The sequence below is a fragment of the Psychrobacter sp. TWR1-1-1 genome, from assembly GCF_049895865.1.
Taxonomy (GTDB): Bacteria; Pseudomonadota; Gammaproteobacteria; order Pseudomonadales; family Moraxellaceae; genus Psychrobacter; species Psychrobacter immobilis_A.
This window is the reverse complement of record NZ_JAFCTE010000002.1, coordinates 115,343-173,013: the sequence shown is the minus strand read 5'-3', so window position 1 is coordinate 173,013 and position 57,671 is coordinate 115,343. Positions and strand designations below refer to the sequence as shown.

At 42.6% G+C, this 57,671-nt stretch carries 43 protein-coding genes; 22 read left to right on the top strand and 21 right to left on the bottom strand.

All coding sequences use genetic code 11. From position 1 onward, the window contains the following. Positions 1 to 115 precede the first annotated feature (115 nt). From ACP69U_RS02800 to ACP69U_RS02785, 4 genes are all read left to right on the top strand, one after another. Complete coding sequence (locus tag ACP69U_RS02800) at positions 116 to 886, top strand: ribonuclease domain-containing protein (protein ID WP_426137762.1); 771 nt, start codon at positions 116 to 118, stop codon at positions 884 to 886. Position 887: 1 nt separating this feature from the next. Beyond that, the gene (locus tag ACP69U_RS02795; RefSeq protein WP_045453580.1) at positions 888 to 1,256 is read left to right on the top strand and encodes a barstar family protein; all 369 of its coding nucleotides are present in this window, start codon (positions 888 to 890) and stop codon (positions 1,254 to 1,256) included. A gap of 89 nt (positions 1,257 to 1,345) precedes the next feature. Next, a complete protein-coding gene (gene gltS, locus ACP69U_RS02790; RefSeq protein ID WP_045453577.1) occupies positions 1,346 to 2,620 on the top strand; it encodes a sodium/glutamate symporter in 1,275 nt (424 codons plus the stop codon). Positions 2,621 to 2,762: 142 nt separating this feature from the next. Further along, complete coding sequence (locus ACP69U_RS02785; protein ID WP_045443523.1) at positions 2,763 to 3,011, top strand: DUF2164 domain-containing protein; 249 nt, start codon at positions 2,763 to 2,765, stop codon at positions 3,009 to 3,011. Between the two features lie 74 nt (positions 3,012 to 3,085). Here ACP69U_RS02785 and ACP69U_RS02780 read toward each other — a convergent pair whose 3' ends face one another. The 4 genes from ACP69U_RS02780 to ACP69U_RS02765 form a co-directional block, all read right to left on the bottom strand. Continuing rightward, entirely contained in the window at positions 3,086 to 4,468 is a 1,383-nt protein-coding gene (locus ACP69U_RS02780) for a hypothetical protein (protein ID WP_426137761.1), read from the bottom strand. Positions 4,469 to 4,701: 233 nt separating this feature from the next. Then, positions 4,702 to 5,958: a serine hydroxymethyltransferase gene (gene glyA / locus ACP69U_RS02775; protein WP_109592392.1), complete on the bottom strand. Its 1,257-nt coding sequence runs from the start codon at positions 5,956 to 5,958 to the stop codon at positions 4,702 to 4,704. A gap of 458 nt (positions 5,959 to 6,416) precedes the next feature. Next, positions 6,417 to 6,920 carry a chorismate--pyruvate lyase family protein gene (locus tag ACP69U_RS02770; RefSeq protein ID WP_426137760.1) on the bottom strand — a complete coding sequence of 168 codons (504 nt, stop codon included), beginning with the start codon at positions 6,918 to 6,920 and terminating at the stop codon, positions 6,417 to 6,419. A gap of 65 nt (positions 6,921 to 6,985) precedes the next feature. After that, positions 6,986 to 8,308, bottom strand: a complete 1,323-nt coding sequence (locus tag ACP69U_RS02765) for a GNAT family N-acetyltransferase (protein ID WP_426137759.1) — start codon at positions 8,306 to 8,308, stop codon at positions 6,986 to 6,988. Between the two features lie 908 nt (positions 8,309 to 9,216). Between ACP69U_RS02765 and ACP69U_RS02760 the strand changes: the two genes are divergently transcribed. Continuing rightward, positions 9,217 to 11,436, top strand: a complete 2,220-nt coding sequence (locus ACP69U_RS02760; RefSeq protein ID WP_426137758.1) for an NADP-dependent isocitrate dehydrogenase — start codon at positions 9,217 to 9,219, stop codon at positions 11,434 to 11,436. 325 nt (positions 11,437 to 11,761) lie between these two features. On the opposite strand, the gene icd is transcribed toward ACP69U_RS02760, so the two are convergent. Continuing rightward, complete coding sequence (gene icd / locus ACP69U_RS02755; RefSeq protein ID WP_055123470.1) at positions 11,762 to 13,021, bottom strand: NADP-dependent isocitrate dehydrogenase; 1,260 nt, start codon at positions 13,019 to 13,021, stop codon at positions 11,762 to 11,764. A 458-nt stretch (positions 13,022 to 13,479) separates the two neighbouring features. On the opposite strand from icd, the gene ACP69U_RS02750 reads away from it, so the two are divergent. Both ACP69U_RS02750 and copM read left to right on the top strand, forming a co-directional pair. Beyond that, entirely contained in the window at positions 13,480 to 14,106 is a 627-nt protein-coding gene (locus ACP69U_RS02750) for a pseudouridine synthase (RefSeq protein WP_238034564.1), read from the top strand. 258 nt (positions 14,107 to 14,364) lie between these two features. Further along, the gene (gene copM / locus ACP69U_RS02745; RefSeq protein WP_426137757.1) at positions 14,365 to 15,195 is read left to right on the top strand and encodes a CopM family metallochaperone; all 831 of its coding nucleotides are present in this window, start codon (positions 14,365 to 14,367) and stop codon (positions 15,193 to 15,195) included. A gap of 194 nt (positions 15,196 to 15,389) precedes the next feature. On the opposite strand, the gene ACP69U_RS02740 is transcribed toward copM, so the two are convergent. Next, complete coding sequence (locus tag ACP69U_RS02740; RefSeq protein WP_426137756.1) at positions 15,390 to 17,360, bottom strand: M61 family metallopeptidase; 1,971 nt, start codon at positions 17,358 to 17,360, stop codon at positions 15,390 to 15,392. A gap of 333 nt (positions 17,361 to 17,693) precedes the next feature. Here ACP69U_RS02740 and ACP69U_RS02735 point away from each other — a divergent pair, with 333 nt between their 5' ends. Then, a complete protein-coding gene (locus tag ACP69U_RS02735) occupies positions 17,694 to 18,179 on the top strand; it encodes an FKBP-type peptidyl-prolyl cis-trans isomerase (protein ID WP_426137755.1) in 486 nt (161 codons plus the stop codon). Between the two features lie 558 nt (positions 18,180 to 18,737). Here ACP69U_RS02735 and ACP69U_RS02730 read toward each other — a convergent pair. Continuing rightward, the gene (locus tag ACP69U_RS02730; protein WP_045443512.1) at positions 18,738 to 20,948 is read right to left on the bottom strand and encodes a carboxy terminal-processing peptidase; all 2,211 of its coding nucleotides are present in this window, start codon (positions 20,946 to 20,948) and stop codon (positions 18,738 to 18,740) included. Positions 20,949 to 21,504: 556 nt separating this feature from the next. Here ACP69U_RS02730 and nagZ point away from each other — a divergent pair. Further along, the gene (gene nagZ, locus ACP69U_RS02725) at positions 21,505 to 22,590 is read left to right on the top strand and encodes a beta-N-acetylhexosaminidase (protein WP_426137754.1); all 1,086 of its coding nucleotides are present in this window, start codon (positions 21,505 to 21,507) and stop codon (positions 22,588 to 22,590) included. 124 nt (positions 22,591 to 22,714) lie between these two features. Here the strand turns inward: nagZ and ACP69U_RS02720 are convergent, their stop codons facing one another. Beyond that, entirely contained in the window at positions 22,715 to 24,310 is a 1,596-nt protein-coding gene (locus ACP69U_RS02720; protein WP_426137753.1) for an OmpA family protein, read from the bottom strand. Positions 24,311 to 24,775: 465 nt separating this feature from the next. Then, a complete protein-coding gene (locus ACP69U_RS02715; RefSeq protein ID WP_426137752.1) occupies positions 24,776 to 26,377 on the bottom strand; it encodes a hypothetical protein in 1,602 nt (533 codons plus the stop codon). Positions 26,378 to 26,751: 374 nt separating this feature from the next. Here ACP69U_RS02715 and ACP69U_RS02710 point away from each other — a divergent pair, with 374 nt between their 5' ends. The 6 genes from ACP69U_RS02710 (at position 26,752) to ACP69U_RS02685 (ending at position 31,979) form a co-directional block, all read left to right on the top strand. After that, positions 26,752 to 27,360: a rhomboid family intramembrane serine protease gene (locus tag ACP69U_RS02710; protein ID WP_045443506.1), complete on the top strand. Its 609-nt coding sequence runs from the start codon at positions 26,752 to 26,754 to the stop codon at positions 27,358 to 27,360. A 182-nt stretch (positions 27,361 to 27,542) separates the two neighbouring features. Further along, positions 27,543 to 28,508 carry a metallophosphoesterase gene (locus tag ACP69U_RS02705; RefSeq protein WP_426137751.1) on the top strand — a complete coding sequence of 322 codons (966 nt, stop codon included), beginning with the start codon at positions 27,543 to 27,545 and terminating at the stop codon, positions 28,506 to 28,508. 99 nt (positions 28,509 to 28,607) lie between these two features. Continuing rightward, positions 28,608 to 29,168 carry a 5-(carboxyamino)imidazole ribonucleotide mutase gene (gene purE, locus ACP69U_RS02700; RefSeq protein WP_426137750.1) on the top strand — a complete coding sequence of 187 codons (561 nt, stop codon included), beginning with the start codon at positions 28,608 to 28,610 and terminating at the stop codon, positions 29,166 to 29,168. Between the two features lie 190 nt (positions 29,169 to 29,358). Further along, complete coding sequence (locus ACP69U_RS02695) at positions 29,359 to 30,717, top strand: 5-(carboxyamino)imidazole ribonucleotide synthase (RefSeq protein WP_426137749.1); 1,359 nt, start codon at positions 29,359 to 29,361, stop codon at positions 30,715 to 30,717. After that, positions 30,717 to 31,166, top strand: a complete 450-nt coding sequence (locus ACP69U_RS02690) for a YaiI/YqxD family protein (RefSeq protein WP_087813938.1) — start codon at positions 30,717 to 30,719, stop codon at positions 31,164 to 31,166. Before ACP69U_RS02695 ends, ACP69U_RS02690 begins: the two co-directional genes overlap by 1 nt. Before the next feature lie 174 nt (positions 31,167 to 31,340). After that, positions 31,341 to 31,979: an NAD(P)H-binding protein gene (locus ACP69U_RS02685; protein WP_426137748.1), complete on the top strand. Its 639-nt coding sequence runs from the start codon at positions 31,341 to 31,343 to the stop codon at positions 31,977 to 31,979. Positions 31,980 to 32,095: 116 nt separating this feature from the next. On the opposite strand, the gene epmA is transcribed toward ACP69U_RS02685, so the two are convergent. The 3 genes from epmA to ACP69U_RS02670 all read right to left on the bottom strand — a co-directional run bounded on the left by epmA (position 32,096) and on the right by ACP69U_RS02670 (position 35,504). Beyond that, positions 32,096 to 33,121 carry an EF-P lysine aminoacylase EpmA gene (gene epmA, locus ACP69U_RS02680; RefSeq protein ID WP_426137747.1) on the bottom strand — a complete coding sequence of 342 codons (1,026 nt, stop codon included), beginning with the start codon at positions 33,119 to 33,121 and terminating at the stop codon, positions 32,096 to 32,098. 72 nt (positions 33,122 to 33,193) lie between these two features. Next, positions 33,194 to 34,306, bottom strand: a complete 1,113-nt coding sequence (locus ACP69U_RS02675) for a 4-phosphoerythronate dehydrogenase (protein ID WP_426137852.1) — start codon at positions 34,304 to 34,306, stop codon at positions 33,194 to 33,196. Between the two features lie 70 nt (positions 34,307 to 34,376). Beyond that, complete coding sequence (locus ACP69U_RS02670; RefSeq protein WP_045455346.1) at positions 34,377 to 35,504, bottom strand: AI-2E family transporter; 1,128 nt, start codon at positions 35,502 to 35,504, stop codon at positions 34,377 to 34,379. Positions 35,505 to 36,311: 807 nt separating this feature from the next. Here ACP69U_RS02670 and ACP69U_RS02665 point away from each other — a divergent pair. Further along, positions 36,312 to 38,003, top strand: a complete 1,692-nt coding sequence (locus ACP69U_RS02665) for an NAD+ synthase (RefSeq protein WP_426137746.1) — start codon at positions 36,312 to 36,314, stop codon at positions 38,001 to 38,003. Between the two features lie 246 nt (positions 38,004 to 38,249). Next, positions 38,250 to 39,524 carry a hemolysin family protein gene (locus ACP69U_RS02660; RefSeq protein ID WP_372814662.1) on the top strand — a complete coding sequence of 425 codons (1,275 nt, stop codon included), beginning with the start codon at positions 38,250 to 38,252 and terminating at the stop codon, positions 39,522 to 39,524. Between the two features lie 11 nt (positions 39,525 to 39,535). Here ACP69U_RS02660 and ACP69U_RS02655 read toward each other — a convergent pair whose 3' ends face one another. Next, on the bottom strand, positions 39,536 to 40,252 hold the full coding sequence (locus tag ACP69U_RS02655) for a YggS family pyridoxal phosphate-dependent enzyme (RefSeq protein WP_372814661.1): 717 nt from the start codon (positions 40,250 to 40,252) through the stop codon (positions 39,536 to 39,538). Between the two features lie 403 nt (positions 40,253 to 40,655). On the opposite strand from ACP69U_RS02655, the gene ACP69U_RS02650 reads away from it, so the two are divergent. Both ACP69U_RS02650 and ACP69U_RS02645 read left to right on the top strand, forming a co-directional pair. After that, complete coding sequence (locus tag ACP69U_RS02650; RefSeq protein WP_426137851.1) at positions 40,656 to 41,708, top strand: type IV pilus twitching motility protein PilT; 1,053 nt, start codon at positions 40,656 to 40,658, stop codon at positions 41,706 to 41,708. A gap of 170 nt (positions 41,709 to 41,878) precedes the next feature. After that, complete coding sequence (locus tag ACP69U_RS02645; RefSeq protein ID WP_055123483.1) at positions 41,879 to 43,000, top strand: PilT/PilU family type 4a pilus ATPase; 1,122 nt, start codon at positions 41,879 to 41,881, stop codon at positions 42,998 to 43,000. 148 nt (positions 43,001 to 43,148) lie between these two features. Here ACP69U_RS02645 and fur read toward each other — a convergent pair whose 3' ends face one another. Continuing rightward, on the bottom strand, positions 43,149 to 43,583 hold the full coding sequence (gene fur, locus ACP69U_RS02640; protein WP_045443492.1) for a ferric iron uptake transcriptional regulator: 435 nt from the start codon (positions 43,581 to 43,583) through the stop codon (positions 43,149 to 43,151). Between the two features lie 327 nt (positions 43,584 to 43,910). On the opposite strand from fur, the gene ACP69U_RS02635 reads away from it, so the two are divergent. Then, positions 43,911 to 44,330, top strand: a complete 420-nt coding sequence (locus ACP69U_RS02635) for an outer membrane protein assembly factor BamE (protein WP_045443819.1) — start codon at positions 43,911 to 43,913, stop codon at positions 44,328 to 44,330. Between the two features lie 44 nt (positions 44,331 to 44,374). Here ACP69U_RS02635 and ACP69U_RS02630 read toward each other — a convergent pair whose 3' ends face one another. The 4 genes from ACP69U_RS02630 to ACP69U_RS02615 all read right to left on the bottom strand — a co-directional run bounded on the left by ACP69U_RS02630 (position 44,375) and on the right by ACP69U_RS02615 (position 47,674). Next, on the bottom strand, positions 44,375 to 44,755 hold the full coding sequence (locus ACP69U_RS02630; RefSeq protein ID WP_045455380.1) for an RnfH family protein: 381 nt from the start codon (positions 44,753 to 44,755) through the stop codon (positions 44,375 to 44,377). Beyond that, a complete protein-coding gene (locus ACP69U_RS02625) occupies positions 44,743 to 45,885 on the bottom strand; it encodes a hypothetical protein (protein WP_426137745.1) in 1,143 nt (380 codons plus the stop codon). The genes ACP69U_RS02630 and ACP69U_RS02625 overlap by 13 nt, the downstream gene beginning before the upstream one ends. A 446-nt stretch (positions 45,886 to 46,331) precedes the next feature. Beyond that, entirely contained in the window at positions 46,332 to 47,000 is a 669-nt protein-coding gene (locus tag ACP69U_RS02620; protein ID WP_045443487.1) for a c-type cytochrome, read from the bottom strand. 338 nt (positions 47,001 to 47,338) lie between these two features. After that, positions 47,339 to 47,674: a c-type cytochrome gene (locus ACP69U_RS02615; RefSeq protein ID WP_109592356.1), complete on the bottom strand. Its 336-nt coding sequence runs from the start codon at positions 47,672 to 47,674 to the stop codon at positions 47,339 to 47,341. 409 nt (positions 47,675 to 48,083) lie between these two features. Between ACP69U_RS02615 and yihA the strand changes: the two genes are divergently transcribed. Beyond that, on the top strand, positions 48,084 to 48,875 hold the full coding sequence (gene yihA, locus ACP69U_RS02610) for a ribosome biogenesis GTP-binding protein YihA/YsxC (protein WP_193007119.1): 792 nt from the start codon (positions 48,084 to 48,086) through the stop codon (positions 48,873 to 48,875). Positions 48,876 to 49,016: 141 nt separating this feature from the next. Here the strand turns inward: yihA and ACP69U_RS02605 are convergent, their stop codons facing one another. Together ACP69U_RS02605 and ACP69U_RS02600 are read right to left on the bottom strand one after the other, a co-directional pair. Then, positions 49,017 to 49,730, bottom strand: coding sequence for an HAD-IA family hydrolase (locus ACP69U_RS02605; RefSeq protein ID WP_426137744.1), 714 nt, complete (start codon positions 49,728 to 49,730; stop codon positions 49,017 to 49,019). 120 nt (positions 49,731 to 49,850) lie between these two features. Further along, entirely contained in the window at positions 49,851 to 50,861 is a 1,011-nt protein-coding gene (locus ACP69U_RS02600; protein ID WP_055123488.1) for an RluA family pseudouridine synthase, read from the bottom strand. A gap of 1,209 nt (positions 50,862 to 52,070) precedes the next feature. Between ACP69U_RS02600 and ACP69U_RS02595 the strand changes: the two genes are divergently transcribed. Then, positions 52,071 to 56,369 carry an Rne/Rng family ribonuclease gene (locus ACP69U_RS02595; RefSeq protein WP_426137743.1) on the top strand — a complete coding sequence of 1,433 codons (4,299 nt, stop codon included), beginning with the start codon at positions 52,071 to 52,073 and terminating at the stop codon, positions 56,367 to 56,369. A gap of 104 nt (positions 56,370 to 56,473) precedes the next feature. Here the strand turns inward: ACP69U_RS02595 and ACP69U_RS02590 are convergent, their stop codons facing one another. Next, entirely contained in the window at positions 56,474 to 57,403 is a 930-nt protein-coding gene (locus ACP69U_RS02590) for a DUF808 domain-containing protein (RefSeq protein WP_426137742.1), read from the bottom strand. Between the last annotated feature and the right edge of the window lie 268 nt (positions 57,404 to 57,671).

Sequence of the window (57,671 nt, the reverse complement as noted above, 5' to 3'; positions counted from 1 at the left end):
CAGTTGCTGGCGTTTTTTAGTAGTGTCAAATATGTTATATATGCGGCATCAAAAACATGTGTATGGTAGAAGTCATGCGGCACGATAATAAAACAAGCGATAGGAAATTGGGCTTATGCAGAGTGGTAAAATCAAGCACTGGAATTCAGATAAAGGCTATGGCTTTATCGATGTAGACAATCAAAGTGAAGACGTGTTTTTTCATGTGAGTAAAGTGCGATTATCACAGCCAATAACCGTCGGTCAAAGCGTCTATTTTAATAGTGAGCGTAATGATAAAAACCAACTACGAGCCACTGAAGTCACTTCCAACGAATTGAGTATTTTAGCCACTCCAGACTCAAATATAGCCAATCACCATTCAAATACTAACAGCCGAAACAACTCTACTGATAATAACAAAAACTCGCGACACACTACCCGTGACAATCGCCATAGTCAGCGTGGCAACCAAAACAAGAGAAGCTTAGGCTCTACCCTATTTAGTTTGATTGCTCTTATTACCGTCGCTGTTTACTTTTTTGGTGATTTGTCGTCTGGGTTTTTGACCGATAGTATTGACCCAACGACGGTATCACAAACCTCATTAGAGGCACAGCCAGCAAAGATAAGCGGCGTCACGGGCGATGCTCAGATAGACAATACCATTGTCCTTATTCAACGAGGCGGGCCTTTTCCTTATCCTCATAAAGATGGCACGACATTTTATAATCGTGAGGGCAGATTGCCCACGCAGTCGCAAGGCTACTACCGCGAATATACCGTGCCGACCCCTGGCGTGTCACATCGCGCTGCACGGCGTATCGTCACAGGTGGTCATCCGCCGACCGTATATTACTTAACCGTTGATCACTATGATAGCTTTCGCAGACTGGACGTAAAATAATATGAGTAAAGCCATCCACTATATTAATCTGGGTTTTGACCAAGATATTAACCAAAAAACTACAGCACTAAATGCTAGCATGCCCGCTCAGACTGTTAACATACCGGTAGACGAGATACTTAATAAAACCACATTATTAACAAACTTAGCCAATGCCTGTGATTTTCCCAGCTATTTTTCACATAACTGGGATAGCGCATGGGACTGTTTAACGGACAGCGAAGTGACTCACCTGATGCTGGATCTAACAGCGGTGAAAAAAATAAACACCGAAGATTTTAATGTTTTCAAAAGCATCATTGAAGATGCCTACAGAGATTTTGGCAAGCCGCAATTATGGGTTATTATGCCGTCCGTGGATGATGCCTAGTCGCCAATCACCACACAAACCTGAATTCGAGATAAAACCATATTTATCCCGAATTCAGGTTAATTTATTTTTATAGAAAGGATTAATATATGGAAATTACCCTAAACGGCTATTACACGCTGATACTAGCCACTCTAGTGCTGCTGCTTGGGCGCTTTTTGGTCAAGAAAATTAAATTCTTAGAAGATTTTAACATTCCAGAGCCTGTTGCTGGTGGTTTGGTCGCGGCAATAGTGGTCTATATTCTAAATATCATTTGGGGATATAGTTTTAACTTTCATCAAGGATTACAGACGGCTACCATGCTGATGTTTTTTGCCTCTATTGGTTTGAGTGCTGATTTTAGTAGACTCAAAGCCGGTGGTACGCCATTGTTGATTTTTACCATCGTTGTGTCCGTTTTTATCGTCTTGCAAGATGTCGTTGGTGTGGCCATGGCAAGCGCGTTGGGACTTGATCCACTACTTGGATTAGTGACAGGTTCTATCGCCCTGACTGGTGGTCACGGTACGGCAGGCGCTTGGGGTATCACCTTGGAGCAAGATTATGGTGTGGTCGGTGCAACGACACTTGGTATCGCCGTTGCTACCTATGGCTTAGTCGCTGGTGGTATCATTGGTGGTCCTGTTGCCCGTCGCCTGATTCAAAAGCTGGGGTTAAAACCAACACCCGCCAATCCCAATCCTAGTGACATCGAAAAAGTCGCTGGCGCGCAGTCGCTTTATAGCACCAAACATGATGAAGATTCGGCGAGTAGCAATAAAGAAATTTTCGAAAGACCTGATAGCATGCGCTTTATCACCGCCTCATCTACTATCGAAACATTGGCATTGTTTGCCGCAGCGTTGGCTTTCGCCGATGTCATGACGCTTGTTGCGCAAGGCACGTGGTTTGAGCTACCTACCTTCGTTTGGGCGTTGGCAGGTGGTGTGATTATTCGTAATGTCTTAACCACTATCTTTAATTTTGATATGTTTGATCGCTCTATCGACGTATTTGGTAACGCTTCTTTGAGTCTGTTCTTAGCCATGGCGCTGCTGTCATTGAAGCTATGGCAGCTGACTGATTTGGCAGGCCCTGTGTTGATTATCTTACTGGTACAGACGGTCATTATGGTTGTTTATGTCTATTTCATAACCTTTAAGGTGATGGGTAAAGACTATGATGCAGCGGTCTTGTCAGCTGGACATTGTGGTTTCGGTATGGGTGCGACGCCAACGGCGATTGCCAATATGCAGGCGGTCACGGATCGCTATCTGCCTTCGCCTAAGGCGTTTTTGATTGTGCCAATGGTTGGTGCATTCTTTGTCGATATCGTCAACGCGACGATCTTGCAGATATTTACTAAACTGCCGTTTATGTAATTTTATAAGCAATAAAGTCGAATTAACCTGAATAAGGCTGGGCTACACTATCGTAACCCAGCCTTTTTTATTGGTTATTCAACCTTCCTATAAAGGTATGATTGAACTAAGCTAGATCATTACCTAGTATTGAGAGAATGATATGAGTAAAGACAAACTTATCAAGTTATCGAAAGAAGAGGAAGAAGCGCTGTTAGATAATTTGAGAGATTATATGAGCGAAGAGTTTGATTTGGATATCGGTAATTTGCCTGCCAAGTTCTTATTCGATTTTATAGTGGACTTGATTGGCTCTAAAATATATAACCAAGCCATCGATGATGCTGAGCCTTGGTTATATGAGAGGTTTATGGGCATATTAGAAGACAGTCATGCGCTGAAGAAGGATTAGCTACTATTTTCTACGACACAAAAAAACCGCCTAGCAAATGCTAAGCGGTTTTTTTAATAGCATTTAAAATTTAGTTACAGCTTACTCTTTATAGCAGTAGCAGCTAGATCGTAACTATTAGATGTTTTACCTATACGCTGAGGATTATAATCAGACATTTTGATAACTAAGCCATAAATCTTAGTAATATCACCTAAATTATTTTTAATAAATTGAATAGGATTTTTTACTCGCCATTTTAAAGTTTCATTATGCTCATCAAATTCAATTAATTCTCTTAATGCTACTACAAGCGGAATTATTAAACCATCAGCATAATTATAGTCACAATCACGACCAAAATACTTAGTTTTAGGTTGTTTATTTAAATACTTAGCATTCCCATTTTCAGCTTTTTTCGGATCATATTTTTTTACCACTTCCATACGACCAAAACTACCTTCATTAGTGTTATATGCTGTTGGGAACTCTGAATAAATTAAATCATAAAGCTCTAAAATTTCTGGCATTAAATTTAAGGCGCTTTCAATAGAAGCATTTTTCAGTTCAAACTTATTACTTCCGATTCTTTCACCATGCTGATCTAAAATATCTTTAAAAGTATCTACACAATAAGATTTACTGTTATAAATTTTAGAAAGATTACTTTCTAAATTAGTTCCAACAATGCTAGATGGCAAAACACTCAAAGGTATTAATGTCAATGCTAAAACATCTGCTACCCGAATATTACCTTCATCATTAGTTTTCCACTGTATTGCCTTTGAAACACTTTGCGGTAATACAGCCTTTAGGTAGTCATAATATCCTTGATGATTATCTTTTGCAGCCTGTACTAACTCAACATTGTTGTTACGAGCATGAGTAATATTGCTGTGCGTTATACCCCATCCATTTAAAGAATCTTTATCATCGCCTTTCTTCGGATATATGAACTCGATAGGTATTAAAAAGTCTAATGCTTTTACAATTAATTCATCACTTGTATCGCCAGTCATTGAGACTATTTGATCAAGATTATCTCTCCATATTTTAATAACATCATCCCACTCTCTCAATTTCTGAACATCAAAATTTAGTGTTTGCAGAATAAATTTGAGAATCGCAAATGTGTTATGGCCACCATCTAATATTCCAGATTGTGCATACTGATTGTCATAGGACTCTATCCGTATACGACCACGATCTAGAACTTCACATTTAGAACATGAAATTAATAAACCTTTTGTCATTAAGTGGAATATTTGCGGGCTTTCTTCTAAAGAAGCAATGATGTCTTTAGTTACTTTACTTTCTCTTGGTTTTCTAGGGTTAGAATCAATTTTAAGAACATTTGATATTCTTGGAAGATCACTAGCTTTAATGAATCCTCTAACTGAATCTACATATTCAGACTTCGAGGTATCAGTATGACTAAAACTAGAAAGTTTGATGATAGGGTTTGAGTTTTTTAACAATTTATATCTCCTAAATAGAATTAGGAGAGGATTGGGTAATAATATTAACTTCTTTGGCCAATCCTCATCCGAGAATTTAAAATACTACTATCCAGTAGTGAACCTTTCATCCAAAAGGTAATTCATTAAATACTATTAAAATAAAAAAGTCAAAATATTTTTTGAATAAAAAACCGCCTAGCAAAAGCTAAGCGGTTTTTGTTATACAGCTCTCAAAAAGAGTCAGTTAAGACTTACTGATTTTTTTCGTAAACTGGTAGCTCTTTGCAGATCGCTTCTACTTTACCGCGTACTTCAGTAGCGACGGCTTCATCACCGCGACTATCTAGTACATCACAAATCCAACCTGCCAAATCACCCGCTTGCGCTTCGTTGAAGCCGCGAGTAGTGATTGCTGGTGTACCGATACGAATACCAGAAGTCACGAACGGAGATTTTGGATCATTTGGTACAGCGTTTTTATTCACAGTAATATGCGCATCGCCAAGCCATTTGTCTGCTTCTTTACCTGTCATTTCTTGCTTAACGAGGCTGATCAGCATGAGATGATTTTCAGTACCACCAGAGATAATTTCATAGCCACGGTCTTGAACCACTTTTGCCATCGCTTTAGCGTTTTTGACCACTTGCTGCTGATAAGTAGAAAAGTTAGCTTCTAACGCTTCTTTAAAGCAAACCGCTTTTGCCGCGATGACATGCATCAACGGGCCACCTTGGTTACCTGGGAATACGGCAGAATTGAGCTTTTTAGCAAGTACTTCATCACGCGCCAAAATCATGCCTGAACGTGGGCCACGTAGGGTTTTGTGCGTAGTCGTTGTTACCACATCAGCGAACGGTACTGGGTTTGGATAAACACCACCAGCAACTAGACCAGCAACGTGCGCCATATCTACTAGCAAATAAGCACCAACTTCATCAGCGATTTCACGGAAACGTGCCCAATCGACTACCTGTGAATACGCTGAAAAACCAGCAATAATCATTTTAGGCTTATGCTCTTTTGCCAAACTTTCAACTTGGTCATAATCGATAAGACCAGTGCCTTCGACCAAGCCGTACTGTACGGCATTGTAGTTCAGACCTGAAAAGTTAATGTGTGCGCCGTGAGTCAAGTGACCACCTGCGTCTAAGCTCATGCCTAGTACGGTGTCATTTGCTTCAAGTAACGCTAAAAATACGGCAGAGTTTGCTTGGCTACCAGAATGTGGCTGGACGTTGACGTACTCAGCACCGAACAACTCTTTTGCACGATCAATCGCCAATTGCTCTACAACGTCTACATGCTCACAACCACCATAGTAACGCTTGCCAGGATAGCCTTCAGCGTATTTGTTGGTTAGATCTGTGCCTTGCGCTTCCATCACTGCTTGCGAGCAGTAGTTTTCAGACGCAATCAATTCGATATGGTTTTCTTGACGAACGCTTTCTGCAGCCATCGCTTCAGCAAGTACTGGATCAAAATCTTTGATAGAAATATCTTTAAACATAGTGATGTCCTAGGTAGTGACTGTCATTGAAAAATGTCGTTGAAAAGAAGCTTATAGGCTGCCCACAATAAAACGATTACTGTGTCAACGTCGCTCAAAGTACCAGCGGTACTTTTACGCTCAGTTTTATGGTACGACCATTATTGTGAATTGAGTCTATTAGCAAAGATAAGTAGGAGTAAGCAGAGGCAATAGGCCTGTCATTAACTTGTCCAATTCGGCAATAAACTCGATACGCGCTGGCATCAAAATCATCGCTAAACATTAAGTGTAACATGAAAATTTGTGCGGTGAGCGCAAAAAAACCTCACTGTAAGCTGAGTGAATTAAATGGTGATATAACGCAGATAAATAGCCAATAAAATAAATGGTTTACCGCTATCATACTGCTCCTAGCCTGTCGTTAGTCAGCAGATTAGTAGCGACATTTATCTATTGACTGGCTACTTAACGGATATTTAACTGTCAGTAGCGACAAATGCTGGCAAGAAAGTTTCGCTGATCAGCAGCTGGCGACCATACCAATCATAACGTGTTTGCCGTTGCCAACCCTCACTTGTCTGCTGGATAAAACGCTGATTGGGCAAAGTTCGACTGCGTTTAAATAACACATAACCGATGGGTGTGCCTTTGAGTTGCTGTAGACGACGGGCGTGACCTTTGAGACTGGGTAACGGAAAGATACTTTGCGCGGCCACCCACGGGCGTGCGTCATTGCCATATAGTTGCGCTTCACGCACCCATGCTAGCATGGGACGATTCAGCATGGCACCTGTGACATTCAATTGTTTTTTTTGTGCCAATGACAGCAATCGGTAGCCCTCAAAGCTACGCTCCACGCGCAAGGGCTGCCCTGCTTTCACTTCCAACACCGCCGTGAGAGAGCCTGCGACATTGAGCCACGAGAGTAGCTCACTAGGAGGAGAAAAATGGGTAAGACAAATAAAAGGAGTACTGGACATAATTAACGACTAATAGTGACATAATAATAAAAAAGAAAGCGAGCGTCAGGCGTATTAAGCAAAGCCTATTGATTGTTATCAAAGGCTGGCATATTATCCGCATTAAAGGGCAATGCCTCAAATGCCTGCTGACGATACTGCGCAATGTGCTCACGGTCTTGGGCGCAAAAATTGGCGATAGCTGGCACAAAACGTGGGTCATAAATACGGTGGATGGAGTGTGTCGTCGTTGGAATAAAACCACGAACCAGCTTATGCTCGCCTTGCGTACCCGGATCAAAATACTTAAGCCCTTGCTCGACGGCAAACTCAATACCTTGATAATAACACAGCTCAAAGTGTAAGCTGTCGTACTCACCCAGTGCCCCCCAATAGCGACCATAAAGAGTGGCATTTTCGCTATGGCGATCATCGTATAAAAACAAGCTACTGGCTATAATTTCACCAGAACTGTCTAACGCTTGTGCGAGCATTAAGTGCTCAGACATAGTCGCTGCCAGTGCCATAAAAAAATCTATTGTCAAATAAGGCTGTTGTCCACGTATCGCATAAGTCATCACATAACAATGATAAAAGGCTTTCCAGTCCTCATCGGTAATAGCATCACCGCATTTACGTTGGCAGCTGATGCCTTGCTCGGCGACCTTACGACGCTCAGCACGGATGGTTTTGCGTTTTTTGGCTTTTAGCGTCGCTAAGAATGCTTCAAAATCAGTAAACGGTTGAAAGTCTTGTAGCAAGTCTTTATTTTGCCATAAGAACTGACATCCTTGTCGCTCTAGTATAGGTATATCAATTTCGGATGATTCTACACCATTATCCTGAGCTGCTAGCAAATGCGCTATCTCAATATCCGTTGGCATAGATGCCGTCGCAATCTTAGCCAGCTCAGGCGTGACGAATAACCCATGCCAGCTTGAGGCAACCACTTGCTGAGCAATATCGTCGACGCCCGCGATAGCTGTCTTTATAATGTCACTGGTCAACGTTTCACCTTTTGCTAACCATAGCCGCTGACCCGTAATCGGTGTATAGGGCACGCTGGTGACCAGCCTTGGATAATAATCCATACCATAACGCGCGTAGGCTTCTGCCCATGAATGATCGAAAACAAACTCGCCGCGATGATGACCTTTTATAAATACGGGCAATACCGCAATAGGATGCGTGACTGTTTGCGCGGCTTGCTTAATCGAGGTGTGGTTTTCGCTATCGGCAACACGATGAACCAAAACAAATAGCGGCAACCATCCTGCCTGCTCGCCAATCGCGCCAGTATCGGCTAACGCCTGCCAAAAAGCAAACGACATAAAAGGAGTATCAGGCGTTTGCCAGTCTGTTTGATTCTGCCAGCTGGTATCATTGAGTAATGCATATTGTAAACTCATAGTGCTCACTATTTATTTTTCGATGTGCCTAGAGCGTGCCCTTAATACAATCTAATACCCTCTAAATGGTTTAAAAACGACTGAATTTTGCCAAACATCTTCAAATAGCCTATCAATATCTCGATATGATTTGCGCGACTTTCCTCGTTTGACAGCAATTTATCTCATTTTTATCACTATTTTTAAGATGAGGACACACCCTAGTTTTTTATATATTTTATTTTTGATACGACTAGCTTAGCAAAATTTTACTTATCCTCTGTCACAATTATGCTCTCATAGCTTTCAGATAAGAAGAATAAAATAGGTAACAATGCGCTCTCGATAATAAAAGCTACCCCAGTAAAATCATCTCTAAAAACATAGATAATTTGGTTTGTCAGCTCATTTCTGACAGAAGAGTAAGAATCACTTAGTCACGACTCATATCTATGATATGACTGGCAGTTTTTTGAATAATGATTGTATTATTCATCGTTTTATGACGAATATTAGCAGGCAGTGTTTGTATAGAAAGGATGAAATTTTTATCGATGACTGGTAGAATAAGGCTCTTAACAGCTTAATGTAATTAAGACATATTAGAAACAACCGAAAACACTACACTTAGTTCATTATGCGATATTGACATCGTATCAGATTTATAATCAGTTAACTATGATGTAGCGTCCGCACTCTATTTTTAAGTCATTCATATGAGCAGGTCGTTCAGACAAGACAGTCAAACTGCCGCTTAACGAAGAGAAATTCTAAGCAGGCTCGATGGTCTCCAAGAAACTGTGTACAAAAAGCTCGCGACATATTATTTAGTATCGTTGCATGATCCATTATTACATCAGAGCTGCATGGAATTATTAACTTATATTTAAGCCTTATTATTAATTACAACTAAAAGGAATGCCCAACTAATGTCTAAAATTATTTATACAAAAACTGACGAAGCACCAGCGCTAGCAACCTTATCATTTTTGCCAATTGTAAAAGCTTTTACTCAAACAGCAGGCATCGAAGTTGAAACCAGTGATATCTCTGTTGCTGCCCGTGTGTTGGCTGAGTTCCCAGAGTACTTAACGGAAGAGCAGCGCGTTCCTGATAATCTGGCTGAGCTGGGTCGTCTGACTCAAGATCCAGACACCAATATCATTAAACTGCCTAATATCAGTGCTTCTGTTCAGCAGCTAAAAGCTTGTATCAAAGAATTGCAAAGCAAAGGCTACGCTATTCCTGACTTTCCAGATGATCCTAAGACAGAAGAAGAAGAAGAGATCCGTAAGCGTTATGGCAAAAGCTTGGGCAGTTCTGTCAACCCAGTATTACGTGAAGGCAACTCAGATCGCCGTGCACCAAAAGCGGTTAAAAACTATGCACGCAAGCATCCACACTCTATGGGTGAATGGAAGCAATGGTCACAGACCCACGTATCGCACATGCACAGTGGCGATTTTTATGCTGGTGAGCAATCTATCACTTTGGATAAAGCACGTACTGTACGTATGGAGCGTGTCGCTGAAGATGGCACTATTCATGTCTTCAAAACAGGCATTGCCTTGCTGGATAAAGAAGTCATCGACTTAATGTTTATGAGCAAAAAATCATTACTTGAGTTTTATGAGCGTGAAATGGAAGATTGCCGCGAAGCTGGTATCTTGTTTTCACTGCACGTAAAAGCCACGATGATGAAAGTATCGCATCCTATCGTGTTTGGTCATGCGGTCAAAACTTACTATAAAGATGCCTTTAATAAGCATGGCGCTTTCTTTGACGAGTTAGGTATCAACGTCAATAACGGCATGGCAAGTTTGTACGAAAAAATCGCTGAGCTACCTGCCAGTAAGCGTGAAGAAATCGAACGCGACTTACATGCTTGCCAAGTGCATCGTCCACGCCTAGCGATGGTTGATTCATCAAAAGGTATCACCAACTTCCATTCACCAAGTGATGTAATTGTTGATGCGTCTATGCCAGCGATGATTCGTTCAGGCGGTAAAATGTGGGGCGCTGATGGCAAAATGTATGACTGTAAAGCAGTCATGCCTGAATCTACCTTTGCTCGCATCTATCAAGAAATGATTAACTTCTGTAAATGGCATGGCAATTTTGATCCAACAACGATGGGTACGGTTCCTAACGTTGGTTTGATGGCGCAAAAAGCCGAAGAGTATGGCTCGCATGACAAGACTTTTGAGGCGAGTGGTTCAGGGTTGGCTCGTATTGTTGATGAAGATACTGATGAGGTATTGCTTGAGCAGCAGGTTGAAAACGGCGATATTTGGCGCATGTGTCAGGTTAAAGATGAGCCTATCCAAGATTGGGTAAAACTTGCCGTACGCCGTGCCCGTGAATCAGATACGCCTGTTATCTTTTGGCTAGACCCTTACCGCCCACATGAGAACGAGCTGATCAAAAAAGTTCAAACTTACTTAAAAGATCATGATACTACAGGCCTGCATATTGAAATCATGTCACAGGTTCGTGCGATGCGTTATACGCTAGAGCGCGTTGCCCGTGGTCTGGATACCATCTCTGCAACTGGTAATATTTTACGTGATTACTTGACTGACTTGTTCCCAATCCTAGAGCTTGGCACAAGTGCAAAAATGCTGTCAGTCGTACCATTAATGAAAGGCGGCGGTTTGTTTGAAACGGGCGCTGGTGGTTCTGCACCTAAGCACGTTCAACAGTTGTTAGAGGAAAACCATTTACGTTGGGATTCATTGGGTGAATTTTTAGCCTTGACCGTCTCTCTGGAGCATTTGGCCAGTCACGATAACAATGCTAAAGCGCAAATCTTGGCGGATACGCTAGATACGGCGACAGAGAAACTGTTGTTAAACAACAAAGGTCCTTCACGTAAAACAGGTGAAATCGATAACCGTGGTAGTCATTTCTATCTGGCGATGTACTGGGCACAAGAGCTTGCGGCACAAGATAAAGATGCTGATCTAAAAGCAAAATTTGCATCGCTGGCAGAAAAGCTTGAGAGCAACGAAGCTGCTATCGTCAAAGAGCTAAATGAAGCTCAAGGCAAGCCTGTCGACTTGAAAGGTTACTACTTGGCAGACGAAGCATTGGCTGAACAAGCGATGCGTCCAAGCACGCTATTCAATGCAGCAATCGCCTCATTGTAATTGAGTTGTGTGCTAATACAGCAGACAGTTGGGCTTAATTTTCTTTACTTATAAAGACTTTTGAACCCAGTTAGGCAAAATAAAAACACCGCTTAGGTCTCAGACTTAAGCGGTGTTTTTTATGCTTGAACATAAGACAGTACGTTTAAAACGTTACTTTTAAAATATCACTTATAAACAGCAAAAAACTGCCAATAAAAAAGCCACCTACATAACTTTAGGTGGCTTTTTGACATTGCTATGTTCAGCGATACTTTTGTGAATATTGATACTTTTATCAATACTATAAAATTCTAATAACTGCTGACTCAGCTCTATATAATTTTTAAACATCCATATGCTTGATAACCGCTTTACCAAACTCAGAAGTACTGAGCAAGATAGCATCTGGCATGAGCCGCTCAAAGTCATAAGTGACCGTTTTATTAGCGATAGCACCTTGGATACCACTGATAATGAGATCAGCGGCTTCTGTCCAGCCCATGTCTCGTAACATCATCTCAGCGGATAAAATCAATGAGCCAGGATTTACTTTATTCTGACCCGCATATTTAGGTGCTGTGCCATGAGTTGCCTCATAAACCGCAATTGCACCGCCTTTGTTGGCGCCCGGTGCGATACCAATACCGCCCACCTCGGCTGCTAGGGCATCTGAGATATAATCACCGTTTAAGTTTAGCGTCGCAACGACTGAATAATCCGCAGGACGCATCAAGATTTGCTGTAAAAAGGCATCAGCAATAACATCCTTGATAATAATATCATTGCCTGTTTTGGGATTTTTCATTGTCATCCAAGGACCACCATCTAACAACTCTGCATCGAAGCGTTCTGCGGCCAGCTCATAGCCCCATTCCTTAAATGCGCCTTCGGTATACTTCATAATATTGCCTTTGTGCACTAAAGTCACACTGGGCAAATCATTATCGATAGCATGTTGAATGGCTTTACGCACCAGACGCTGCGAACCTTCTTTGGATACTGGCTTGATGCCGATACCGCAATCATCATCGAAGCGGATCTTCGTAACGCCCATCTCTTCTTTTAAGAATTTGATGATTTTCTTAGCATCCTCACTGCCCGCTTTCCATTCGATACCCGCATAGATATCTTCTGAATTTTCACGGAAAATGACCATATCTGTCAGCTCAGGATGCTGCACAGGACTTGGTACACCTTCAAACCAACGAACTGGGCGCTGACACACATAGAGGTCAAGCTCTTGACGTACCGCCACATTCAATGAGCGAAAGCCACCGCCAACTGGCGTGGTCAATGGACCTTTGATACTGATAACATAGTCTTTTAAAATCTCTAGCGTCTCGCTTGGCAGATAGTCACCATCGTATATTTTAGCGGCCTTTTCGCCAAGATAAGCCTCCATCCAAATGATGGACTGTTTGCCATGATAAGCTTTCTCCACGGCCGCATTGACCACTTTTATCATGACAGGCGTGATATCAATCCCGATGCCATCGCCTTCAACGAACGGGATGATAGGATGATTGGGTACATTTAGCGACAGATCAGCATTTACGGTAATTTTTTCGCCGTCTCTTGGGACGATAACCTTCTCATAAGACATGGATAAAACTCCTTGGTTGTATGTTAGATATCGCAAGCATCCTTAGCACTCTGTTATGCTAGCCACTCTATTATGATTATTTATGCCGCTTTAAACGCGGGTTAGCCAAACTAAAAACTTTGAGCAATAGGTCTGAGTAATAAGTAAGTTACGATATGCTGATAAATGATTTAAAAGATGAATAAGTAACATAGCGATGCACTGAATAATCATTTATTGACTTAACGATACTGTAAAAATCCCTTTAGTAAAATAGCATCCACACAGACTGTTATAATAACGCGCAAAATAACAAAGATACTTTATATAAAATCAACAAATTTGCAGCTTATAGCGTTGATTTAAAAAAATAACGTTTTATTAGGGCATGTCCTCGTTTTAAAAATGGTGAATTGAGGACACGCCCTAGCCTCAAAATACGCACAAAATAATGATTCAAATTTAGGAAATCCCAAACCATGTCAACCTCTAGTCTGATTTTATTCAACAAACCTTATGGGGTGCAAAGTCAGTTTCGTGATGACAGCAACAATGATCACACCACCCTATCACAGTATTTTACCGATAAGTCTTTACGGATTGCTGGTAGGCTTGATGCCACCTCAGAGGGCTTGCTGATTTTAACGAGTGATGGTCGAGTCAATAAAGCCATTACCCAGCCACCTTCTGCTGCTAATTTTGCAAAAAACCGTCATAAGCAGGGCAAGACTTACTTGGTGCAAGTTGAAGGCACAGCAACGCCAGCGCAGTTGAATGAGCTTGCCTCTGGCGTACATTTAAAAGATGGCAAGACACTACCGGCAACGGCTCTCATGGTAGAAGAGACAAACTTACCCATTGATTTATGGCAACGTGAGCCGCCTATTCGTGAGCGTAAGAATGTACCGACTTCATGGCTCATGCTGACGATTTATGAAGGTAAGAATCGCCAAGTCAGACGTATGACAGCGCAGGTTGGACTGCCTTGTCTGCGTTTGATACGCTGGTCAGTAGCAGGGTTCGAATTGGGTGATTTAGCAGTTGGTGAGTTTGTGCGCATTCATCTCACTAGCGAACGCTGTCAGCAATTAGGCATTCTTAATTAATTGTTACTATCAATCTACTGGTATCTGATTGCTCGTGACTGGTATCTGCTTATTAGGGCATATCCTTATTTCTGTCAGCTTTTTTAAATAAGAATACGTCTTAGTCATTGGCTTTGGTAGCAATTAAAACCAATTACGACTTGCTAAACATCGCGTCTCGAACGAGCAAGGTTTATCTGCTAAGCTTCAGAACACCATTATTTAGGTATCATAAGTCTCATCCACTTATCATTTGATTTTTTATTATAGGGATATGTTATGTTTGCTTCTCGTCGTTGGATCTTGTTGGCTACTAGCGTTTCTACAGCGCTTATACTGAGCGCCTGTCAGCCGACAAAAGACAACGATGACACAGATCCTACTGCAGCGACCCCACCTGTGACTGATATCGCCGATGCTCCAAATGACGTTGACGCTGATAACGACATAGTAGCTGGGGAAAACAGCACGGATGAGAGCCAAATGACCGACATACTCAGAGACTATACAAGGTCGATGACTAGAATGCATGATGAGATGATGATCGGTATGGGTTATAACGATCCTGATACAGCCTTTGCTAAAGCGATGCTTGGACACCACCGCGGTGCCGTAGAAATGGCAAAAATTCAGCTGAAATATGGCACTGACGAAGAGATGCGTCAATTGGCACAAGAGATTATCGCCGCTCAGCAAGTTGAAATCGATATTTTGAATAAGTGGCTTGCTAGCCACCCTGATACAGCCAAACCTAAACCCAATACTGAAGCTATGCAGCAAGCGTATGCCAGAAGCATGGATGTCTTAAATGGCGAGATGGTATTGGGTATCGCCGATCCTGTGCCTGACATGGCATTTGCACGTGGTATGCTGCCGCATCACATTGGCGCGGTAGAGATGGCAAACATTCAACTGAAATATGGCACTGACGAAGAGATGCGTCAATTGGCACAAGACATCATCGATGGTCAGCAGACTGAGATTGAGCATATGCAACAATGGATTGCAGATGCTAATGCTAGTGCTAGTGCTAGTGCTAGTGCTAGTACCGATAAAAATACTAAAGAGACACAGGGCACAAGTGAAGCGGATAATCATCAGCAATCTTAGCAATCTGCTTCTTAGGTGCTGAATTACTAAACGCTGACTTAGCTGTTAATTTTTAGCACGCCTCAAAAAAGACTGCCAGTCATTACACAAAGCCCCTGCCAAATAATATTATTTGGCAGGGGCTTTCATTTAATAAATTATTGAACAGAATAGTGAGAACAAATACATTCACATTAATACATTTAGTAATGTATTTAACTCTGATAACGATCTATCGCATTGAGCCATGCTTGCCAGCCTGTATCGACTGGAGAAGAATTATCACTGACTTCTGACGATTGATTTGCTTTTGCCAAGTGCAAGCTCACTTTATGCGGAGATGCTTTGTCAATGGCTTCATCAGCCGCTTTAGGCAACACATTGACACGCATCAACTCATCACGGCGAAACAGGTGACACTTAATGTCGCGCTCCACATTACTCAGCAACGCCAATTGTTTACTGTCAGCCTTGATACCGTCAAGCGCCACAATGACATCGTTCGCTGAAATACCCGCTCTAGCAGCGACACTAGCACGTGTCACGCGATTAACCTTGAGTCCAGCAGGTGTTTCAGTACAGCGCATACCCCAAGGCACATGCTTGTCAGCCGTCTCTTTGGTATTGCTATGCATGTTAATACCGTTTGCCGCCAGCAGCGCTTCGATTGGCAACTCTTCGACACCATTGACATAACGATATTCAAAGTCTTCCCAATTCTCTATGGGCATGAACTGCCCAATGACTGTACCCATATCAGCACTATTGATGCCAATGCGTTTATTGTCGTTTTGCTTTGCTTGAGTATAAAAAGCCTTGACCACATCAAACAGACGATAGCGACCATTGCTCTTTTGGAGCAGTGTCAAATCCAAGCATAACGCCACCAGTGCGCCTTTGTTGTAATAACTGATACCAGCGTTGCCTGTATTTTCATCGTTACGGTATAGCTTAATCCACGCATCAAAGCTCGACTCTGCAACGCTTTGATACGCGCGACCCGCGGTTTGATAGTAACGATTAATTTGCTCAGCCAGTAGCTTGAGATAGCTTGGCTTATCAATCACGCCCGACGCTTGCAACATAAAGTCATCGATATACGAAGTAAAGCCCTCAAATACCCATAGCAGTGGTGTAAATGCCTCGCGGCGCAAATCGACATCCAACATAACATCTGGGCGTACCGTTTTGACCCACCACGAATGAAAATACTCATGGCTGCATAAGCCCAAAAATCGCTGATACTCGGTGCTTGGTATTTTTGGCTCATCAAAAGTTGGTAAGTCTCGGCGCGGCGTAATGAGACTGGTCGAATTGATATGCTCAAGTCCACCATAATCCTGACCACTGGCAAAGGTCATAAACGTATAATCATTAAATGGCGCATTACCCAACCAATCTAAATAGCACTGACAGATCTGAGTGATATCCTGCTGTAGCCTGCCCATATTGGCGCTATGCTTACCTGAGAGATAAAAACGATGATGTAGCGTCTGATGCGTACTGTCTTGAATAATAAAGTCAAACTTATCTTGTTCTGCAATCTCAAACGGGTAATCAATAAGGTCGTGATAACTGTCTGCTTGTAGTCCATAGCTATGCTGCCCATCAAGGCGTAGATGAGTAGACTCTAACCCACATGCCAATAGCAGCCGACTCTCGTCTTTACCTGCTAAAAATGCTGCTGGCACTGCTAAGCTAGCTTGTACAGCTCGATGCTCCTGCCCTTCTACAGCCAATGCCAATGAGGTGAAATTCCCATACAAACGTTGCTGATCGACATAGGCAGTACGTACCGATAAATCATAGCAATAAACTTCATAGTGGACACTGATGGCTTGCCCTGCTTTAGCTTTTGGTAATTGCCACGTGTTTTTATCTATTTTGTGCGCGCGATAAGTCTCGTGAGTATCGTCATCCATGATTTGGCTGTCTAACACCTGATAATGCACCGCGGTAATGTTGCGCGCAAACTCACGCATCAGATAACTGCCTGGTATCCACGCTGGCATCCAAAGTTGAGGCGCATCATTTACTGCCGTAAAATTGAGCGACACATCAACCAAGTGCTCAGAAAACCGCTCGAAATTGAGTCGATAATTGATATCAGCTTTAGCTTTATGGTGATCGCTGATTGTATTGGCATCCGATAGCTGACAGCCTGAATTATTAGCAAATGAAGTCATTGTCTTTTTATCCTTATTTATATCATTATGGTAAAAGCCATTGTCCAAAAACGCAACTGGCAAACCCCGAATATCCATTTACGGTCTTCAAACCACAAAAAACTGTGTTTATTTTCATAAAAAACGACATTTATCAGTATAAAATAGCATTTTTTATTGTTTTTACCTTGAAAGTTATATGAGCCATCTCAATTAAAGATGCTAACTGCTAAAGTTACTTTAATAAACTGATGATAATTGACTAATGACGTGGCTATTTGGCTTGCTGATTGGATTTTTTAGGTTTATTGCAACCGTATTTAATTTTTTACATAGATATATTTAGGATAACTTATGACTATTATTGCAAAAGACACTGCCGTCAAATTCAATTACACACTAAAAGACGACGAAGGCAACATTCTTGACCAATCATCAGAAGGTCAACCACTTGCGTATTTGCATGGCCACAGCAACATCATTCCAGGCCTTGAGCAACAGCTAGAAGGTAAATCTGCTGGCGAACAAGTCAATGCTGTTGTTGAACCTGCTGATGGCTACGGCGAATATCAAGAGCAAGCGGTACAACATGTACCACGTGATAACTTCCAAGGCGTTGAAGATATCCAGCCGGGTATGCAGTTTCAGTCAGAAGCTGGCGGACAAGTAATGCTAGTTACCGTTACTGAAGTAAATGACAAAGAAGTGACCGTTGATGCAAACCATCCATTGGCTGGTAAGCGTTTGACGTTTGATGTTGAAATCCAAGAAGTGCGTGCAGCGACTGAAGATGAACTAAACCATGGTCATGTCCATGGCGCTGGTGGCGTTGAGCACTAATCTCTTCTAGAGTATAGTGAGATGTTAAATGGTAGTCTTTATTAAGATTGCCATTTGGTCAAAAAAGGTCAGTGGCTGATAAGGTTACTGGCCTTTTTTATGCTTATTCTATGATAAGTTCAATATTAATATTAATATACTTATCTATAAGCTGAGCGCTATTTACGTCTACAGTGATATTAAACTTGAGCAATATCTCTCTAAAAAATCTACCATAAAAATTACTAATGTCCAGACGTAACAAAGCCGCAGAACGACAAGCGTTATGCGGCTTTTATCACTAACCATCCATGTTATCGTTATATGATACCTAATCCCGGAGTATCCTATAACTGACAGGCATCTAGCCTTATCATCCTTAATCAGCAAACCACCTATCCCTGATGCGACCTTTGAGATACCAATCCCTAGTATCAATGAACCTTTTCGTTCAATCGTGCCGTACAGTTATAATCGCAGATTGCCTCATGGTTAGTAAGAGGTATAAACGTCAATCCATGTAAGCATATGCTTACATGGATTTTAATCACAGCCTTTTTGGCTGACAATACTGACCGTTTATAGCTTCTCTTCAGGGCTTAACAATGCTTTGGGTTCAGCGCTTAGCATAATATAGGCCGCTTCGTTGATGAAGGCTTCGTCTTCAGGTAGCTCTGGGCGCTCCTTGGCTTTCATGCGGCTGCGCTCTTCAAATTTTGCATCCATTGCTGCTTGATAGGTGTTCCAATTGGCATAAGGGCGCTCACCCGTTGCAATAAGACGTTTATTTTCAGCCTCTAATGAACGCTTTTCAATCAATTGCATCTTAGCTCGGCGGCTATTGATATCAAGTGGAATTGGTTTTTTCTCGTCTTCCATATCGCGAATGTTGTTTAGCGCTGATAGATAAACAAACTGTGGGTTTTGCTCTTGACGAATTTTAGACTGCTGGTTGAGTGTCGCTAACGTCGTATCAGTGAACTTACCTTCAGGCTTGTAAGGCGCCGTTTTGATGGTATCCCAAGGCAACGCTTTTTTCTGCGCACGTTCGCCAAAAGTGGCATCATCGTAGATATTGACCAACTCTACATCAGGTACCACACCTTTATTCTGCGTACTACCACCAGTGATGCGATAGAATTTGCGCTGCGTTAAAGTGGCTGAACCCAATGCCAAATTATCGAGTTGAATCTGCGCTGAACCTTTACCCGTTGTCGTACTGCCAACCACTAGCCCACGACCGTAATCTTGGATAGCCGCGGCAAATATCTCACTGGCTGAGGCAGACGCTAGGTTGGTAATAACGACCACTTTGCCATCATAAAGTTGCTCACCGCCATCATCGTCACGGTAGACCTGAATGTTGCCGCGATTGTCACGGATTTGCACCATCGGTCCGCTCTTGATAAAGAAGCCAAGCATTTTTGCTACTTCATCCAATGAACCACCTGGATTATTGCGCAAGTCAACCACGAGGCCATCAATATTTTCTTTATTCAACGCTTTCAATGCTTTTTCGGTATCGATGCTGACGCTGCGATAATCCTCACCGTTACGGCGTGCCTGATAATTCAGATAAAAGCTCGGTATCTCAAGGACGCCGATGCGTTTTGGCGTTTTATCAATATTAGGGCGCTGTACTTCTACCACGCGCTGGGTAACCCCTGACTCTTCTTGTTGAATAATGTCACGAACCACCGTCACGTTACGGGCACTGGCATCAGGCGTATTTGGCTGACGCACTTTAATGGTCACTGACGTGCCACGTTTACCGCGAATCAAGCTTACAATCTCACGCGTTGACCAGCCAACCACGTCTGTCATGTTCTCGCCATCTTTGGCAATACCGATAATCAAATCATTGGGTTTAATCTGACCAGATTTGGCTGCCGGACCACCATCAACCAAGGTCACGATGCGGGTATAATCTGGGTTTTTACGATCAGGGCGAATAGAGACGCCAATGCCTTCTAATTGCAGGCTAGATTGGATTTGTAATTCGTTGGCCTGAATCGGTGCGTAATAATTACTGTGCGGATCGTAAGTCAACATCGCCGTATTTAAGATGGTTTCCATGATTTCATCGTTTGTGAGACGCTTAAACTGCTCTTGCTGTCGCGATAAACGATTTTGTAAAATCTCGCTTGGTGTACGTTGGTCGTTGCGCACCAAGTCTTGCCCACGAGTAATATCTGGATTGCTCAGAAATACTTTTTCTTTGGCTTTTTCATCTTCTTGACCTAAGGTAATACTCATCAGCTGAAATTTCAGCTGACGCGTCCAATAATCACGCTGCTCTTTTTTGGTTTTAAAATGATTGAGTTTTTCACGGTCGAGCACGATCGTGTCATCACTCGTCAAATCAATATCGGTTTTTAGCATCTTGCTCGCCATCGCAAAATACTCATTTGAGCGTTTGCGATAGCGTTCAAAGACCTCTACTCCTGCAGATAAGTCGCCACGCTTGAGGCGAGCACCGAATTCATCGGCGTATTTTTTCTTAAACTCATCCACATCAGACTGCAAAAACAACGTATGGTTTGGGTCAAGGCTATCGATATACATAGACAAGATTTCGCTGCCCGTTTTGCTATCTAGCGGCTGATTCAAATAGTGGCTACGATCCAGCAATGCGGCTACTTGGCGAGTGGTGACTTTTTGTTCAGGGGTTTGTACAAAGCCTTCAGTATTGGTGTCGGCCATTGCCGTCCCGTAGCTCTGGGTGAGAATAATACCGGCGATGCCCACTGACGCTGCACTGAGTAACCACTGTGCTGGTTGTTTTTTCATCATATATACCTAGTTATTTTACGTTAATAATATTATTTGTTTTATAAAAATCAAAAGTGACTGAATCAATCGCCGCCTATAAATGCTTTATCTTTAAGTCACGAAATACTTATTTACCATTATCAATCGAATATGTATTCAATGATACTTTCTAAAATCTAAAACGATATTTTCTAATATATGCTATTTTCTGAATAATTATGGTCACTAAATGCCATTGCTGTTTGCTAATATATTGTTAAAAATCACTCAATATTATCATGCACATAGATATCCAACTGTCTCAAACTGTATAAGCAATCTTACACGCTACGCCTGCACATACCAAACTTTCTATGACATTTATTGTTCATCATTATTTGGGTCATTTATTGACGATTCAATGCCTACTGGCGAATTGATTTGAGTCTATTCATCTGCCACATTATGCTCATTTACTAATAACTGTCATAATAAAGCAGTTTTGATAATAGTGGCACACTGCCAATTATCATCATTTATTTATTTGAAGCTGAACCGATCATATAACAATATATAACACCATAAGGATTACGCAATGTACGGCGTTTTAATGATTGATATCGATAGTACCGCACTGACAGCAGAAGATGTCAGCTTAATCAAACAGGCACAGGTGGGCGGGGTGATTTTATTTGCCCGAAACGTTGCAGATGCGGCACAAGTACGGGCGTTGTGTGATGACATACGTTATCACAACCCGGACATATTAATCGGCGTCGACCAAGAAGGTGGACGAGTCGCACGGCTGCGCAATGGCTTTACGCCACTACCCGCCATGGGCAAGCTTGGGGAGCTCTTCAATCAAGAGCCTAGCCATGCGCTAAGCTGTGCTTACGATTGTGGCTATCTAATGGCAACAGAAGTATTGGCCGTGGGCATTGATCTCAGTTTTGCCCCAGTACTTGACAGAGATGGCATCAGCCAAGTCATTGGGGATCGTAGCTTTCATCAAGAGCCGCAAGCGATCATTGCGCTGGCGACTCAGTTTATGCGCGGTATGAAAGCCGCTGGCATGGCAACCACAGGTAAGCATTTCCCCGGTCATGGTGCGATTGCCCCTGACTCCCATGTGGCTGAGGCCATCGATACGCGTAGCTTGGATGAGATTATGCATAGCGATATGCAGCCTTTTGCCCAAACCCTACCGTGGCTTGATGCCTTAATGCCTGCCCATGTTATTTTTTCGCAAGTTGATGACCAGCCAGCAGGTTTTTCTAAAATTTGGCTCAAGGACATCATACGGGATCAGCTAAAGTTTGATGGGGTCTTATTCTCTGATGATCTATGTATGGCAGGTGCTCAAGCCGCGGGCGATGTCAGCGCACGTGTGAAAGCCGCGATTGAAGCGGGTTGTGATATTGCGCTGGTTTGTAATGATCGCGTCGCCGCCCATGAAGCCGCAGAGACCGCACAAGAGCTGCCTTATCCCAATCAAAACCGTATTAAAACAATGTGCGGACAGATACCAACATGGCAAGGTGATCTGGAATCAACTTGCCAACAATTTGATTATTGGCAACAGGCAAAGCAAAACGTCACTCAAACCTTTTTTAATCCTCAATCTAAGTCACAAGCGACTCGCAGCGCTACTGAATCAAAAGATCCGACCGCTTATAAATAATCGCTTATTATTAGATACTTATCATTAGCCACCTATAAACAACAGCTTTAACAAAATAAAAAACCGCACCTTTTATAAGATGCGGTTTTTTAAATTAGTAATGACTCAATCAATTTTCTGTGTATTAATTGGTTGGATCTACTGCCGTACCTTGAGTAGCATCATCACCATCAGGCAATAAGTCATCGTTATTGCTATCTAGAGGGTTTAAGTCTGGGTCAAGCGCATCATTACTAATAATCATACCATCGTTCGCACTGGCCATCTCGTCATTGACTATAAATTCAATACGGCGATTACGGAAGCGACCCTGCTCAGTTGAGTTATCAGCGATAGGCTCTGATTCACCCATGCCTTTCGTCATCAATTTACTGGCATCAACACCTTGAGATACCAAATACTCTTTCACTGCCTCAGCGCGATCACGAGACAATTCTACATTGTAAGAATCTGATGCCTGACTGTCAGTATGACCGATAATCGTCAGCTTCATATTCGGTACTTCTTTGATAATCTTAGCAGCGCGGTCAAGCAGCTCTTTATTGACATCAGGAATGACCGCTTCATCCACTTCAAAGTTGATAACCTGAATACTCAATGCACGAGCCACATCACGTGGATCAGGATTCTTACCAAGATTGGTCATAGCAACATCCGCAGCTGCCAAACTATTATCAATCTCACCCTGCAAATCTAACGGTCCTTCGGCTTGTATGGTCATCGCAGGAACAGCCGCTTGTAAGTCAGCCACTAGCTTATCTAATGCCGCTGCATCAGGCGCATTGACAGTGATAACATCACCTTTGATGATCATGCTCGCATTTGGTACATTTTTGACGATAGGCAAGATAGTAGCTAGCTGAGCCGCTGCTGGCATATCTACTGCAAAATTGTCATCGACATCAGCACGGCATTTATTGGCTTCTTCACCAAATGCACTGGTTAACGCATTCATTACATTGGTCTGCAAGGTCTCGTCGCCCACATTCATACGGCAAGCATACAGCTCACTATTTTCACCAGTCGCAATGCGCAATGATGCAGGCTCAATATCACCTGCCACTGCCAACTGACCCCCTCCCTGCGCTGCTTGTTGGGCAGTGGCCACCGGTGTAGCGACAGGCTCAGGGTTCTCTTGACAACCACGAAGTAAAGCCCAAGCCAATGCGCCTAAAATAATCAAGCCAATAATGGGGAGCAATGCTTTCATAAAGCTGCCTTGCTGCTCTTCTTCGCGTTGCAATGGAGCGGTGCTCACCGTATCAGAGATACGCGCGCCAGCAGCAGGCGTCGCTGCAAACACACCGACTGGCAGAACTGCGCTTGCCCAAGCAGGAATATAACGCTGATAACTGTCGAGATTATCATTTAAAAACTGCGGCACTGGTGTGGTACCTGCCAAGCTTTTGATTTCGTGAAAAGCCAGTGGCGCTGCCATCGCTATCAGTCCACGCGAAGACGTTGCATCAACATTATGCTTGCCTGCCAGCTCACGAGCGATTTGATCACGTTGCGAATCATCGCTCCATACACGGTCATAAAACCCTTGGTCATCACGAGTGATATTCTCATTTGCAAAACGATTATAAGTATCGTTATCCGCTAAGCGAGCCGCAAAAATAGCGTAGAACTGTTCAAGCAGCCCCTTTTTAGCGGGACTATGATCATCTTCCAGCACGGCTGGGCTGACTGTACGCGTCAAATGACTGATAATATCCATAATACAATTCTCCTATTAATGCCTATATTAGTATCGATTTATATAATTAAAATATTCAAAAAACACCAGATAAAATAATGATTTGAAATAAGAACCATGACAGCTAAAACCATCTTGACCCTGTTCAATTTTCATCATTATAAAAGTATTAAGTCAGTGTTAACAATCAACAGGTTGTTGTACAAATGATACGTTAGGTAATATTTCAAGTGTCACACGTAACCAAAAACATGGCAAATAACCAATCATTAACCCAGTGAGAAGCCATAAAAGAATCAGTAAAACTTATGTATAAATGGAGAAACTACATCCTTTTTTCAGATACTTTATGGTTTTTTAAATAATTCTAACTGGGTATCAACAGAAAAAATGGCGGTATAAGCAACTTATACCGCCATCCTTACTTGATAACTTGTTTCAATGGATAAATTGATCAAACAATCGTTAAACACCTCTATTCTCCAATCATTTATTCCTTACTTGCGCAGGTTCAGCGATGATGAGTGTGCTTGCCATATCATCTACCTCCGATTCTGAAATAGCACCTGACTGTCTGTTATTCATCGGTGTATTGTTAGGGATATTGTTACTATAATTGTTGGGTGCAGGATTAGGTACGATACGATCGCCTGTATCATCATCTGCTGCTTGGAACTCTCCAGACCCACTGTTGTTATAGCCATTAGCATACTGATTATTGGCAGCTCCCTCATTTTCAAACTGATTATTCGTATTATTCATTGCATTGGCATCAGCATCGTTATTTTCAGGCAATGGTAGTGGTGCAGTACTATCGATGACCATGGCAGGTATCAAAGTACGTATATCCGTAACCAGTCGTTGCAATAGCATACTGTCTGGCGCTTCTAACATAAGACGATCATTCTGCAAATGTAGGCGTGCAAATGGCGTAGACCTAATCATCGTCAAGACATTGGGTAGTAATTCCGCTGGTAAATTGGCAATACTACTGGCAACTCCAGCCTGTACTGTTAATTCGCAAATACTCGCTTGCTCACCAAAGCTGGTATTGAGCGCTTGTTGCAAGGTGCTTTGTAGCGCTGCATCGCCAATGGTAGCGCTACAGGCATACAGACTACCGCTGTTATCTACGCCAACGATTAGCTCAATGGGAGTCATCGTTGGCGCTACTGGTACGGGCGTTGGTGCTACCACAACAGGCACTGTCGCAGCGGCTTCTATAGGCGGCGCGTTGTTCGGTCTGATTAATATTGCCCAAGCAGCAAGCCCTATCGCGGCAATGGCTACTATTAATAACCCCACCCGTACCAGTAAATCATTACGTTGATTGCGAGTACGCACTTTTTCTTGCTTCATACTGCTATTTTCTGCCAAATGATGCGCGGATGGATTGGCATGAATGGCGCCAGTATGAGCACTAAAATGACCGTCGGTATCGCCTATCCTCATACTTTCTACATCAGTATTTCCAACATCTTTTTTATCTGCTGTATCAGCATTTTGCCTATAAGCGGCTGTCGCTGCGGCGATCTTACTGGTATCTATATGAGAATTTTTTCGTCCATCCAAAGAGGTGTCACGCACTGGTACGCTATCAATATCTGCGGCGATGTACGGGTGTGCTTCTGATGCGCTATTGACGTTTTGAGGAGCAGTAATAATAGCTGCTGACCACATCGGTAAATACTGACGCAGTGCCGCCTGCTCTCCCTGCAAAAACGCTGGTAAAAACTGTCCGTTTGCCAATACTGTCAGCTCACGATAAGCCAGTGGCGCGGCATTGATGAGCAGCTGTAACGTAGCAGACTCATCAATATGATGGGTAGCAGACAGCTCTCGGATCATAAGCTGTTGTATACTTTTATCTTGCCACAATTGTTCGAACAGTGGACTTTCTGTGACTCTATCAACCATCCCTTGCTCGGCGCGGATAAATTGTGAGTAGACTTGCGGCAAGGCGAGACGTGATGCCAAGATGGCATAAAACTGCTCCAATAAGCTGATGTAAGCCACACTATCCTGACTATTGCGCTCACCTATGACAGCTGGCGTTACGGTCTTTTCTAATTGGTCGATAATACTCATAGATTACTGCCTCTTTCGGCCTTTATTTTAAATTTACCAACGCATGAAACGTTTATTTTACTTGTCGTTAGCATCTGTATTCTTGGATACCGCTCTCATTTAACCCGCCATTACCGTCAAGATACGAAGCATTACTCAATCTGCCTGACAGCCTGCTATATTATTCACTATAAAAGCATATAAATGCACTATTTTGTCACATAATAAGTTTTTGCATTGTCATAACTACTGTTAGTATTACTTTATTATAAATAGCTCATGCTTAATAATTGCTTGTCAGTCCTATTTAGTTTGCACTCAGCCATAATGCGTAGGCTTTGAATATTGTTATTCATCACATTGTCACATATCAGGCGCAGCCTAAGGATTTTCCTTTGTTCAATCATACGACCCTTATTATTATTATCACGGTTATTGTCAGCTTAGTGGCATGGCAAAACAAGACAGTATTTAATCGACTTATTTTTTATCCGCCAGCGGTAAATAATGGGCAGTGGGACCGTTTTGTCACGCATGGCTTTATTCATGCCGATAGCATGCACCTGCTCTTTAATATGTTTACTTTATACTTTTTTGGTCGTGCTATTGAAGGACTGTATCAGCCGTTCTTATTTGGCTATGGTTTTGTGGTCTTTTACGTATTGGCTATTATCATTGCGATGATTCCAAGCTACCTTAAGAATAAAAACAATGCGAGCTATTTAAGCCTTGGCGCGTCAGGCGGTGTATCAGCCGTGTTGTTTGCATTTATTTTGCTGGCACCATGGGAGAAAATTTACCTATTCGCGATTGTTCCTATACCTGCGATATTATTCGCCGTCGCTTATATCGCTTATAGTATCTATGCAGACAAACGGGGCGGCTCTAATATCAATCATATGGCGCATATGTGGGGCGGCGCGTTTGGGGTTATTGCCACGATCATTTTAGAACCGCAAGTCCTGCCGCATTTTATCAATGCGCTATTATCACCTGGGCTTTAAATTTAGTAATAAAGCTTAGCAATAAAGCTCAGTGGTAAAAATTGAAATAAAACTCAGTAATAAAAAGTGAAATGAGCACTTGGTTTATGATGGCAGTTTAAGTAACTAAGCGATGATTAACGTCGCGTTATATTTTGCACAAACTTATACTCAACAAACTATTTAAGAATTTGATAATTATTATGATGATAGATGTTATCGGTGATATTCACGGCTACGCAGACAAGTTAGTTGGTTTATTAGAGCAGCTAGGTTACGTTCATGATGGCACGTACTTTGTACCACCAGCAGGGCGTCGGGCGTTATTTATCGGTGACTTGATTGACCGAGGACCACAGCAATTGGCTACCTTAGAGATTGTTTTTGCCATGTTAGATGCTGACGTGGCGGATGCGATAATGGGTAATCATGAATATAATGCCCTCGCCTTTGCCACACTTGACCCTGATAACTCCAGCCAATATCTGCGCTCGCACAATGACATACATACGCGCCAACATGCCGCATTTTTAGCTGAAATAGCTTTTGGCTCAGAGCGTCATCAATATTGGCTTAATCGGTTATACGAGCTGCCTTTATGGATTGAAACAAACGACGCTTGTTTTGTTCATGCCTGCTGGGATGTCGATAGTATGACGGTATTGCAGCCATTATTGACTGACGATAACTGTTTAACGCCGCACGGGCTAGTCGCCACTGCCAAAGAAAACACGGCGCCATTTGACGCGCTAGAGCGGGTGTTAAAAGGTGTAGAAACAGCATTACCCGACGGCATGGTCATGGTCGATAAAGAAGGCACTGAGCGCAAGCGCGTGCGAGTATGCTGGTGGCTTGACGGACTGAATAAGCGCCGTCTTTATGAGGTGGCGCGTGCGCCTGCATCAGCATTGGCGCAGATTCCAAAAGAGGTGTTGGCTGAAAATATTGATTTCGCTCTGAAAACGAATAAAGCGGTATTTGTCGGTCATTATTGGCTAACTGGCACGCCTAAGCCACTGAGTTCACAAGTTGCCTGTACTGATTATTCAGCGGCGGTAGACAGCGGATATCTGACTTGTTATCAGCTCGATACTGAGCAACCATTGCCACTAAAAGCCAGTAACTTTGTCCAATATCGCCATGATAAATCGGTAAACCCCAATCCATAAAATTGGTACTATTGCCCCTGCTTTCTTATTAAAAATCAAACTTGGCTTTACGAAGGCAACAAAACTTTTGTATGATGGTCTTTTTGAGGATATCAAAGCATGAGCACCACAACAGCTACTGTTAACACGATGGATCAAAACAGCCCTATCGCCTCCCCTGCTGGTCAACCGAAAGTTGGCATTATTATGGGATCACAATCTGATTGGGCAACCATGAGTGCGGCAGCGCAATTGCTCGCAGACTTTGATATCGCTTTTGATTGTGAAGTGGTTTCAGCACACCGCACCCCTGATAGATTGTTTGACTATGCAAAAAGTGCAAAAGATAACGGTCTACAAGTTATCATCGCTGGCGCTGGCGGTGCTGCTCATCTACCTGGCATGTGTGCCAGTCAAACGCCGTTACCTGTGTTTGGTGTTCCTGTAAAGTCTTCTATGCTCAGCGGTTGGGATAGTCTCTTGTCTATCGTACAGATGCCTAAAGGCGTCGCAGTTGGCACATTAGCGATTGGCTCAGCAGGCGCTTACAACGCTGCCCTGCTTGCGATTCAAGTGTTAGCATTGAATGATGAGACCATTGCGGCTAAGCTGGACAATCTGCGCCAAATGCAAACTGATACCATCCTTGCCAGCCCAACGCCAGGCATTATCAATACCTAATTACCTGTCTTTGATAACGGTTCTTGAATCCCATTATTGAGACATAGCTGCTATTTACTTGATATTTATTTTTAGATGGGTTTTACTTAATACAAGGTGCATGTAATGCACCTTTTCCTATTTTAATAGATGACTTTTTACCTTTTATTACACTCAAAATATTATTCATTTTTAACTCAAAGAGCCTGCCATGACTACAGCGAACGCTTACCCTGTTACCCAAACCATTCGTACCATCGGTATTTTAGGCGGTGGTCAGCTTGGTATGATGCTTGCCGAAGCAGCGATGCCACTGGGCTACCAATGTGTGTTTTTAGAAGACAGCGCTGAATGCCCTGCTAGCCTATACGGCCGCGTCTTTCATAGCGATCAATTGGAAGACTTCATCGCAGCAGCAGACGTTTTCACCTTAGAGTTCGAAAACACACCGACTGCGACAGTCGAACAGCTTACTGATTTGTCAGAATCAGGTAGCAAACAAGGCATGTTTCCGCCATTGATTGCGCTTGATATCGCTCAAGACCGCTTGAAAGAAAAGCAAATGTTCAATGCACTTGATATTGCTACCGTGCCCTTTATGGCTGTCAACTCTGAAGCGGATTTGCAGCAAGCCTGTCATGAATTAGGACTGCCTATCGTCCTAAAAACCAGCCGTGGTGGTTATGATGGTAAAGGTCAGTTCGTAATTAGACAAGACAGTGATATCAAGGCGGCATGGCAAGATCTTAAAGATGCAGTTACGGGTAAGGGCTCACTAACGCCAACGCCCGCCCCTTTGATTGCAGAAGGTTTCATTAACTTTAGCCGCGAGCTTTCTATTATCGCCGCACGCGCACAAAATGGTCAGGTTCGTTGCTACGATTTGGTCGAAAACCATCACCATAATGGTATTTTAGCCAAGACCCAAGCGCCTGCCGTTGGCACCAGTCATTTATTCAAACAAGCAACCGATGCCATCACCAAGATCATGAACCACTTAGACTATGTTGGTGTAATGGCACTTGAGCTCTTTGTGACCAAAGATGCGCGTGGTCATGACACGCTACTCGCTAATGAAATTGCGCCGCGCGTGCATAATTCAGGACATTGGAGTATTGAAGGCGCTGTCACCAGCCAATTTGAAAACCACATTCGTGCCGTCGTCAATCTGCCATTAGGTGATACCGACAACGTGCATCCAGCGATTATGCTCAATATCTTGGGGCAATATCCAGATATCAGCGACGTACTAAATATCGATGGTGCGCACTATCATAGCTACCATAAAGCAGAACGCGATGACCGCAAAATTGCGCATATTACCTTGATGCCAAACGACGTTGCCGACTTAGAGCCTGCTTTGGCCAAGCTCGTCGCTACGCTACCCAATAAAATGGGACTTGAGAAAAAACCATCTGCGATTGATAGCCAGCCAAAAGCGGCAGATAGTCTAACCACTACTGGCAATAACAATGACAATATTTTAGAGAGTACAGAAATCCATATTGATGACAGCCAAACAACTCAGGCTATCGACGCTAAGGCAAAAACAGAAAAGGTTAAGAAATAATGCAGATTTGGGTAGATGCCGACTCGGTGCCATTGATTGCCAAAGATTTGATTATCAAAACCGCTGAACGCACACAAACCATGGCAATATTCGTCGCCAATCAGCCGATCAAACTGCGTAAGTCACCACTGCTTGTCATGACAGTGGTGCCATCAGGGTTCGATAAAGCCGATGATTATATCGTTGAGCAAATACAGCCAGGCGATCTGGCTATTACCAGCGACATTCCTTTGGCTAATGACATTCTGGACAAAGGTGGTATGGTCTTGACCTCTCGCGGCATGGTCTACGATAAAAACAACATCAAGCAAAAGCTCAATATGCGTGATTTTATGGATACCATGCGCGGTACTGGCGTGCTCGAGCTACAAGAAATGAGTGGTCAAAAACCTTATGGCGATCGTGACAAAAAAGCCTTTGCTGATGGATTAAACAAGTTGGTACGCTAGTTTTCACACGCTTTGTCTTTGATTTTTTGATCTTATCCACTTTGCAAACTGTATACACGCCATAACCAAACACTATGCAATCGGCACGCTTCATAACGAAGTGTGCCTTTTTTTCTTGATACGCTATAGTCAGTTTTTACAACAACGATAACGTATATAAGAATAGGAATGACAATGAAAATTTTAGTAATTGGGGCAAGTGGTAGAGTGGGAACGGATTTGGTCAAGCAGCTATTAGCGGATCACCATCAAGTTATTGGCACGACACGCCAAGAAGAAAAACTGTTTACCGATGACAATTATAGCCAACTCGATTTAGATATCACTGCCGAAAAAGAGACTATACAAAAGCAAATTGGTCGAGATATTGACGCTGTCTATTTCGTTGCAGGGTCTGGCGGCAAAGACGTCTTAGAAGTGGATTTACATGGGGCGGTCAAAACCATGCAAGCCGCAGAGGACAAAGGCATTAAGCGCTATATTATGCTTAGCACCGTCTTTTCGTTAGACACCAGTAAATGGGACAATGCTGGTATTGCTGACCTAAAAGAATACTATATCTGCAAGCATTATGCGGATCAGTGGTTAATTAATAATAGTAGCCTTGACTACACCATCGTTCAAGCTGGGGCGCTAAAAGAGCGCGAAGCAACTGGTACAATCACTGTCAACGATGATAATGCTGGAGAAAATTCAATTGCCGATGTGGCGACTACTCTGGCAGCCGTCCTAAATGCCGATAATACCATCAAGAAAGTCTTTAGTATGCATAACGGTGAGACTGCGATTGATGAGGCGATTGCACAGTTATAAGAATCAACTTTACAGCGATTAAAACGAAAAAAGCGAGTAAGCCTAATGGGTTATTCGCTTTTTTCTAATAGGCTTGTCAAATAAGTGGCAACTATATTAAGTCTATCAATAATCGACTAGGCCAAACCGCTTGGAAAAGAAATCACATCCTCTAAGCTATTCGCGCCTGTGATTACCATGAGTAATCTATCGATACCAACGGCGATACCGCTACAGGGTATTAAAGCATCAGACGCTGCTAATAAATGCTCATCGATTGGCATTTGTGGCAGGTTATGACGCTTACGCAGTTGATTGTCTCGCTCAAACCGTTCTCTTAACGCTTGTCCATCTGCTAGCTCATCATAAGCGTTGGCAATCTCAATGCCATTGATATACAGCTCGAAACGTTTAGCGACTGTATTGCCCTCTTTATCAACTGCTGTTTTTGCCAGGGCCGCCGTGGCAGGTGGATATTCTATAATCAAGGTCGGTAAATCGTGACCCAAGTTTGGCTCGACCGCATGACTAAACAGCAAATCCAGCCAGCTTTGACGAATATCTGCTTCGCCATCTTCTGTGTTATCCAAGTCGCTATTAAAATCAAAACCTGTCAAACCCTTATCTTCTGCTACTGCTTGCAGGGCATCAAGGCTAGCTGTCAGCGGATGTATGCCGACAAAATCCATAAACGCATCAACATAGCGGTAATGACTCATCACCACTGAATGCCCATAAAGCGCCGCTAATAATTCACCTAATTCAGCCGCCATATCATCCAGACTATAATTCGGCTGATACCACTCAAGCATGGTAAATTCGATATTATGGCGTACGCCTATTTCGTTATCTCGAAATACGCAGCAAATTTGATATATAGGCACTTGCCAGCTGGCAAGTAAACGTTTCATGGCAAACTCAGGTGAAGTATGCAGATAATAAGTACAAGGTTTATCTTGATACGTCACTTGCGCGGCAACTGATTGTAAGAAAGTATCAGTATTGCCAGCCTGCGATAGTAGCGGTGTTTGCACTTCAAGCACTTGATGCGTGGCGAAAAACTGACGAACGGTGCTCATCAATTGCGCACGCTGCTGAGCCATTGCCAATGTCATGCTCGGCGCATAGCTGGGTTTTGAAGAAGAATTACTTGCTTGGGTCATTATTATTTACTGCAATTAAAGGATAAGAATAAGTTCTCAGATGCTACTTTAGGGTTTAAGGCTGCCTAACTTTTACCACTGCCATTCGCGGCGTAAGTGATAATCTCGGCGCAACTGATCAAAGTCAGCACCCTTTATTTGACCGTCAGCCAGCTTGCTTCTTAGTGCAGCATCATCGTGCATGATATCGTAAAACTTCTGTAATCTGTCTGGATGTGCTTTTAGCTCAGACCAGAGATAAGTATTGAGCGGTAGCAAACTATGCATCGACAATACAGGCAAGACTGCTAACTTTTCACAGAGCGCATCATAGATGATTTGCGTACCACGCAGCTTACCTTCGACCGTATAGCCTGCGATATGAGGGGTGGCGATAGCCAGTTTGGACAATAAGTGCTCAGAAATCTCTGGTTCAAATTCAAACACATCGAGCACTACTTGGCGATCTGTGCGCTCAATATCTGCTTCTAAATCACGCGCATTAATGACTGGTCCGCGCGCACTATTAATCAACAAGGTATGCGCAGGCATCACTGCCAGCGTAGTTGCGTCAATCAGATGCTTTGTTGGATAATCACTGCCACTAGGGTTTGTACTATCTTTTTTATCGGTTAAAGGCACATGTAAGCTCACTACATCGCTTTGGCTAAGCACTTGCTCAAGGCTTGCATTATTCGTATTCGAGGTAGGCAGTAATGGATCATAGCCTAGTACCTGCCAGCCTAAATCAATGGCATACTGAGCGAGCGTACTACCAATATTACCAAGTCCGATGATGCCCAATGTTAATGGCTTCGTGGATTGCTGCCAATAGTGCGGACGCAACGTCAAAATCGCCGTCAACACATACTGCGCGACAGAATGTTTACTACATCCAGCCGCATTGGCGAAAGTGATATTTCGCGCCGCCAAATAGTCTTGATCGACATGATCGGTACCGATAGTCGCTGAACCGACAAATTTTACGCTGTTATTATTGACTAGCAGTGTCTCGCCAACTGGCGTCACCGAGCGTATCAACAGCACATCAGGTTGTAATTCTGCGAGCAACTGCGCATTGATATCGCGTCCAGCGACGGTGGTGATATTGACCGTCTGCTCAGATACCTGTCCAAGCATCGAAGCATTAAAAAATGCATCTACGCTTGCGATATTGCTATCGGCCACGATAGTAATGCTGTCAATAGAGTTCTCTCTATTTTGCATAACGTTTGCAGTATTCTTATTTAACATGACTATGTGCCTCTACGTGCCTCTACTCTGATTCATTGACTGGTGGCAACGTTTGGTTGTCAGACAACACCAAATCCTGCGGGGCAAATATCTCATTTTTATGCTGCGATATCCATTCTCGCCATACCGCCAATCCGATGGCTAGCACCACAGGACCGATAAACAAACCAACAAAGCCAAAAGCCGTTAAACCACCTAATACACCAATAAAAATAATAATAAAAGGGATTTTGGTCGCGCCACTAATCACAATAGGACGGATGAGATTGTCAACCCAGCTGATAACCAAAGTGCCCCATAGTGCCAAGCCAATCCCTTCTACAGTATGACCTTGGCTTAACAACCAAATGGATACACCACCCCAGACAAATGGCGTGCCAAACGGAATCAGGGCGATAATAAAGGTGACGATAGTGAGTAAGATAGGACTTGGTGCACCAGCGAAGTAGTAACCCACACCTGCGAGCAGTGCTTGTGCCAATGCCGTCAAACCAATGCCATAAACCACCGCACGCGTGGTCGTACCCACAGAATCAATATAGCCATCGATGCGATTGCCAATGATATTACGCAGTGCTTGACGAATTTGACGCACCAAACTGGTACCATCACGATAAAAGAAAAACAACGTCATCAGCGCCATACCTAACTTGGCAAGACCACTAAACACCACATCAAACGCTACTTTGCCATAATATAAATGTGACTGTACCCAGATACGAAACGCCTCTAACGTCCCTTCTGGGTTTTTATTGATTCTCCACAGCACATCTTTCACTTGCTGACCGATGATAGGCATATCTTTGATAGAATCAGGCACATCTAAATAGCCCACTTTTATACGATAAATCAAGTTACTGATTAGGCTCAAGGCTTCTTGCTGTAGAATAAAAACACCGATAACCAGTGGCACACCTATCATTAAGGAGATACTCACCGTCATAATAGCAGCGCTAAAATTAGGACTCAGCTTTACTTTTTCGTAAAAAAAGTTATAAATAGGAAAGGTAACATACGCTAAAATCGCCGCCCATAATGCGGGTACAATAAAAAACTGTACCACTTGAAAACACAGTACGAACAGCACCACCAACAGAGTAATAGCCAATAAGCGCTGAATAATAAATTCTTTTGTCCAATTTTCAATCATAGCGTATAAACCAAGAGCAGACAGCGAAGATCTATCGCGACCTTGCTGGCAAGTTTATAAATGTGTGATGAATATCAACTCACAGACGGTGCCCATAAAAAGACCCTGTCCATTAGCGGTATTCATTAGCGAGGGGTGTAAACAATCAGTACCAGTAAACCTGCTTTGAGAGCATCAAATCGTAGCATACCGTAACATACTTACGGACGATAGTTTTGACTAACGCAAGATAAATATCAAGCGATTATCACGGCTTATTATGCCGCAAAATACGACAATGATATAACGATATGTTGTAATCTTTACTTACAACTTTCTCTGTATAAGCTTACTAGATGATGACATTAATAGATAGAAGTTGACACATAGATTTAACATGTAAAAACAATGCACTAAAAGGATATTTTACATTCATACTGTAAACTGACTTATTGAAAGGTAATTCACTGGCGCGTTCTATTTGCAACGATAATTGATGCTATACTAAAGCAATTATTTTAAGCTTTTTAATAGCATTAAATTCGTTTGTTCTTATTTATTTGGATCATTCTACATATATAACATTTTTCAGACGATGCGCTACAGCCCTCTTTTATCGTCTTTCTATAGACTATCATAAGATCAAACCTGTAGAGGGGCGTTACAACGTTGGATACTGTGCGTAAGCAAGCTCATCATCTCGGTTCACTATTAGAATTCGATATGACAGAGTGCTATTTTGAGTGAATTTCGGACCTACTTTGATTTTATTTTAAATCAACAACGACCCAACAAATTTTAAACCATATATCGATAGGAACAATAACAATGTCAAAAGACAATGATAATCCCAATATAACTCCCTCAACTGAGGCCAGTAAGACCAATAAAACCCAAGAAACCGTTACTTTTGCGTTGGCTCAGTCGCATTTTTTGGTTGGTGATATCACTGCCAATGCTGAAAAAATGCGTGCACTCGCATTGCAAGCTCGCGAGCAAGGTGCGGATGTCATTATTTTCCCAGAACTTGCTTTATTAGGTTACCCACCGCAAGATTTATTACTACGCCCAAGCTTATCTGGTCGCATCAAAAGCGCCTTGTCTACTTTAAGTGATATCGATGACATCGTGATGATTGTCGGTTATCCACATGTCGACCATCATGGTACTTTCAACTCTGCTGCTATTTTGCATAACGGTCATCAAAAAGGCTTTTATCATAAGCAAATCTTGCCAAATTATGGCGTATTTGATGAGCGTCGTTATTTTGATAAAGGTCGTAACCAAGTTTTATTTGACTATAAAGGCATCACAATCGGTCTGCTTATCTGTGAGGATTTGTGGGAAAAAGGCCCTATTGCCGAGCTTAAAAAGCAAGGTGCTGATCTGATTATTAGCTTGAACGCCTCACCTTTTGAGATCGAAAAACAAGACAATCGTAAAACGATGCTGGCCAAGCGTAGCCGTGAGAATAGTTTGCCTATCGTATATGTCAACGCCGTTGGCGGTCAAGACGACTTGGTATTTGACGGTGGTTCTATGGCGGTGCAAGCTGATGGTAGCGTTGCCCACGAAGCACCACGTTTTATGAATCAGTTACTTCTTGCCACTTTAGACGTCAAAACTGCTAAGTTTAATAGTCAAACTAAAGCGCCATTAACACTGAGCCGTGAGTCAGAGATGTATCAAGCACTGGTCGTTGGCCTACGCGATTATGTCAACCATTCAGGATTCACTGGTATTATCCTTGGGCTATCAGGTGGTATTGATTCTGCCTTAACACTATGTATCGCTGTTGATGCTTTGGGTGCTGACAAGGTATATGCGGTGATGATGCCTTATGAATATACTTCTCAGATTAGTCTAGAAGATGCTCAAGCACAGGCTCGCCGCTTAAATGTTTCTTATACGGTTTGTCCTATTTTTGATGCGGTTGAAGGCATCCGTCATACCTTAGCGCCACTATTTAACAAATCGCCAGCAGACACCACTGAAGAAAATATCCAAGCGCGTGCGCGCGGTGTGGTACTGATGGCGCTGTCCAATAAGTTTGGGCACTTGGTCATCACCACTGGTAATAAATCTGAGTTAGCAGTCGGCTATTCGACATTATATGGTGATATGGCAGGCGGCTTTGATGTGCTAAAAGACGTTTATAAGTCGCAGGTTTATAAATTGGCCAGTTATCGCAACCGCTTGGAAGACACCCCAGTTATCCCTGAGCGCGTCATCACTCGCCCGCCATCTGCTGAGTTACGCCCAGACCAAAAAGACCAAGACAGCTTGCCTGACTATGATGTATTAGATGGCATCTTAATGTCATACATCGATGAAGACATGGGCTATCAAGACATCATTAATAAAGGGTTTGACGCTGAACTGGTCGCAAAAGTCATCCAGATGGTAGACAATAGCGAATATAAGCGCTTACAAGCGCCAATCGGTACCAAAATTAGCCATAAAGCCTTTGGACGTGAACGTCGTTATCCATTAGTGAATAAATGGTCAGTAAAAGGCTAAATTAGATTAGCCATTGTTGCTTGCCCTACTTTTATTATGTAGAACGCGAGCAACATGGCTAATTTAATACTTTTATAAAAAATCAAGTTTATTATAATTAGCTGGGTGCTTACCCAGCTTTTTTAGTTTCTATAAACCGATTTTTAATGCCAAGCTGTTATAAAAAACACTTTCTTTTTGTACTTCTAACCCATTCATTCTTTAACTTCAATTATTTTAATCCCTATATTTTTTACCGAGTATGTCATGAGTTTGCTAACCGCTAGTATCTTTCTTCTTTTATTGCTTGCCCTAAGTGCCTTTGTATCCGCTGCCGAAATTGCCATCGCTGCTGGTCGCAAAATTAAGCTACAAATCATGGCAAAAGAAGGGGATGTCCGCGCATTTGACGTCCTTAAAATGCAAGAGCACCCTGGCAGTTTTATTACTGTCGTACAAGTGGTTTTGAATGCCGTCGCTATCTCAGCTGGTGCGGTAGGTGAGTCAGCTATTAGCCCTTATCTAGAGCTTTTGGTGAAGAATGAAGCAGTGTCATCCGTCATATCATTTGTGCTGATCACCAGCTTGTTTTCTCTGCTCGCTGATTTAATGCCCAGACGATTGGCGATGTCAAACACTGAAACTATCGCTGTACGTCTCGTACGACCAATGATGCTATTGATTTTTATATTCAAACCCGTGATTTGGATATTTGATGGTGCAGCAAATGTCATCTTTGAATTACTGGGTATTTCAACCATACGGCAAGACGATATGACGCCAGAAGATATTTATGCTGTCATGGATGCTGGTGCTGAAGCTGGTGTGCTCAAAAAACAAGAACATCATCTGATAGAAAATATCTTTGACATGCAAGAGCGCACCGTAACGTCGGTGATGAATCCACGTGAGAATATTGTTTATTTTGATACCAAAACGAGCACTGAAAAAGTCGTTGAAGTGATGATTGAACAACCACATAACAAGTTTTTGGTCTGTCAGGAAGATGATCTAGAGCACATTATTGGTTATGTAGAGTCGCGCAGCTTTTTGGCATTGGTTCTTAACCAGCAAGAGGTCAGCTTAACTGACAAAGCCTTACTAAAACCTGCACTCTTCGTTCCTGATACCTTGTCCTTGTTTGAAGTATTAGAGATGTTTAAATCCACAGGCGCTGACTTTGCCGTCATCGTGAATGAGTATGGATTGGTAGTGGGTGTCATCACGCTCAAGGATGTGATGAGTATCGTCATGGGGGAGCTTGTCACCTTGGAGGAGCAGCCCATTGTTCAACGTACTGACAACTCGTGGCTAATCGATGGCATGACTCCTATCGAAGACGTCGTACGCGCTTTAGATATCGTTAATCTGCCACGCAGTCAGAACTATGAAACCATTAGTGGCTTTATGATGTATATGCTACGCAAGATTCCAAAGAAAACCGATACTATCGAGTATGCCAATTATCGATTTGAGATTATCGCAACGGACAATCTCAAAATCACTCAGATGCTGGTGACTAGAATGGATGAGACTGTCTGATAAATAAAAATTTAAGCTCGTGCGCCAAATATGGCGCTACCAACGCGCACCATTGTCGAACCACTGGCTATCGCCTCTGTCATATCACCACTCATGCCCATGCTCAGTGTATCCCAAGTATCTAGCTCTGCATGAGCCTCTTTAATCTCATCAAATAACTGCTTGGTACGGGTAAAAGCGTCCGTACCTCCCTTAGCAGGAATAATCATCAAACCACGCAGCTGTAACCTGTCATACCCCTTGATAGCAGTTATCAAATCAGGCAGCTGTGCTGGCAGGCAGCCTGATTTGCTTTCTTCGTTATCGATATTCAACTGAATCAATACATTCAGTGGGAGCAGCTCAGCTGGGCGCTGATCATTTAGACGCTGAGCAATAATGTCACGCTCAACCGTTTGTACCCAATCGAAATGCTCAGCAATATCACGGGTCTTATTGCGCTGGATACTACCAATATAATGCCAAATAATACCTTTAGTTTCTGGCTGTCGTTTTAGCATATCGATTTTTTCGATGGCTTCTTGCAAATAATTTTCACCAAAATGCTGCTGTCCTTGCTGAGCCAAAATAGCAATCATATCAGCTGGCTTGGTCTTGGAAACTGCCAGCAACGTCACACTATCTGCTTGTCGTGCCGCATGCTCACACGCTTGAGTCATTTGCTTGCTCACTTGCTGCCAGCTCGCAATAAGATTTTGGCTATCAATGTTATTTTCTATTTCTTTCATATATTACTCACGAGAATAATTTAATCCATTTTTTAATCAGTCACTTTTAATGACTTCTATTTTTACTCACTTCTATAATGAACTTTTATTAATTAGGGTTAAACTTTATATAAATGTCTTCTAATCTAGATAAACTCAATAAGGATCGATCTATAAATCGACACTCATAATGACTAATTTTACATTTTATTGGTGTAGTAGATGGTTAATTGTCGGTAGTCTTGTTATTATATTGTTACATGGTTTAACATATGCTACTGAATATAATAGTAATGGTAAAGACCTTCGCTACTCCTTTATTAACGTGACCGACTTTAATCAGATCGTTGATCGATTGATAATCACTCCCCTTTTTTGCTCTTTTGTCCTACCCTTGTTGATTGATAGGAATATCCGATTATGGCTGAAAAAAAACAATTTAAGCATCGAAGACTTGCTGCGCTTTACGGTTAAGCATAAAGCATCAGATTTACATATTTCAGCCGGTATGCCGGCAATGATACGTGTTGATGGTGAAATGACCCGTATTAATATGCCAGAGATGACTCATAAGGTTGTGCATCAGCTTATTTATGACATCATGAATGATAAGCAGCGCGCTGACTTTGAAGAATTTTATGAGACGGATTTCTCTTTTGAGATTCCCAATCTAGCACGTTTTCGGGTAAACGCATTCAATCAAAACCGTGGGGCGGGCGCTGTCTTTCGTACCATTCCGTCCAAAGTCTTAACGATGGAAGACTTAGGGATGGGCGATGTATTTAAGCGCGTGTCAGACTTTAAGCGTGGCGTGGTATTGGTCACGGGTCCGACAGGTTCTGGTAAGTCCACAACGCTGGCTGCCATGATTGACTATATCAACGAGAGCCGTAAAGAGCATATCTTGACCATTGAAGATCCGATCGAATTTGTTCACGATTCCAAAAAGAGCTTGATTAATCAGCGTGAGGTGCACCGCGATACCTTAGGTTTCGAGCCTGCATTGCGCTCGGCCCTACGTGAGGATCCCGATGTAATTCTGGTTGGTGAGCTACGTGACCTTGAGACCATTCGCTTGGCATTAACCGCCGCAGAGACTGGTCACTTAGTATTCGGCACTCTACACACCAGTTCAGCCGCTAAGACCATTGACCGAGTCATTGATGTATTCCCCGCCGCAGAAAAAGACATGATTCGGGCGATGCTATCAGAGTCACTACAAGCCGTTATCTCACAAACGCTTTTGCGTCGTCAAGCAGGCGGACGTGTAGCCGCACATGAAATCATGCTCGGCACACCCGCTATCCGTAACTTAATACGTGAAAATAAAATCGCTCAAATGTACTCTGCTATCCAAACAGGCGCAGGTGAAGGTATGATTACACTGGATCAAACGCTCAAAAATCTAGTAGCGAAAGGCACCATTAGTAAAGACGTAGCCCGTCCTTATGCCAAACAGCCTGAGGCATTTTTGTAATATTATTCATCGTGCGTCACTGGCTTATAATGATTGGTATGTGAGTCAATAATACAAGCATTCATGAGCCATGATATGCCTTACTTTTATTCTAATGGTTATTATTAGCGATTTTTAAAACATGATTTTAAATACTTTTTTAATCGATTTACATCGAATGCAGGTACGATATGGACATTGATAAACTATTGCAGTTAATGATCAATAAAAATGGCTCGGACCTTTTTATTACCGCTGATGTAGCGCCCTCCATGAAAGTAAATGGCAAAATTCTGCCTGTCGGTAAAACGCCTTTAACCGCTGAGCAAACCATGCGATTGGTCAAAGGCGTCATGACACCCAACCAGCAAAAAGAGTTTGAAGAGACCAACGAGTGCCAATTTGCCATTGCTGATGAAGCACAGCAAGCACGTTTTCGGGTCAGTGCCTTTATACAGCGTGATATGGCAGGGATGATTTTACGGAAAATTGAGAATAAAATTCCGACTGTCGAAGAGCTACGTTTGCCGCCCGCGTTAAAAGAGCTCGCTATGAAAAAACGCGGTATCATTCTGCTAGTGGGTGCAACAGGTACAGGTAAATCAACGACTCTTGCTTCTATGATCGGACACCGTAATCAAAACTCGCACGGTCACATCATTACCATCGAAGATCCTATCGAGTTTGTCCACAAACATCGTGGTTGTATTATTACCCAGCGTGAAGTTGGTATCGATACCCATTCATTTGAGGCAGGGCTAAAAAACACGTTACGCCAAGCACCTGATGTTATTTTGATTGGTGAGATTCGTAACCGTGAAGTCATGAGCTACGCGATCCAATACGCTGAGACAGGGCATTTGGTGTTTGCAACCTTACACGCCAACAACGCCAACCAAGCGATTGACCGTATCATTCACTTTTTTGAAACCAGTCGCCACAATCAGTTATTCATGGATTTGTCGCTTAACTTGCAAGCCATTATCGCGCAGCAGCTCATTCCCACTCCTGATGGTAAAGGACGCCGTGCGGCTATCGAAATTTTGTTAAATTCACAGCTGATTAGTGACTATATCCGTAAAGGCGAGGTTCATGAAATCAAAGATGTCATGACACGATCGCGGGATAGCGGTATGCAAACCTTTGATCAGGCTCTTTTTGACTTATATGAGCAAGGAGAAATCACCTATAAAGAAGCGATTCTTCATGCTGACTCTCCTAATGATTTACGCCTAAAAATCAAACTCAGCAGTAAGAACGGCACTGCCAATCTGGATGAAGGTGCGGACAACTTATCATTAGATATCAGTTAAGCATGGCTTTTGAGCGTTGTTATTCGTTTTTGCCATAAAAACTTATAAGAAAGCCCTCATATTATTATGAGGGCTTTTCCTATTTTATACATGACGATAACCCACTAAAAACGAAATCAAAGGTAGATCATGCTCACCAATTAAAAAATTACTTGATGCTATCCCGGCACTCTTGGTCATTACAAATACCGTATAGCACCAATGAATGACCTGATAATTTAAATCCGTGCTTTTCTGCGACTTTAAGTTGCTCTTCTTCGATGACTTCGTTATGAAACTCTATAATCTTGCCACAAACGTCACAAACCAAATGGTCATGATGGCCTTCTTGGGTAATCTCAAACACCGATAAATTATTTTCGAAGTTATGACGCTCGACGATACCAGCTTGTTCAAACTGTGTCAGCACTCGGTAGACAGTCGCTAAACCCACATCCTCACCTTGCTCTATCAGTGCCTTATAAACCTCCTCAGCACTCATATGATGCAACTCTGCACTCTCCAGTAGCTCTAAAATCTTGATGCGAGGTAACGTGACTTTTAATCCCGCTTTACGTAAATCTTGATTGGTAAAAGAAGCCATAATATCCCTTCTGACTGTGACAGTCTTAGCAAATAAAGAACCAAAAATATGAGATAAATAATCGTTAACGATTATTTTTTATAGTATATGAAACATTTTAATAACAGCAGACTGGCTGATTTGACCTCATGTCCAAGCCTGTTATTTTCTATAATAATCCTAACGCAAGTCTATGAATTTAAAATATAAATAATAAAATGACTCAGGTAGCATTTGGTAAATAATGTCGTAAGTGGTAGGAAATTGCAAGTAAATGACGTATCATTTGTCCAAGATTGTCGGCCAGACTCGCATTAACAACCTCTGGCTGCGCCTAATTCATTTCTTATGAGTCATCTTACCATGATAAAGACATTAACTTTTCGTCCGTTAAGCCCTACAAGCGTATTACGCAAGATTGTCATAACCAGTATGCTTAGCGCTACTGTCGCTATGTCTGGCTGCTCATTATTGAGTGTTTATAAGATTGATTTGCCACAAGGCACTGCCATCACTCAAGCACAAGCACAAAAACTGCAAGTGGGTATGAATCAAAACCAAGTCCTTTATATCCTTGGTAGCCCAGCTATTAGAGACACCTTAGAACCTAAGCGTTGGGATTATATTTACGATTACAAAGCAGGGACAGAAGGTAGCCGCAAAGGTATTGCTGATGTCAAAAATGCCAGTCAGCACTTAATTATCTACTTTGATAATAATGGTTTGGTCAATCGTATTGAAGGTATCGAAAGCTTGCCTGCCTCATAATCAAGAACGGCAACCGGCTTTGATGATAGATGGCGCAACATCGCTTAAACTCGAGATTTATTTTTGCGCTGAGACATGGGATCAGCGCTTAAGCTGCGATATACTTCGATACGATCAAAAGGCTGCAAGCGATAGCTAAGCGGCTGTTTTTGTGCATAGATACCCACATGCCAACGCTTTGCCGTTGGCGTTGCAATATCTGCCACTTGCTCACACCAACGTGCTAACGCTGGAAATTTCACCAACCATCCTGCCTGCCTCAATGCCTCATACAAACTTGTTTCATCATTAACTTGTAGGGTTAAATAATGCTGACATTTTGCATCTTCAGCGTATGCCAAATAAACAGTCATTAGCATGGTCTGCTCAGATGACGGCGCACAATTATTATCAGATTGAACGCCATTAGCGGTTAACTCAACCACTGCATCACCCAACCTATCAGTGCCAATAACAGTGCTAGTGGCACAATCAAACGAATCGCTATTCGCCATAAGTTATAAAACGCTTCATTGCCAAAATTTAATGACTTACGCAGATGACTAATTTTCATCTGCCAACCCGCAAAGATAGACAGCAATAATACTGCTATGCTGCTAATAATCACTAACAGTCCAACCAGCCAAACAGTTGGTATGATAACGACTAACAAAAGCGCCAAGACAAAGGTTAATACCAAACTGACCAGTAGTCCAAACTTGTGTGCTAATTGCTGGATACTATAATGCAGCAAATAGCTGGCGACAAATAACACCCCTATCCAATATGATAGCTGTCCAATCGGTGGCAATACCATGCCACTAATAGATAACGCCACAACCCCAACGATCAATTGCAATATCCAAATCGGGAGTACCAATTTGGTTGCCCGATACTCACTCGGCGCACGGCTGCGAGCAGGTTTTTGCGCATTGATATTGTCTTTGTCTACCGCTGTTGCCACTTGGTTGTTTACCAAGTTTTGACCAAACCAGTATAAGCCTGTGCCTGCACCCACACTAACCAACGCTAACGCGACTGCACGCGCCCATTCATTTAAGCTGATATCAGTCATCGCAAAGTCAATATTGGGTAGGCCATTTGCCACGCCCAGCAACAAACCTATCACCATTAATCCCAGGCCAATCGGTAACGGTGCAACGCCTAATAAACTGAGTAAAACAGCAATGACCATCAGGCCAGCAGCGATCGCAAAATCTGGTATAGCAGGAGCGCTATTAAGCTCCGTCAATGCCGCCAAAATACCTGTGCTCGCGCCTGAGATTACTAACGCCGCAATCATAATAGAGACCAGCGCGGCAAGCCAACCAAAACTACGCCATATTGGGCTGGCATCTGCTTCGCGAGTAAGCTTTTGCATCCCTGCTAATGGCGCATCGACACTACGATAGGCTAAGGCAATTTCCGCATAAACAACGGGCAAGGATACCAATACCATAGCCAATAGCCAGAGTAACCAAAAGTCAATCTCACCAATGGATGCTGGTGCAAACCAACGAAACAGCAGTAACGGTAGCAATGCCGCGATAAAATAAGAAGCATAACGGATCATCATAATCTAAATCCAAACGATCTAATACCTTTCACAAAAATGAGAATAGCTAGGAAAACGAGTGTCCGTACTACGCATTGTAGACGAAACAAGTTTGACACCGCAAATCATACTCTGTGGGTTTGGTATAAAGTGAATAACGATAATTTATCATGATACAGAGCAATGATAGGCCTCTGTAAGCAGTTTTATTTTATATAGTCGATTCAATTTAGAAGAAGCACAAGGTAACCAGAAGCAAATGTATATTCAATACTTCAAGCGAGGTTAATGCAGCGACTCTTTTATAATGGAATGACTATAAGGTCTCTATAATATAAGGGATGAACAGTTATAAAAAAACCCCGAAATCGGGGTTTAATAATGAAACAATGGCTGATATATGGTCAAGTGCTTATTAATTTCAGCGAGGTAACGTGCGTTAAGCACTCGTAGCTGATACAAATGAATTAGTGAACAGCACTGATATAATCTGACAAGATACGAATATCACGATCCGACAGTTTCGATGCGACTGTCTGCATCATGCCCATATCGCCTTCTTTCGCAGCATCATTGACACGTTTTTGCTCATCACTGTCAACATCATCAACACGGCCAGCCGCACGGAAGAGTTTTAGCTGAGTTGCGATGTACTGTGCATGCTGACCACCTAAGCGTGGAAATGCCGCCCAAGTATTACCAGCAGCATCTGGACCATGACAGCCTGCACAACCGATGACACCGCGTGACTTATCACCACCTAAGAATAGCTTAGTGGCTTCTTGGTTGGTCGCAGGATTACCAAATCCAACGCCCCAAGGCGCTTGGCTAGCATAATAACCAGCAACGTTGGCTAAATCTTGCTGCGATAAATTTGCAACTTGTGATTGCATAATACCGTTCTTGCGATAACCTGCTTTAAAGTTGACCAACTGTTTGTAAAGGTATTTTACGTTTTGGCCACCCAAATTAGGCTGCGCAGGGACAACACTGACACCATCAACACCATGACAAGCAGCACAAACCGTTTCTGCAATTTGCTTACCGGCATTGACGTCGTACTCAGGAACAATAATAGCAGCTTGTACGCTGAAACTTGCAACGCATAAGCTGGCAGCAGCGATTAACTTTTTCATTGATACAAATCCTACTAGCTCGGCGTAAGCATTATTTAGAGTGATTGCACTGATAAGATACCTTATATAAACTACCCTACTATTGGTTAGGTAGGTATATGTTTTAAGGTCTTGGCCACAAGCAGTCTGAAAGTACTTACTAACATCAGGGTTTATTTTCGATTATTATAGCAAGACTTTGTAGCATTTGCCTACTTAATCGTCACATCCATCAGTTTTTCTAACACATAGACAAGTATGCCAACAAAAAACAAAAAGCGCTTACAGGCTAAAAAACCCAGCGCTTTTTTAAGTTGTTTTATAGTGTGTCGTATTGTGTTGCTTTATCGGTCAGCATCTCACTTACTCATGTACTCAATCAGCTTACGATAATCATCATCGCTACAACTGTTACAAAGACCACCAGCAGGCATCTGCGTCATACCACTTTTAACGGAATTGATAAGTGTCGGCATGCTTTTTTGTTTGATAAGCTGTTGCCATTTGGCACTATCACCTTTTTTGATGGCGTTCAGCGCCCCACTATCGTGACAGGCAGCACATGAGTTATCATAGGTGGCTGCAATATCAGCAGCATTAGCGCTAGTCATGATGGCACTACTGAGCAGTAATACCGCTCCGCTACCTACTAAAACTCGGTAGGTCTGGCTAAAAAGTGCATTGATTGAAACCATAGAACACCTCCTTTTGATGCTTCTCTCGTTTAATCAATCTTGCTATTAAACGTCGTTCGTTCAGTATATCTTATTAAACATTGTAACAATGTATGTCGTATAAATATAGATAAATATAGTTTGGCTTTGGTAACGTATGAACAAAAGCGGCAACTTGCTCTAATGAGCGCTTATTTTAATGGTATTCTGTCATTTATGTGATGCTAATCATAGTTATTTCAATAAGTAAGATAAGTAATAGTATAGAATAGTCGGTAACTTGAAATGACTGTGTTTATGACCAATAAACATTGAAAGTTATGATGAATAACTTCGTAACGATTTTTTGTCTAATGCACTGTCTTCTCGACAACCAGTTGATTAAAATTTTATAACCGTATCCAATTTCTTAAAGATTAATGAGCCATTTATGAGTACCCCGTTTACTGATGTCGCCGCCGAACATGCATTGTTCAACACTAAATCTCGTCAAAAAATTCAGCAAACTGAGTTTATGATGTCAGCACCTACTTTTCGTCTCTGCCCACCCGATATGGGCTTAGAAGTTGCCTTTGCAGGACGCTCAAACGCAGGTAAATCCTCTGCTATTAATGCCTTAACCAACCAACGCCAACTGGCACGCTCATCTAAAACGCCTGGTCGTACGCAGATGATTAACTTTTTTAGTATTGGTGATGCTGATAGACGTTTGGTGGATTTGCCAGGTTATGGCTATGCAGCCGTACCGCTTGAGATGAAAAAAGAATGGCAGGTTGAGCTAGAAGAATACTTGGTGGCGCGCTCAAGCCTTGCAGGTTTGGTACTCATGACTGATATTCGTCATCCATTGAAATTCTTTGACGAGCAAATGCTACGTTGGGCAAATGATGGTGAACTGCCGGTGCATATCTTGCTAACCAAAGCGGATAAGCTAAAGTATGGCGCATCTAAAAATGCGTTACTTAATACTCGTAAAAGACTAAAAGAACTGGGATTGAACTGTAGCATTCAGCTATTTTCAGCATTAAGAAAAGAAGGTCTTGATGAGCTGGCTGGTGTCATGGGCAATTGGTATGAGTATCAGCTTGAGGCAGACAAAATCATTGAATCCTCTTTTGCGTTACTAGAAGGCGCTGAGTTGGAAGAAGCGATTGAAAAAGACAACATCGAAAAAGGCTCTATTGAAAAGGACAGTGCTCAGAAGGATAGCACTCAAAAATAAAGAAAATAAACATTATCGCCTCCAAGTAAAAAGGGTTTATCATTATTATCGATAACCCTTTTTTTTATTATCATTTTCAGCATCTAAAAAGATTTTTATTTAAGCACCTTTATTTAAGCACCTTTATTGAAGTGCTTTTATTTAATTGCATAGTAGCTCAGCCAACGCTTGTGGCGTGTCAACCTGATAAGTGGGTTGCTGTGCGGCGAGCTCTGCAGGTGATGCTGTACCATAATTCACCGCAATACTGGTCATGCCTAGTTCCGTTGCCATTTGGATATCGTAGATACTGTCACCGATGAAAACAGCATCGGCGATTTGCTGCTGCGTATAATCCAAAATATCGGTCAACATCTGCGGGTCAGGTTTTGAGCCTGCCTCATCGGCACAGCGGGTCATCACAAAATAATGGTGGCTCTCTGAAGCATCTAATACGCGGTCTAAGCCCTTTCGCTTTTTACCGGTTGCAACCGCGAGACTTTTACCTTGGGCTTGTAGGATCTGCAACATCCCTTCTATCGGTGCAAAAAGTGGTGTACTGTGACTGTTGGCAATATAATGGTCTGCATAGCTTTGCTGAATAGCAAGCTTTTGCGTGTCATTGGCTTGCGGATACAAAATCTCAATGCCATTCATTAAGCTCAGCCCAATGATGTCTTGTACTGCTTTATCGGTCGTCTGAAAACCATGCGCCTGCCCTGCCACATGCATTGACTCAACGATTAATCCAATGGAATCCATCAGCGTCCCATCCCAATCAAAAATAATCAGAGTCTTATCCGCTAAACGATGACTGGCTGATAACTGAGTTCCTTTGGAAGCGCTAGAGATACTAGCGACAGATTGATTGCTCATAAATAGACCTTAACGAATATCAATAATAAATGGTAGATACGAAAACGTCACGGCAACTTATTAAGAAAAATAAGTGTTCGTGACGTTTAAAGTTAATGCTTAAAAATTTTATGTGGCTACTTATTCAGGCAATTTTGTTTGCTCTGGCAACCAGTCTGCCATGTCATCTGGTAGCGGTGCAGTAATAGTTTCATAGCCTGGAATGTCTAAACGCCACGCATGCAGACACAGGCGATGCACGCCTGATTTATCATGCACATTATATTTATCATCACCCAAGATAGCATGACCAATGTGAGCCAAATGCACACGGATTTGATGAGTGCGACCGGTCAGCGGTTTGGCTTCAATTAAACTAACTGGCTGATCAGCAATCATAAAACGACCATGAACGACGATATCGGTCTGGCTTTCTTTAGATTGCGGATCTTGCGCATCTACTTTGACGCGGCGTTCACCACTAGCAACTGTATAGCGTAGCAATGACGCATCAATGCGTTGCTCATTTAATGCTGGCTGACCTTTGGCGATACATAAGTAATGCTTTTGGATGGTTTTATCGACGAGATGCTGTTGCAACGCTTTTAGCGCTGAGCGTTTTTTAGAAATCATCAATAGACCTGAGGTGTCTTTATCAATGCGATGTATCAGCTCTAGGTATTTTTTACCTGTCACTTCACGCATGGCTTCGATAACACCAAAGTCCAAACCACTCCCACCGTGAACGGCGATGCCAGAAGGCTTATTCAGCACTAGCATTCCTTCGTCTTCATACACTACGCGCGCTAACAAGCTTTTAGCAAACTCAGCACTGATAATTGGTTTTTCGCGGGTAGCAAGTACCACTGGCGCGATACGTACCACGTCTTCACGCTGTACTCTATCGTGCGCTTTGCAGCGTTTATTATTGACCCGAATCTCATCTGAGCGAATCATTTTATAGATATGCGGTTTTGGCAAACCTTTTAAACGGTTCAGTAAGAAATTATCCAAGCGCTGATCGTGTTGATGGCGGGTTACTTCAAGATAATTTACCTTACCAAAGTTGCTGATTTCATCATCAGCGCTTTGCGGGCGTGTTTTACTATTAAAAATAGCAGGGGCTTCATGGGTAGGTGCGTCGTCAGTCATTTTTGGCTTCGTCATTTTTAGTTAGGTATTTACAGAAAGATTTGCTATAGTTTAGCATGTTGAGCGACAATTAAGCAGAGACTGCAGCAATAATCATTGTTGTTGTTCTAAATAGCGCATTACCATTTTTACGAACTTTTAGTGAAAAGGTATTAGCAGTATACCCTGCCAACATTGTATGTTTAATCGGATTTTAGGGCGCAGTATCTGTTTAGAAATATCACTTGTAGATATTTATAGATATGTCCCCATAAATTGTAAAATGAAAGTATCGTACTGACTTTACTCAGTACCATAGAATAAATAGTGACACTAAATACCTTTGTGTTCATAAATTCAGTGTTGATAAGTTTGGCTAAATGCCTGTTTATTGACCGATAATGACACTACATTGACTCACAACCTGCATGACAACGACTTTATTTGATAATTATTCATGATTTAATGACTGGTTATTGGCGGTCTTTTACGCAAGTGTAGTTGAGCAAGTATGGGTTGTTTAGCATTAGGATCGAGAAGTATATCGATAGCTGCCTACGTATTGGTGGTCAAACAGATAACGATAAAAAAGATATGAATACAGCACCACACCGATAGTTTGGTCATTTATTCTGTTTGCCAAGTACGCCCCGCTGATCACCGGAGCCGCGACACCTAACCGTAAAACACCCAAGATATTATTGACGTTATACCAGAAAGAACGATAAATAAAGAGTGACCAATTGCTTTACCTAAACAAATAATTGCTGAATATCACCATTTCATATAATGGTATTTATAACAGCGATATTATTGCTAGACTTTGATGGATGGATTGCAGCAGCACAACGCCTTTTGAATATCAGTATATTGAATCTCGTCACTGCCCGTCGCCTGCTCTTACAAAGTAAGCTGGCATGACTACCAATAAAGCTTGCTGATAGTAAAACTGAATCGCATGCTGACGCATTAATATTTGTACCAAGCCTATCAATAATAGGATATAAATAGATAGCCTTACACCCTATAAATTTTATATTTACGTTAGTTCTGCTAACACGCTTTAGGTAAAAAACAAGCCATTGACAAAGCCCAAGTGCTTTATTAACCCATGATTTACGTTCTATCGTTGATTAACATCTGCCCATGCTAATTTAAATGTTAGCCATACTTGCCATTGCGCTCTAAAGCCCGTCTCGTCGTTGTTATGCGTACTCATAGGATACAAATATGAAACGCATTTTGATCAACGCTACTCAAAACGAAGAAATTCGTGTCGCCTTATGTAAAGGCAATCATCTTTACGATTTCGATCTTGAAAACCGTACTCGTGAACAAAAAAAATCCAATATATATAAAGGTCATGTGACCCGTGTCGAGCCATCGCTTGAAGCGGTGTTTGTCGAATATGGCTCACAGCGCCAAGGTTTTTTACCCATTCGTGAAATCTCTGCTGAATACTTAAGCGGTAATCCACGTGACGAAAACATCAAAAAACTGATCAAAGAAGGCGATGAATTAATCGTCCAAGTCGAAAAAGAGGAGCGCGGCAATAAAGGCGCTGCCCTATCGACTTATGTCTCTTTAGCAGGTCGCTATTTGGTATTGATGCCAAATAACCCTCGTGGCGGCGGTATCTCACGTCAAATTTCAGGCAAACTTCGTGAAGACATGAAGCGTATGCTAAGCAATCTTGATTTACCAAAAGGTATGAGTGTCATCATTCGTACCGCGGGTATTGGTAAAACTCAAGAGGACTTACAGCACGATTTAAACCACTTGCTGAATATCTGGCAAGCTATTCAAGAACAAAATCAAAAATACCCTTCACCGCGCTTGGTACATCAAGAAGCAGGCGTCGTAACCCGTGCTGTCCGTGATTATCTACGTGATGATATCGCTGAGATTTGGATTGATAATGAAAACGCTTATATCGAAGCCGCTGGCTTCATCGATGCGGTTATGCCAAAGCAAGCAGAAAAGCTACGCAAATATACTGACTATGAGCCCATGTTTTCGCGCTTTAATATCGAAAAGCAAATCGAAACTGCGTATCAGCGTGAAGTGCGTCTGCCATCAGGCGGCTCAATCGTTATTGATCAAACGGAAGCACTAGTCTCTATTGATATCAACTCAGCCAAGTCGACCAAAGGTTCAGACGTTGCCGAAACTGCGTATCATACCAACCTTGAAGCAGCCGATGAAATTGCCCGTCAGCTACGTTTGCGTGATATGGGTGGTTTGATTGTCATTGATTTTATTGATATGAATGACAATAAGCATCAAAAAGAAGTCGAAAAACGTCTGATTGATGCCACTAAATATGATCGTGCACGTGTGCAATTTGGTGATATTTCTAAGTTTGGTTTGATGGAGATGAGCCGTCAGCGTCTACGTCCTTCACTAGAAGAATCAACCGGCTATATCTGCCCACGCTGCCATGGTAACGGCATGATTCGCGATTTGCGCTCATTGTCACTATCAATTATGCGTCAGATTGAACAAATCGCGCTAAAAGAGCGTCAAGGCGAAGTACAAGCAGAAGTTCCAACAGATATCGCCGCCTTCTTATTAAACGAAAAACGTGATGCTTTAGTTTATCTTGAGCAAGACAGTGGCACGCGTATCACTATTTTGCCACACGCGCATTTAGAGTCGCCTAACTTTAAACTACACTTTAACCGTGATGGCTTTGCGCCTTCAAGTTATGAGCGTATTACGGATACAGCCCAAGAACATAGCGATTTGGGTTATGAAGTTGACTGGCAAACGGCTGAAAAAGAGCGTCCAGAGCAACAGCCAACGCGCCAGCCACGTCAAATAGCGAGCAATGATACTGCTAGCCAATCAAACAAACCGACCAGTACAGCTGAGCATAGTAAACACAGTAACGACCATCGTAACAATAAAAATACGACCAACGTTTCATCGGCGCGCGCGCCACAAGCAAACAACAACCAGAGTGTGGCAGCCCCTGCCCCTGTTGCTCCAGTAGCAGCAACTACAGCTCCTGCACATGTTGAGACAGCAGCTCAGCCACAAGCAGTGGCGTGGTTATCAAACTTATTTGCGCAAGCACCACAAGCCTCAACGACGCCTAGCGTCAGTAGTCATGATGCAGCGGAAGCCATTGAAGCACTAGTAAATAATGGCGCACAAAGCTTAGGCTCATTTGGACAAGTGGATAGCAGTGCCCTGAGTAATACATCAACGGGTGCATCGAACAATGTACCAGCAAATCAGCAGAACAGTCAGAAAAATAACGAACAACCGTCCGACAACAATGCCAATCGTCAACAAGCGCGTCGTAGCTCAGACAGCGACACCGATGATGATAGCGGTAATGAAGATAGAAGAAGACGTAAGCCACGTAAATCTAGATCTTCTAAACCTCGTCAAAGAAAAGATCAGGCAGAAGAGTCGAGCAATGAAGTAAGCGGCGATACCGAGAACAATACCTCAAATAATACGGCAAATAACGCTGATGACAAGCAGGCTGACAATCAAAACAAACGTCAGCAGGATACCAGACGCGCGAATGAGCGTAACCGTAACAATCGTCAAGACAATAACCAGCAAAACAGCAGTCGTCAAGACAGTAGCCACCATGCAAACGAGCGCAATGATGATGCTGATAAAGACAGTCATACGGCAGATGAGCAAACTCGTGCGAAGCGTAAATCGCATAGCCAACGCGGTTCACGTGGCAAGTTAGAGCGCGGCGAGACACTAACAGCTGAAAATATTAAGCAACCCAATCAGCAAGCGACGACAGGTGCGAACAGCCGAAAAAATCACTCTAACACGCGTCGAAATCAAGATCCTAATGAAGTCGTGCTACAGGTCAATGAAGCAGCCATTGAGCTGAAATCGCCAGAAGTCGTGCACTTGTCTCTAGATAACAGTAAGTCTACACAGACAAAACCTCAGTCTACTGAAAGGCAAAAGTCAGCGAATGATGTTAATAAAGAAAGCATTACAAAAGAAGCTAGTACACAGCAAAGTGATAATCAGCAGAGTAATGACAAAAAAATTGCTCCTGAAACAGCTGCTGTGAAGGGTAACGAAGAAGGCACTGTAGCAATTCATGATGTTAATGTTGATGATGTTAACGTTAGCACCACTGAGGACAAGGGACAAAATAATGCCCCGAAAACAGACAGTAATGCTACTGACAAAAAACCTGCCGTAGATGAGCAACCAACATCTAACAGCGTTACCAAAGACCAAACTGACCATTCAAAATCTGTGGATACTGACGTGGACAGTGTAGCAATAACGCCAAAGCAGCCAGAATCAGAATCGACAGAAAAAGCGAATAGTGACACTGTTGACGCTATCGACAGTGACGCCGATGTTAGCAATGCTAATGACAGTCATAGCGCAAATGATAAGAAAAACTCAGCACTGGCACTAACGCACGAAGCATTATTTGCCAAACGCTACGTGACTGCTGAGAAGTTTGGTCAGGCTAGTAATGATCCACGTGTGGTTCGTAGTCAGCAAGCACAATCATCTCAACAACCACCAGTAGCTGAGCCTGCAGTGGTAAGCCCATCGACTATTCGTGGCACCGTTGGTGATTTTGTTCGTAAAGCATTAACAGATGCAGAAAGTCGTTTGAAAAATGACGGTGTCATTAGTTGCTTTATTGCTGCTATCGATGCACATACGCAGCAAGCAAAATCAGCTAACAAATCAGCCAACATTGAAACGAGCGTCACACCGACTGCTGATACTAACGTTGAGGACAGCAATTTCGACTTTAGCAACTATGGCTATCAGCCATTGGCGGCAGCTTACCTGACGCGCTTTGAAACGATGACACAAGCGGTCAGTCAGTTTGCGGCAACGCAAGGTAAAACACACGTCGAACCACGCGCCATTGGTAAGCGTGCTGGCAACGATCCACGTGGTCAACATCCTAGTTATCAGGAGCCCGCAGTGTTGAGTCTACCGACCGAACAAGCGGCTGATACTGAGCAAGCGGTTATTGAACATGATGATAACAATGTGGATGCTCATGATGTTGAGGCAAATGCGCTAGCCAATCAAGCTCAGGCTGATAATATCAGTGCTCATAGCGAACAGCTCCTAGAAGTAGATCAGGCCCTAGCAGAAGCAACTAACGAGCCGTCGAATGAAGGCACTGTTATTGCTGAGCGCGTAGCAGCTGAAAAGACTGATGGGGCACATGACGATAGCGAAGCTGCTGACATTGAAGAGACTAATACTCAAGAAGCTGACGTTGAAAAAATTAAGCCAGCAGATGAGCCTAAGGTAGAGCAACCTATCAATACCAAAGAAGCGGGCAAAGACGACAGTCAGGCGGCTAAGTCTAAAACGACGATTGCCAGTTATAAAAACATGATCGAGAATGTGGCTGAGCAGTTGCTACCACAGACAGGTATGTTTAATCTGACCACGCCAAAAGTTCCGAAGGCACGCAGTCGCAAGCCTAAAACGGATCATAAAAAGCCCACGCAAGCTGAAAAGCTAGAAGCTGATGACTCAGATAGCGAAAGCTAATCGTATAACGCCCAACGCAAAAGCCCCAAAGTTGTCAGCAACTTTGGGGCTTTTTTACGAAATAAAATGACAAAAAATATAAAGCTAGAGCACATGTAACCGACTTAGTGTGCAGATGACGCTGTGTCGTCCTTTCCACGAATTTTACTAATAACTGTGAAGATAGCCACAACCGCAGCGCCAATGATAAAACCAATGACGCCGTTTAATACCGTTGTCGTTAAGCTTTCAAAGATACCCGTTAAATCAGCGATATCCTCTACTCCATGATGTAAAAAGCCGATACCGTGTACTAAGATACCACCGCCTACTAAAAACATTGCCAACGTGCCAGCGATAGATAGAAACTTCATCAGTTTTGGTGCCGCTGCAAACATTACCTTACCCAGTTTTTGCTTGAACGCCCCTTCTTGTTCCATTAAATGCAGACCTGCATCGTCTATTTTCACGATACCAGCGACCAAGCCATAAATACCAATCGTAATACCGATGGCTAAAATAGACAGCACCAAGCTTCGTTCTAATAAAGTGGCGCTTGCCGTTGATCCCAAGGCAATCACGATAATCTCAGCTGACAGAATAAAATCCGTACGTACTGCACCTTTGATCTTTTCTTTTTCAAAAGCGACCAAATCTATAGTCTCATCAGCGTTGGCTTTTCGACGCGCTTCTTGCTCTTCATCATGCGGCAAAGCATGCGGCCAAAAACGGTGAATGACTTTTTCAGCACCTTCATAAACCAAAAACAAACCACCACACATTAATAAAAAAGTGACCAGCGGTGGATAAACAGCACTAATCAAGAGTGCCGCTGGTACTAGAATAAGTTTATTAATAAATGAGCCTTTGGCGACCGCCCAGACCACTGGTAGCTCACGATTGGCTTTGACACCCGTGACCTGTTCTGCGTTGAGCGCCAAGTCATCGCCCAATACACCAGCGGTTTTTTTAGCAGCGACTTTGGTCATGACGGAAACATCATCCAATATCACACTGATATCATCAAGTAGGGTTAATAAACTGGCACCTGCCATGTGTGCTCCTTAGCAAAAATTTATTGAAATAAAGGGTTAAAAATAACTGATACCAATAGTTTTATAGAAATTTTTATAAAAACACTGTTATTAGCCGTAGACTACAAGGGCAAGCGTCGATATTAAATAGTACAAATGTATCTTATTTTTTGAATTGACGTTTATGCCTACTACTATTATTGCTACCCTCACCTCCCTATATCACCTCATAGCCTGTGGCTGTTATTTACCATAAATATGTTAATATAGGCGACATGATTACTTACCT

What these genes read in the sequence shown, in the direction of transcription:
- ACP69U_RS02770 (WP_426137760.1), bottom strand. Translation starts at nt 6,920, where the DNA reads ATGTCCAGTACTCCTTTTATTTGTCTTACCCATTTTTCTCCTCCTAGT.
- ACP69U_RS02645 (WP_055123483.1), top strand. Translation starts at nt 41,879, where the DNA reads ATGGACATTGATAAACTATTGCAGTTAATGATCAATAAAAATGGCTCG.
- ACP69U_RS02600 (WP_055123488.1), bottom strand. Translation starts at nt 50,861, where the DNA reads ATGACTGACGACGCACCTACCCATGAAGCCCCTGCTATTTTTAATAGT.
- yihA (WP_193007119.1), top strand. Translation starts at nt 48,084, where the DNA reads ATGAGTACCCCGTTTACTGATGTCGCCGCCGAACATGCATTGTTCAAC.
- ACP69U_RS02670 (WP_045455346.1), bottom strand. Translation starts at nt 35,504, where the DNA reads ATGATTGAAAATTGGACAAAAGAATTTATTATTCAGCGCTTATTGGCT.
- ACP69U_RS02740 (WP_426137756.1), bottom strand. Translation starts at nt 17,360, where the DNA reads ATGACTTCATTTGCTAATAATTCAGGCTGTCAGCTATCGGATGCCAAT.
- ACP69U_RS02695 (WP_426137749.1), top strand. Translation starts at nt 29,359, where the DNA reads ATGACTACAGCGAACGCTTACCCTGTTACCCAAACCATTCGTACCATC.
- icd (WP_055123470.1), bottom strand. Translation starts at nt 13,021, where the DNA reads ATGTCTTATGAGAAGGTTATCGTCCCAAGAGACGGCGAAAAAATTACC.
- ACP69U_RS02715 (WP_426137752.1), bottom strand. Translation starts at nt 26,377, where the DNA reads ATGAGTATTATCGACCAATTAGAAAAGACCGTAACGCCAGCTGTCATA.
- ACP69U_RS02655 (WP_372814661.1), bottom strand. Translation starts at nt 40,252, where the DNA reads ATGAAAGAAATAGAAAATAACATTGATAGCCAAAATCTTATTGCGAGC.
- ACP69U_RS02595 (WP_426137743.1), top strand. Translation starts at nt 52,071, where the DNA reads ATGAAACGCATTTTGATCAACGCTACTCAAAACGAAGAAATTCGTGTC.
- fur (WP_045443492.1), bottom strand. Translation starts at nt 43,583, where the DNA reads ATGGCTTCTTTTACCAATCAAGATTTACGTAAAGCGGGATTAAAAGTC.
- glyA (WP_109592392.1), bottom strand. Translation starts at nt 5,958, where the DNA reads ATGTTTAAAGATATTTCTATCAAAGATTTTGATCCAGTACTTGCTGAA.
- ACP69U_RS02635 (WP_045443819.1), top strand. Translation starts at nt 43,911, where the DNA reads ATGAGTCATCTTACCATGATAAAGACATTAACTTTTCGTCCGTTAAGC.
- ACP69U_RS02665 (WP_426137746.1), top strand. Translation starts at nt 36,312, where the DNA reads ATGTCAAAAGACAATGATAATCCCAATATAACTCCCTCAACTGAGGCC.
- ACP69U_RS02705 (WP_426137751.1), top strand. Translation starts at nt 27,543, where the DNA reads ATGATGATAGATGTTATCGGTGATATTCACGGCTACGCAGACAAGTTA.
- nagZ (WP_426137754.1), top strand. Translation starts at nt 21,505, where the DNA reads ATGTACGGCGTTTTAATGATTGATATCGATAGTACCGCACTGACAGCA.
- ACP69U_RS02795 (WP_045453580.1), top strand. Translation starts at nt 888, where the DNA reads ATGAGTAAAGCCATCCACTATATTAATCTGGGTTTTGACCAAGATATT.
- epmA (WP_426137747.1), bottom strand. Translation starts at nt 33,121, where the DNA reads ATGACCCAAGCAAGTAATTCTTCTTCAAAACCCAGCTATGCGCCGAGC.
- ACP69U_RS02620 (WP_045443487.1), bottom strand. Translation starts at nt 47,000, where the DNA reads ATGAAAAAGTTAATCGCTGCTGCCAGCTTATGCGTTGCAAGTTTCAGC.
- ACP69U_RS02605 (WP_426137744.1), bottom strand. Translation starts at nt 49,730, where the DNA reads ATGAGCAATCAATCTGTCGCTAGTATCTCTAGCGCTTCCAAAGGAACT.
- ACP69U_RS02785 (WP_045443523.1), top strand. Translation starts at nt 2,763, where the DNA reads ATGAGTAAAGACAAACTTATCAAGTTATCGAAAGAAGAGGAAGAAGCG.
- ACP69U_RS02800 (WP_426137762.1), top strand. Translation starts at nt 116, where the DNA reads ATGCAGAGTGGTAAAATCAAGCACTGGAATTCAGATAAAGGCTATGGC.
- ACP69U_RS02625 (WP_426137745.1), bottom strand. Translation starts at nt 45,885, where the DNA reads ATGATGATCCGTTATGCTTCTTATTTTATCGCGGCATTGCTACCGTTA.
- ACP69U_RS02720 (WP_426137753.1), bottom strand. Translation starts at nt 24,310, where the DNA reads ATGGATATTATCAGTCATTTGACGCGTACAGTCAGCCCAGCCGTGCTG.
- ACP69U_RS02685 (WP_426137748.1), top strand. Translation starts at nt 31,341, where the DNA reads ATGAAAATTTTAGTAATTGGGGCAAGTGGTAGAGTGGGAACGGATTTG.
- ACP69U_RS02765 (WP_426137759.1), bottom strand. Translation starts at nt 8,308, where the DNA reads ATGAGTTTACAATATGCATTACTCAATGATACCAGCTGGCAGAATCAA.
- purE (WP_426137750.1), top strand. Translation starts at nt 28,608, where the DNA reads ATGAGCACCACAACAGCTACTGTTAACACGATGGATCAAAACAGCCCT.
- ACP69U_RS02690 (WP_087813938.1), top strand. Translation starts at nt 30,717, where the DNA reads ATGCAGATTTGGGTAGATGCCGACTCGGTGCCATTGATTGCCAAAGAT.
- ACP69U_RS02750 (WP_238034564.1), top strand. Translation starts at nt 13,480, where the DNA reads ATGTCAACCTCTAGTCTGATTTTATTCAACAAACCTTATGGGGTGCAA.
- ACP69U_RS02590 (WP_426137742.1), bottom strand. Translation starts at nt 57,403, where the DNA reads ATGGCAGGTGCCAGTTTATTAACCCTACTTGATGATATCAGTGTGATA.
- ACP69U_RS02660 (WP_372814662.1), top strand. Translation starts at nt 38,250, where the DNA reads ATGAGTTTGCTAACCGCTAGTATCTTTCTTCTTTTATTGCTTGCCCTA.
- ACP69U_RS02735 (WP_426137755.1), top strand. Translation starts at nt 17,694, where the DNA reads ATGACTATTATTGCAAAAGACACTGCCGTCAAATTCAATTACACACTA.
- gltS (WP_045453577.1), top strand. Translation starts at nt 1,346, where the DNA reads ATGGAAATTACCCTAAACGGCTATTACACGCTGATACTAGCCACTCTA.
- ACP69U_RS02730 (WP_045443512.1), bottom strand. Translation starts at nt 20,948, where the DNA reads ATGAAAAAACAACCAGCACAGTGGTTACTCAGTGCAGCGTCAGTGGGC.
- copM (WP_426137757.1), top strand. Translation starts at nt 14,365, where the DNA reads ATGTTTGCTTCTCGTCGTTGGATCTTGTTGGCTACTAGCGTTTCTACA.
- ACP69U_RS02615 (WP_109592356.1), bottom strand. Translation starts at nt 47,674, where the DNA reads ATGGTTTCAATCAATGCACTTTTTAGCCAGACCTACCGAGTTTTAGTA.
- ACP69U_RS02760 (WP_426137758.1), top strand. Translation starts at nt 9,217, where the DNA reads ATGTCTAAAATTATTTATACAAAAACTGACGAAGCACCAGCGCTAGCA.